Origin of the sequence: Corynebacterium sp. ACRPQ (assembly GCF_022347225.1) — a bacterium.
GTDB lineage: Bacteria > Actinomycetota > Actinomycetes > Mycobacteriales > Mycobacteriaceae > Corynebacterium > Corynebacterium tuberculostearicum_D.
Genome location: NZ_JAKRNF010000003.1, coordinates 115093 through 172311 on the forward strand (window position 1 = coordinate 115093; position 57219 = coordinate 172311).

General features: G+C 58.6%; 55 protein-coding genes (2 of these 55 cut by a window edge). 15 read left to right on the forward strand and 40 right to left on the reverse strand.

Annotated features, from left to right (window positions below):
• The 6 genes from MHY24_RS03275 to dapB form a co-directional block, all read right to left on the reverse strand.
• A protein-coding gene (locus tag MHY24_RS03275; protein ID WP_239228339.1) for a DNA translocase FtsK crosses the window boundary here: on the reverse strand, positions 1-1034 show its start. Its footprint begins 2380 nt before the window's first position; 1034 of the gene's 3414 nt are visible here — the first part of the coding sequence; it begins with the start codon at positions 1032-1034; its stop codon lies beyond the left edge, outside the window.
• A 130-nt stretch (positions 1035-1164) separates the two neighbouring features.
• Positions 1165-1800, reverse strand: coding sequence for a TIGR03085 family metal-binding protein (locus tag MHY24_RS03280; protein WP_239228340.1), 636 nt, complete (start codon positions 1798-1800; stop codon positions 1165-1167).
• A gap of 58 nt (positions 1801-1858) precedes the next feature.
• Positions 1859-4009, reverse strand: coding sequence for a ribonuclease J (locus MHY24_RS03285; RefSeq protein ID WP_239228341.1), 2151 nt, complete (start codon positions 4007-4009; stop codon positions 1859-1861).
• Between the two features lie 2 nt (positions 4010-4011).
• Positions 4012-4920 carry a 4-hydroxy-tetrahydrodipicolinate synthase gene (gene dapA, locus MHY24_RS03290; RefSeq protein WP_239228342.1) on the reverse strand — a complete coding sequence of 303 codons (909 nt, stop codon included), beginning with the start codon at positions 4918-4920 and terminating at the stop codon, positions 4012-4014.
• 56 nt (positions 4921-4976) lie between these two features.
• Positions 4977-5723 carry an FAD-dependent thymidylate synthase gene (gene thyX, locus MHY24_RS03295; protein WP_239228343.1) on the reverse strand — a complete coding sequence of 249 codons (747 nt, stop codon included), beginning with the start codon at positions 5721-5723 and terminating at the stop codon, positions 4977-4979.
• Between the two features lie 3 nt (positions 5724-5726).
• A complete protein-coding gene (gene dapB / locus MHY24_RS03300) occupies positions 5727-6473 on the reverse strand; it encodes a 4-hydroxy-tetrahydrodipicolinate reductase (protein ID WP_200435522.1) in 747 nt (248 codons plus the stop codon).
• 143 nt (positions 6474-6616) lie between these two features.
• Here dapB and MHY24_RS03305 point away from each other — a divergent pair, with 143 nt between their 5' ends.
• Together MHY24_RS03305 and MHY24_RS03310 are read left to right on the forward strand one after the other, a co-directional pair.
• Positions 6617-7006, forward strand: coding sequence for a VOC family protein (locus tag MHY24_RS03305; RefSeq protein ID WP_239228344.1), 390 nt, complete (start codon positions 6617-6619; stop codon positions 7004-7006).
• Between the two features lie 113 nt (positions 7007-7119).
• Positions 7120-7818 (forward strand): AMIN domain-containing protein, encoded by a 699-nt coding sequence (locus MHY24_RS03310; protein WP_239228345.1) that lies wholly within the window; start codon positions 7120-7122, stop codon positions 7816-7818.
• Positions 7819-7915: 97 nt separating this feature from the next.
• Here MHY24_RS03310 and MHY24_RS03315 read toward each other — a convergent pair whose 3' ends face one another.
• From MHY24_RS03315 to MHY24_RS03330, 4 genes are all read right to left on the reverse strand, one after another.
• Entirely contained in the window at positions 7916-10162 is a 2247-nt protein-coding gene (locus tag MHY24_RS03315) for a polyribonucleotide nucleotidyltransferase (RefSeq protein ID WP_239228346.1), read from the reverse strand.
• Positions 10163-10305: 143 nt separating this feature from the next.
• On the reverse strand, positions 10306-10575 hold the full coding sequence (gene rpsO / locus MHY24_RS03320; protein ID WP_005278802.1) for a 30S ribosomal protein S15: 270 nt from the start codon (positions 10573-10575) through the stop codon (positions 10306-10308).
• 168 nt (positions 10576-10743) lie between these two features.
• On the reverse strand, positions 10744-11676 hold the full coding sequence (locus tag MHY24_RS03325; protein ID WP_239228347.1) for a nucleoside hydrolase: 933 nt from the start codon (positions 11674-11676) through the stop codon (positions 10744-10746).
• A complete protein-coding gene (locus tag MHY24_RS03330) occupies positions 11677-12699 on the reverse strand; it encodes a bifunctional riboflavin kinase/FAD synthetase (protein ID WP_239228348.1) in 1023 nt (340 codons plus the stop codon).
• Between the two features lie 23 nt (positions 12700-12722).
• On the opposite strand from MHY24_RS03330, the gene truB reads away from it, so the two are divergent.
• Positions 12723-13616, forward strand: coding sequence for a tRNA pseudouridine(55) synthase TruB (gene truB, locus MHY24_RS03335; protein WP_239228349.1), 894 nt, complete (start codon positions 12723-12725; stop codon positions 13614-13616).
• On the opposite strand, the gene MHY24_RS03340 is transcribed toward truB, so the two are convergent.
• The 5 genes from MHY24_RS03340 to rbfA all read right to left on the reverse strand — a co-directional run bounded on the left by MHY24_RS03340 (position 13613) and on the right by rbfA (position 17926).
• Positions 13613-14287: a 4'-phosphopantetheinyl transferase gene (locus tag MHY24_RS03340; RefSeq protein ID WP_034668458.1), complete on the reverse strand. Its 675-nt coding sequence runs from the start codon at positions 14285-14287 to the stop codon at positions 13613-13615. The two genes, truB and MHY24_RS03340, sit on opposite strands and share 4 nt — an antisense overlap.
• Positions 14284-15096: a metallophosphoesterase gene (locus tag MHY24_RS03345; protein WP_239228350.1), complete on the reverse strand. Its 813-nt coding sequence runs from the start codon at positions 15094-15096 to the stop codon at positions 14284-14286. Before MHY24_RS03345 ends, MHY24_RS03340 begins: the two co-directional genes overlap by 4 nt.
• 86 nt (positions 15097-15182) lie before the next feature.
• Positions 15183-16499: an MATE family efflux transporter gene (locus tag MHY24_RS03350; RefSeq protein ID WP_239228351.1), complete on the reverse strand. Its 1317-nt coding sequence runs from the start codon at positions 16497-16499 to the stop codon at positions 15183-15185.
• Positions 16500-16519: 20 nt separating this feature from the next.
• Positions 16520-17482: a bifunctional oligoribonuclease/PAP phosphatase NrnA gene (locus MHY24_RS03355; RefSeq protein ID WP_239228352.1), complete on the reverse strand. Its 963-nt coding sequence runs from the start codon at positions 17480-17482 to the stop codon at positions 16520-16522.
• The gene (gene rbfA, locus MHY24_RS03360) at positions 17483-17926 is read right to left on the reverse strand and encodes a 30S ribosome-binding factor RbfA (RefSeq protein ID WP_150851478.1); all 444 of its coding nucleotides are present in this window, start codon (positions 17924-17926) and stop codon (positions 17483-17485) included.
• Positions 17927-18787: 861 nt separating this feature from the next.
• On the opposite strand from rbfA, the gene MHY24_RS03365 reads away from it, so the two are divergent.
• Positions 18788-19228: a hypothetical protein gene (locus MHY24_RS03365; protein WP_005325175.1), complete on the forward strand. Its 441-nt coding sequence runs from the start codon at positions 18788-18790 to the stop codon at positions 19226-19228.
• A gap of 129 nt (positions 19229-19357) precedes the next feature.
• Here the strand turns inward: MHY24_RS03365 and infB are convergent, their stop codons facing one another.
• The 4 genes from infB to rimP form a co-directional block, all read right to left on the reverse strand.
• Positions 19358-22192 (reverse strand): translation initiation factor IF-2, encoded by a 2835-nt coding sequence (gene infB / locus MHY24_RS03370; RefSeq protein ID WP_239228353.1) that lies wholly within the window; start codon positions 22190-22192, stop codon positions 19358-19360.
• A 106-nt stretch (positions 22193-22298) separates the two neighbouring features.
• Positions 22299-22646 carry a YlxR family protein gene (locus MHY24_RS03375; protein WP_239228354.1) on the reverse strand — a complete coding sequence of 116 codons (348 nt, stop codon included), beginning with the start codon at positions 22644-22646 and terminating at the stop codon, positions 22299-22301.
• A gap of 84 nt (positions 22647-22730) precedes the next feature.
• Complete coding sequence (gene nusA / locus MHY24_RS03380; protein WP_198491606.1) at positions 22731-23747, reverse strand: transcription termination factor NusA; 1017 nt, start codon at positions 23745-23747, stop codon at positions 22731-22733.
• A gap of 23 nt (positions 23748-23770) precedes the next feature.
• The gene (rimP, locus tag MHY24_RS03385; RefSeq protein WP_239228355.1) at positions 23771-24310 is read right to left on the reverse strand and encodes a ribosome maturation factor RimP; all 540 of its coding nucleotides are present in this window, start codon (positions 24308-24310) and stop codon (positions 23771-23773) included.
• A gap of 38 nt (positions 24311-24348) precedes the next feature.
• Between rimP and MHY24_RS03390 the strand changes: the two genes are divergently transcribed.
• Together MHY24_RS03390 and MHY24_RS03395 are read left to right on the forward strand one after the other, a co-directional pair.
• Positions 24349-25200 carry a DUF4439 domain-containing protein gene (locus MHY24_RS03390; protein WP_239228356.1) on the forward strand — a complete coding sequence of 284 codons (852 nt, stop codon included), beginning with the start codon at positions 24349-24351 and terminating at the stop codon, positions 25198-25200.
• Between the two features lie 182 nt (positions 25201-25382).
• Positions 25383-25712, forward strand: coding sequence for a transglycosylase family protein (locus MHY24_RS03395; RefSeq protein ID WP_049377454.1), 330 nt, complete (start codon positions 25383-25385; stop codon positions 25710-25712).
• 121 nt (positions 25713-25833) lie between these two features.
• Here the strand turns inward: MHY24_RS03395 and MHY24_RS03400 are convergent, their stop codons facing one another.
• Both MHY24_RS03400 and MHY24_RS03405 read right to left on the reverse strand, forming a co-directional pair.
• Positions 25834-26196: a hypothetical protein gene (locus tag MHY24_RS03400; RefSeq protein WP_239228357.1), complete on the reverse strand. Its 363-nt coding sequence runs from the start codon at positions 26194-26196 to the stop codon at positions 25834-25836.
• A gap of 40 nt (positions 26197-26236) precedes the next feature.
• Positions 26237-28006 (reverse strand): proline--tRNA ligase, encoded by a 1770-nt coding sequence (locus MHY24_RS03405; RefSeq protein WP_239228358.1) that lies wholly within the window; start codon positions 28004-28006, stop codon positions 26237-26239.
• 31 nt (positions 28007-28037) lie between these two features.
• Between MHY24_RS03405 and yaaA the strand changes: the two genes are divergently transcribed.
• On the forward strand, positions 28038-28760 hold the full coding sequence (gene yaaA, locus MHY24_RS03410; protein WP_034668531.1) for a peroxide stress protein YaaA: 723 nt from the start codon (positions 28038-28040) through the stop codon (positions 28758-28760).
• A 16-nt stretch (positions 28761-28776) separates the two neighbouring features.
• On the opposite strand, the gene MHY24_RS03415 is transcribed toward yaaA, so the two are convergent.
• The 5 genes from MHY24_RS03415 to MHY24_RS03435 form a co-directional block, all read right to left on the reverse strand.
• Complete coding sequence (locus tag MHY24_RS03415; RefSeq protein ID WP_239228359.1) at positions 28777-30090, reverse strand: DUF4921 family protein; 1314 nt, start codon at positions 30088-30090, stop codon at positions 28777-28779.
• Positions 30091-30117: 27 nt separating this feature from the next.
• A complete protein-coding gene (locus MHY24_RS03420; protein ID WP_239228360.1) occupies positions 30118-30870 on the reverse strand; it encodes an ABC transporter permease in 753 nt (250 codons plus the stop codon).
• 32 nt (positions 30871-30902) lie between these two features.
• On the reverse strand, positions 30903-31802 hold the full coding sequence (locus MHY24_RS03425) for an ABC transporter ATP-binding protein (protein ID WP_239194469.1): 900 nt from the start codon (positions 31800-31802) through the stop codon (positions 30903-30905).
• A gap of 66 nt (positions 31803-31868) precedes the next feature.
• Positions 31869-32612: a response regulator transcription factor gene (locus tag MHY24_RS03430; RefSeq protein WP_239228361.1), complete on the reverse strand. Its 744-nt coding sequence runs from the start codon at positions 32610-32612 to the stop codon at positions 31869-31871.
• Positions 32605-33459: a sensor histidine kinase gene (locus MHY24_RS03435; RefSeq protein WP_239194475.1), complete on the reverse strand. Its 855-nt coding sequence runs from the start codon at positions 33457-33459 to the stop codon at positions 32605-32607. Before MHY24_RS03435 ends, MHY24_RS03430 begins: the two co-directional genes overlap by 8 nt.
• A 397-nt stretch (positions 33460-33856) precedes the next feature.
• On the opposite strand from MHY24_RS03435, the gene MHY24_RS03440 reads away from it, so the two are divergent.
• Both MHY24_RS03440 and MHY24_RS03445 read left to right on the forward strand, forming a co-directional pair.
• Positions 33857-34678 carry a PhzF family phenazine biosynthesis protein gene (locus tag MHY24_RS03440; RefSeq protein ID WP_239228362.1) on the forward strand — a complete coding sequence of 274 codons (822 nt, stop codon included), beginning with the start codon at positions 33857-33859 and terminating at the stop codon, positions 34676-34678.
• The gene (locus tag MHY24_RS03445) at positions 34679-36034 is read left to right on the forward strand and encodes a YdiU family protein (RefSeq protein ID WP_239228363.1); all 1356 of its coding nucleotides are present in this window, start codon (positions 34679-34681) and stop codon (positions 36032-36034) included. It abuts the gene before it with no gap.
• Positions 36035-36119: 85 nt separating this feature from the next.
• Here the strand turns inward: MHY24_RS03445 and mqo are convergent, their stop codons facing one another.
• Positions 36120-37616: a malate dehydrogenase (quinone) gene (gene mqo / locus MHY24_RS03450; RefSeq protein WP_005325195.1), complete on the reverse strand. Its 1497-nt coding sequence runs from the start codon at positions 37614-37616 to the stop codon at positions 36120-36122.
• A 264-nt stretch (positions 37617-37880) separates the two neighbouring features.
• On the opposite strand from mqo, the gene MHY24_RS03455 reads away from it, so the two are divergent.
• The 4 genes from MHY24_RS03455 to MHY24_RS03470 all read left to right on the forward strand — a co-directional run bounded on the left by MHY24_RS03455 (position 37881) and on the right by MHY24_RS03470 (position 41490).
• A complete protein-coding gene (locus tag MHY24_RS03455) occupies positions 37881-38909 on the forward strand; it encodes an alpha/beta hydrolase (protein WP_239228364.1) in 1029 nt (342 codons plus the stop codon).
• A 27-nt stretch (positions 38910-38936) separates the two neighbouring features.
• Positions 38937-40334, forward strand: coding sequence for a mycothione reductase (mtr, locus tag MHY24_RS03460; protein ID WP_239228365.1), 1398 nt, complete (start codon positions 38937-38939; stop codon positions 40332-40334).
• A 322-nt stretch (positions 40335-40656) separates the two neighbouring features.
• A complete protein-coding gene (locus tag MHY24_RS03465) occupies positions 40657-41043 on the forward strand; it encodes a hypothetical protein (protein WP_204608559.1) in 387 nt (128 codons plus the stop codon).
• Between the two features lie 48 nt (positions 41044-41091).
• On the forward strand, positions 41092-41490 hold the full coding sequence (locus tag MHY24_RS03470; RefSeq protein ID WP_239228366.1) for a hypothetical protein: 399 nt from the start codon (positions 41092-41094) through the stop codon (positions 41488-41490).
• Between the two features lie 194 nt (positions 41491-41684).
• Here MHY24_RS03470 and map read toward each other — a convergent pair whose 3' ends face one another.
• The 5 genes from map to dxr all read right to left on the reverse strand — a co-directional run bounded on the left by map (position 41685) and on the right by dxr (position 48211).
• Positions 41685-42554, reverse strand: coding sequence for a type I methionyl aminopeptidase (map, locus tag MHY24_RS03475; protein WP_005325202.1), 870 nt, complete (start codon positions 42552-42554; stop codon positions 41685-41687).
• A gap of 66 nt (positions 42555-42620) precedes the next feature.
• On the reverse strand, positions 42621-44474 hold the full coding sequence (locus MHY24_RS03480; RefSeq protein WP_239228367.1) for a penicillin-binding transpeptidase domain-containing protein: 1854 nt from the start codon (positions 44472-44474) through the stop codon (positions 42621-42623).
• Positions 44475-44555: 81 nt separating this feature from the next.
• Entirely contained in the window at positions 44556-45719 is a 1164-nt protein-coding gene (ispG, locus tag MHY24_RS03485; protein WP_179386645.1) for a flavodoxin-dependent (E)-4-hydroxy-3-methylbut-2-enyl-diphosphate synthase, read from the reverse strand.
• 108 nt (positions 45720-45827) lie between these two features.
• Positions 45828-47036 carry an RIP metalloprotease gene (locus MHY24_RS03490; protein ID WP_239194899.1) on the reverse strand — a complete coding sequence of 403 codons (1209 nt, stop codon included), beginning with the start codon at positions 47034-47036 and terminating at the stop codon, positions 45828-45830.
• 14 nt (positions 47037-47050) lie between these two features.
• Entirely contained in the window at positions 47051-48211 is a 1161-nt protein-coding gene (gene dxr / locus MHY24_RS03495; protein ID WP_239194853.1) for a 1-deoxy-D-xylulose-5-phosphate reductoisomerase, read from the reverse strand.
• Positions 48212-48343: 132 nt separating this feature from the next.
• On the opposite strand from dxr, the gene MHY24_RS03500 reads away from it, so the two are divergent.
• Complete coding sequence (locus tag MHY24_RS03500) at positions 48344-48850, forward strand: DUF2631 domain-containing protein (protein WP_239228368.1); 507 nt, start codon at positions 48344-48346, stop codon at positions 48848-48850.
• Between the two features lie 189 nt (positions 48851-49039).
• Here the strand turns inward: MHY24_RS03500 and MHY24_RS03505 are convergent, their stop codons facing one another.
• The 3 genes from MHY24_RS03505 to rlmN are packed head-to-tail and all read right to left on the reverse strand — an operon-like array spanning position 49040 to position 52611.
• The gene (locus tag MHY24_RS03505) at positions 49040-50632 is read right to left on the reverse strand and encodes a hypothetical protein (protein ID WP_239228369.1); all 1593 of its coding nucleotides are present in this window, start codon (positions 50630-50632) and stop codon (positions 49040-49042) included.
• Positions 50633-50637: 5 nt separating this feature from the next.
• On the reverse strand, positions 50638-51468 hold the full coding sequence (locus MHY24_RS03510) for an ABC transporter ATP-binding protein (RefSeq protein WP_239193084.1): 831 nt from the start codon (positions 51466-51468) through the stop codon (positions 50638-50640).
• An 18-nt stretch (positions 51469-51486) separates the two neighbouring features.
• Positions 51487-52611 (reverse strand): 23S rRNA (adenine(2503)-C(2))-methyltransferase RlmN, encoded by a 1125-nt coding sequence (gene rlmN / locus MHY24_RS03515; protein WP_239228370.1) that lies wholly within the window; start codon positions 52609-52611, stop codon positions 51487-51489.
• An 82-nt stretch (positions 52612-52693) separates the two neighbouring features.
• Between rlmN and MHY24_RS03520 the strand changes: the two genes are divergently transcribed.
• A complete protein-coding gene (locus tag MHY24_RS03520) occupies positions 52694-53101 on the forward strand; it encodes a lipopolysaccharide assembly LapA domain-containing protein (RefSeq protein ID WP_239193088.1) in 408 nt (135 codons plus the stop codon).
• An 83-nt stretch (positions 53102-53184) separates the two neighbouring features.
• Here the strand turns inward: MHY24_RS03520 and MHY24_RS03525 are convergent, their stop codons facing one another.
• From MHY24_RS03525 to rpsB, 5 genes are all read right to left on the reverse strand, one after another.
• Positions 53185-54087, reverse strand: coding sequence for a phosphatidate cytidylyltransferase (locus MHY24_RS03525; RefSeq protein ID WP_239193090.1), 903 nt, complete (start codon positions 54085-54087; stop codon positions 53185-53187).
• 124 nt (positions 54088-54211) lie between these two features.
• Positions 54212-54769 carry a ribosome recycling factor gene (gene frr, locus MHY24_RS03530; protein ID WP_005325221.1) on the reverse strand — a complete coding sequence of 186 codons (558 nt, stop codon included), beginning with the start codon at positions 54767-54769 and terminating at the stop codon, positions 54212-54214.
• A gap of 71 nt (positions 54770-54840) precedes the next feature.
• Positions 54841-55527 (reverse strand): UMP kinase, encoded by a 687-nt coding sequence (gene pyrH, locus MHY24_RS03535; protein WP_023027755.1) that lies wholly within the window; start codon positions 55525-55527, stop codon positions 54841-54843.
• A 263-nt stretch (positions 55528-55790) separates the two neighbouring features.
• Complete coding sequence (tsf, locus tag MHY24_RS03540; protein ID WP_005325225.1) at positions 55791-56603, reverse strand: translation elongation factor Ts; 813 nt, start codon at positions 56601-56603, stop codon at positions 55791-55793.
• A gap of 299 nt (positions 56604-56902) precedes the next feature.
• Positions 56903-57219 carry the final stretch of a 30S ribosomal protein S2 gene (rpsB, locus tag MHY24_RS03545; RefSeq protein WP_005325233.1) on the reverse strand. The gene runs 517 nt beyond the window's last position, so the window shows 317 of its 834 coding nt (coding positions 518-834); the start codon falls outside the window, past its right edge; its stop codon occupies positions 56903-56905.

Consider the following 57219-nt stretch of genomic DNA (forward strand, 5'->3'; position numbering starts at 1 on the left):
TCACGGCCTTCTGCGATGTCATCAATATCGCCGGTGACGTGGCCGTAGAGGTCATCGCCCTCTTCGTCGTAATAGTCCTCGTCCGCGCCGCCAAAGCGGGAAAAGGCCGCAGAAATGGCATCAGCCACCAACTCATAGGCCTCGCGGATAGTAATTCCGGTGACCAATAGGGCGCCGTAGATAATGACGAGGAAAAGCAACGGCACAGCGACGAAAGAGGTGAAGGCCGTCTCCAGAAGGCCGCCAATGGCGTAGCCGATTACACCGCCGGCACCACCGGCGCTGTCCGGGGTAAAGCCGAGCTCAGGGGTACCAGCAAAGATGTGGATCAAACTGAGCATGGCAAGGACGATAATGCTAATACCGCCCACAATGCGCGGCTTAAAGTGCCCCGCTGGACCAGAGATGTCCATCATCAAGGCAATGGCCAAGGCCACTAGCGCAACCGGCAGCACCCAGGCGCCTGCACCAATGACATAGCGGACGATATTGCCCACCCAGGCGCCTACCTGACCGGCAACGCCAAACCAGACGGTAGCCGCAAGCACGATGGCAATACCAATCAAAACGAGCGCCACCGCATCAGGATTTTTCACCTGAATACCGCGTGATTCTTCCTCGCTTACTTCCATGGTAGAAAGTTCTTCTTCCGCAGCTACATCGCGCGCCCGAGTAACCTTGCTCTTCTTCTTTTTCTCCCCGCGTGCAGAAATTTCTACCGGCTCCCTCGTCGTCTCGTACTCCTCGGTGTCATATACGTCTTCGCTGGGCTTGAGCCCGGCCACGCCATGGCTTACACCCCGCGCCATATTTCCCATGCCGCGGGCCGTGGCGCCAAAGGCAACGCCCAAGCCCTTGCCGACGGCCCGGAACGCACTGCCCGTACGCTCCTGCGAGGTTGCCGCCGCACGCCGATGCGAAGACGTCATAGCCAGGTTTTCCGGCATGCCAGCACCGGACCGGCTGCGGCCCGACGGCCGTGAACGATTCGACTTTCGGCGCGTTCCGCGCGAAGAGGCATTTTTGACAGACATACCTCTACCTTAACCGCGCCACCCCATAAATCACATTAGCCACACGCGTTTCCCTAACACCTGAACCCACAATCTCACGGCGAACACTTCCCACGCACCCCAAAGCTAAGAAACTGCGATTAAATCAAGATTAGAGAGTTGACTTTACGATGGCTTCGGCCTCACCTTCAATCTTGACTTCAGCAGCATCACGCCCGAAGGACCAGAGGATGAGCTCGCCTACTTCGCCCGAAACGCGGACCACGGCATCGCCCTTCTCCGCCACGCCATGCGTATCTGCGGCAACGATTCGCGGCAATCCTTCCGGCTGCAGAATCACCGGACGTTCAGATTTGCGCAGGGCCACCTTAGCCAAGAGCTTTAGATAGCTATGCATCTGCTGCTTGATGCGAGCCGAAAAGTCGCGCGGGCCCATGCCATTAGCCCGGCGAATATCCTCGTGGTGAACAAAGTGCTCCACAAAGTTTTGCTGTGCATCCACGAACCGGACGGGGTTATAGGCAGCTGGTCCCCTCCCCCAGTCATCAACCAACTCATCAAAGTCGCGGTCGGCCACCTTACGTGATTCCTTTTCCAGCCGGCCGGACAGCGCGTTGACGAAGATGCCGGCGGCGGCATCGGGGCGGTTTTCCCGCACCCACAAATGTACGGCCAAGTCCCGGGTTGTCCAGCCCTCGCACAAGGTAGGGGCATCGGGACCAAGCTTATGAAATAGCGCTACCATTTTGGCGCGCTCAGCAGAAGAAAACGACATAAGCCCCAGCATACCGAGCTAGCTGGCATGCTGGGGCTTGCTTTCGCTTAGCGCGAGGTACCCGTGCTATTTACAGGGACTCGCGAGAAGCGTCAACGTCTTCTTCATCGGTAACCAAAGGACCGGAATTCGTCGGCACGATGGTCGGCAGAATGACCGGCTCGCGCTTGTACTTGGAATCCATGAGCTTGGATACCTTACGGCGCAGCTTCTGCACCATGCGGTAAGTATCATTCTCGCCTTCAGCGGCGAGATCGTTCATGGTGTTTTCCACCATCTCCGCAACCTCCGGCACGATGCCGCGGTCATCATCGGAGAAGCCTGTGGTAGATACCGTTGGGTGCTCCAGCAGGCGCGAGGTGCGGTTATCAATCACACAGGTGATAGAAACCACGCCGCCGGTACCCAGGTTGGTGCGATCAGCCAAGGTGTCAGCGTCCACGTCACCCATAGACACGCCGTCGACGTACAGGTTGCCCACCTGCATCTGGCCTACGACCTCGGCGCGACCCTTGCGCAGGTCCACGACGACGCCGTTTTGTGCCAGCACCGTACGGTCGCGATCCACACCGGTGGAGATAGCCAGTTCCTTATTGGCGCGCAGGTGGCGCCACTCGCCGTGTACCGGCATAGCGTTGCGCGGGCGCGCTGCGTTGTACAGGAAGAGCAGTTCGCCAGCGTAACCGTGACCGGAGGCGTGCACCTTTACATCCTGGTTGGTAATAACGTTGGCACCGATCTGGGACAGCATGTTGATGACGCCGTAGACGGCCTCTTCGTTGCCCGGAATGAGCGAGGAAGAGAAGATGATGGTATCGCCATCGCGGACGGTAATCTGGCGGTGCTCGCGGCGGGCCATACGCGACAGTGCGGCCATGGGCTCACCCTGCGTACCGGTGGTAATCAGCATGGTCTTATGCGGAGCCATCTTGGCGGCCTCATCGATGGGGATGATGGTGCCGCGTGGGACCTTCAAGAAGCCCATCTTCTCCGCGATTTCCATGTTGCGCATCATCGAACGGCCATTGAAGGCCACCTTGCGGCCGTTTGCCACGGCAGCGTCGATAGCGGCCTGGACGCGGTAGACGTTGGAGGCGAAGGAGGCCAAGATAACGCGCTGCTTAGCGCCGGCAACGAGGCGCTTGAAGTTGGCAGGAATATCGCCCTCAGATGCCGATACACCTGGGACCGTCGCGTTGGTGGAGTCACACAGCATGAGGTCAACACCCTCGTCACCATAGCGGGACAGGGCTGGGAGATCCGTTGGACGGTTATCCAGCGGGGTTTGGTCCAGCTTGATGTCACCGGTGTGGATGATATTGCCGGCTGGGGTTCCCAGCATGATGCCCAAGGCATCCGGTACGGAGTGGTTGACTGCCCAGAAGCGTACGCGGAACGGACCGTAGGTTACGTCGGACTTTTCATTAACCTCGACGAACTTCGGCTTCTGGCGGTGCTCCTTACACTTTGCAGCAATAAGCGCGATGGTGAAGCGGGAAGCAACGATGGGGATATCCGGACGCAGCTTAAGCAGCCACGGGATAGCGCCGATGTGGTCCTCGTGCGCGTGGGTAACGACGAGGGCCTTGACCTTGTGGATCTTCTTCTCAATCGGGCCGAAGTCAGGCAGGATGAGGTCCACGCCTGGCTCACCAGAGGATGGGAAGAGCACACCACAGTCGATGATGATGAGGTCATCACCGTACTCGAAGACGGTCATGTTGCGGCCGATCTCCGAGATACCGCCCAGAGCGTAAATGCGCAGGGCATCCTTCGGCTGCTTCGGTGGCTCCGGCAGGCGCTTGGTCAGATCCGCGCCCTGCATAGACTTGGGCACGTTGCGGCGGCCACGGTTATTGCGGCCGCGGCCCTTACCGTTGCCGTTCTTTCCGTTGCCGTTGCCGTTCTTGCCGCCGTGGTTATTGTTTCCACCGTGGTTATTGCTATTGCCGTTGCCGTTTCCACCACGGCCACGGCCGCGGCTGCCACGGGAACGGGAGCGACGGTTGTTGCCGCCACCTTCGTTGTGGTTGTCGGAAGAATTCTTCTTGCCAGAATTATCCTTGTCGCCCTTAGCGGAATTATCCTGCGCGGAATTGCCCGCGTCAGTTGCTGGGGCTTGGAAAACTGGCGAAGCCGCCTCGTTGGAGGCGGTTTCGTTTTCCGCCGGTGGGCCCGCCTTGCGGGTCACCTTGCGGGAACGGTTACGGGGTTCATTCATTCTTAGAGGACTCCAGATTGTTCCAGATCACGGCGAAGTACCTCGCGTTCCTCCTCGCTCGCAGCGGTGACAGGAAGACGGGTATCGCCAACTTCGATGCCCTGCAGGCGCAGGGCTTCCTTTGCAAACGTCGCTCCGCCCAACCGAGCTTGTGCATGGGTGAGCGGAAGGAGCGTAGTGACATTGATTTCTCGGGCGCGGGCCATATCGCCCGCGTCGAAAGCTTCATAAAGTTCTACCAAGGCACGCGGTGCAACATGGCCGATAACGGAGATGAAACCAGATGCGCCGAGGGAAAGCCACGGCAGGTTAATCGGATCATCACCGGAATACCAAGCCAAACCGGTTTCTTGGATGAGTTCTGCGGCCGCAGGAAGGTCGCCCTTGGCGTCCTTTACGGCTTGGATGGTCGGCAAATCCGCAAGGCGGCGGAGGGTATCCGGCGCCACTGGGATGCCCGAGCGGCCAGGGATGTCATAGACACAGATCGGTAGATCCGTGGCTTGCGCGACTGCGGCAAAGTGCTCGTAAACGCCCTTTTGAGAAGGCTTGGAGTAGTACGGAGTTACCACCAGCAGGCTGTCTGCCCCCGCGTCAGCGGTGGCCTGAGCCAACTTAATGGAGGTTGCGGTGTCATTCGTTCCGGCACCGGCACAAAGCTTTGCGCGGTCTCCTACTTCTTCCTTTACGGCTTTGAGCAGCTCCAGCTTCTCTTCAACTGAAGTGGTCGGTGATTCGCCGGTGGTTCCACCTAGGATGAGCGAATCAACGCCATTGTCAACGAGATGAGCTGCTAGGCGACGACCTGCTGCAACGTCCAGCGCACCGTCACGGTCAAACGGGGTGACCATGGCGACGCCGATGCGTCCAAAGGTGTCGACGCCAGTCTTTGCTGTCATACCTGTGCTCATAGCCGTCAAGATTACCCTTTTGGCTTGCAATTAGCCGCATCGGGGTCACGCGCGTGTTAGGCGTAGGGGCTTGCCGCCATCTGGGTTCCATCAGCCAGAGTGGTGATATTGAAATCATCAAAGAGCACTGGCGCCTTGCTTTGCAGCAGTTTCAGGCACTCCACCGCAACATGGCGGAGCTCCTCATCGGCCTGCTCGGCGGCCCGTGCACCAATAAAGTGCCGCCAAGCGCGATAGTTGCCAGTGACTACAATGCGAGTTTCTGTGGCGTTTGGTAGCACGGCACGCGCCGCCTGACGGGCCTGCTTCTTGCGCAGGAGAGCGTTGGGCTCATCCAGCTTCTCTTCCAGTGCGCTAAGCAGTTCATCGTAGACAAAGCGGGTTTCATCTACCGCTTGCATTACCAATCGACTTAGTTGCTCGTCTTCGGCTACCAGTTTTGGTAGAACCACCTCGGTCTCCTCCGGGTGAACGAAGCGCTGGGAGAGCTGCGAGAAAGAAAAGTGCCGGTGCCGCACGAGCTCATGGCTCGCCGACCGCGATAGCCCCGTGATGTACATGGTGGCCGTGGCATGCTCAAGCAACGCAGTATGGCCTACCTCCATGATGTGGTGCAGGTAGGCTTCATTGGTTGCCGTTCGGGGGTTTGGCTTATCAAAAGACTCGTAGCACGCCCGTCCAGCGAACTCAACGAGTGCTTCCCCATCAGAGTCCGAGTCATCCGCGTGCCACTCCACGCCCTGCGGGGCGTGGAACTGTGTTGCGGCAATGAGCTGAATATCTAGCTCACTTGCTTTAGCCATGGCTTAAAGCCCCAGGTACTTGTCGAGGCCCACGACTAGGCCCGGGTGATCTGCAATCTGGCGCACGCCCACCAGCACGCCCGGAGTAAAGGACGCGCGGTCATAAGAATCCTGGCGGATGGTCAACGACTGACCTTGCGCACCAAAGATGACCTCCTCGTGTGCCACCATGCCACGGGTGCGAACCGCGTGTACCGGAATGCCATCGACAGTGGCGCCGCGAGCACCATCGAGTTGCTTTTCCGTAGCATCCGGCATGTCTCCCAGACCAGCCTCCTTGCGGGCGGCGGCAATTCCCTCAGCGGTATGGATCGCAGTACCGGACGGTGCATCCAACTTGGTTGGGTGGTGGAACTCAATAACCTCTGCCGTTTCGAAGAACTTCGCAGCCTGCTTAGCTAGCACCATCGTGAGCACCGCAGAAATGGCAAAGTTCGGCGCAATGAGGACATTGCCGGCACCGTCCTGCTTGGTCCACTCCTCTACTTGAGCCAAGCGCTCCTTATCAAAGCCGGTGGTTCCCACCACGCAGTGGATTCCGTGGGCGATGCAGAATTCCAGGTTTCCCATTACGGAATCTGGCTGGGTAAAGTCCACGATGACCTCTGCGTGGGCGTCGATAAGCTGCTGCAAATCATCATCGCGGCCAATTTCTGCCACCAGCTCTAGGTCATCTTCCGCGTTGACGCCTTCAACGATTGCCTGGCCTACGCGTCCGTGAGCGCCTAGTACGCCAACCTTGATAGCCATGGTGTGTTCTCCTTCTTCAGCCACATCGGTAGTACTTTTCTCCCCATCCTAACGCGCATGGGGGTTGCACAATTCCTCGCCTTCCTTGGAACGGACTTGCGCTCTCCGACGATGCCCCCCTCACTCTCACTAGGATGGCGGGCATGCAGATCTATATCGCTTCCGTTCCTGTAGACGACGTTGCCCGCGCTCACGATTTTTACGTCAATACCCTTGGCTTCCGAGTCAAGGATGACGTAACTCACGGCGATTTCCGTTGGCTCACCGTCACCAATGCTGAAGGTGAGGGAAATACCGAGCTGCTTCTGGAACCGAAGGGCCACCCCGCCGCCAAAAACTACGCCGCAGCACTCAAAGCTGACGGTATTCCGGTCACGCAGTTCCTGTCCGCCGATGTGGAGAACGAATATAAAGAGCTCAGTGACAAGGGCGTGAAGTTCACCATGGAGCCGACCGATGTTGGCCCGTCTATCATCGCTGTATTCGATGACACCGTGGGCAACCTTATTCAGCTCGTGGAACTGAAGAAGTAGCCGCACCCTCCCCTCTCACATGGGTTAACAATTGCATCACTTCCTAATGCTTGTCCCATCTGCCCCAGTAGAATGGGCGTAATAACACGGTAAGCACCAAGGAAGTGATGAATATGTCTCCCTCAATTTTCTCTCGCACTATCGCCGTGGCAATCAGCGCAGGATGCGCGTTAGCACTTGCCGCTTGTTCCGATAAAGACACTACGAAGGCAGGCGCACCGGCTTTCAGTGAGGTTCAGTCAGCTACCGACACCGCTGAAGTTCAGACCTCCTCCGCTACCCCCGCCGCTACTTCTGCCCCGCGCAGTACCTCTGCAGCGGATGCAGAAAAGCAGAAGCTCCCCCAGGACTCAGCCCCACTGGCATTCGCCGGTATGGGCACGGCCTCGCTCGAGGACCAACAGCATATGCCAGAGAGTCTCGGAAACCTCATCCCCACGGGTGTGCGAGTGGGAGCACACGATGGCTTCACCCGAGTCGTCATCGACCTAGAGGGCGAAGGTGAACCGGGCTGGTTTACGACCTATACCGATAGCCCCGCCCAACAGGCATCCGGAAAATCAGTCGAGGTCCAAGGAAATACTTTCCTCAACCTCGGCATTGAGGGAACACCGTGGCCTTCTACCCCAGAGCTAAAAGAAAAGTACATGCAACCAGGCACTACCCCTGGTGCCGGGGTGGTCAGTGCAGTCAACTACACCACCACCTTTGAGGCGCAAACCCAGCTCATTATCGGTCTAGAGAAGAAGACCGCCTACTCCGTGACGTATCTGAAGGACCCATCGCGCGTTGTCATCGACTTCCAGAACTAAGGTATAGCGGCGCCTCTAAATGTTGCACACCTACGAAGAAAGGCTCTGCCTTCCAGCGAGTGAACTGGAAGGCAGAGCCTTTCTTTGGGTTTAGGGATTAGTCCTCAACCGGAACCAGGGAAATCTTGCCGCGGTTATCGATATCCGCGATTTCTACCTGAACCTTATCGCCAACGTTGATGACGTCTTCTACCCTCTCGATGCGCTCGTCGCCGCCCAGGTTGGAAATGTGGATCAAGCCGTCGCGGCCCGGAGTTAGGGAAACGAATGCGCCGAACGGCACGGTCTTTACCACGGTGCCCAGGAAGCGCTCTCCTACCTTCGGCAGCTGCGGGTTAGCAATGGAGTTCACCTTATCGATGGCAGCATCCGCAGCCTCACCGGTGGCAGCGGAAACGTAGACGGTTCCGTCATCCTCGATGGAGACATCGGCGCCAGTTTCCTCGGTGATCTGGTTGATGGTCTTGCCCTTTGGTCCGATGAGCTCGCCGATCTTATTAACCGGGATCTTCACGGAGGTGATCTTCGGTGCAAGGCCAGACATCTCGTCCGGGGTATCGATGACCTCAGCCATGGTCTCCAGGATGGTAGAGCGGGCATCGCGAGCCTGCTCCAGTGCCTGGGCCAGGACCTTGGACGGGATGCCATCCAACTTGGTGTCCAGTTGCAGGGCGGTGATGTACTCAGAGGTACCGGCGACCTTGAAGTCCATATCGCCAAAGGCATCCTCGGCGCCGAGAATATCGGTCAGGGCGACAAACTTCTCCTTGCCATTTACCTCGCCAGAAACCAGGCCCATAGCGATGCCAGCTACCGGAGCCTTCAGCGGAACACCGGCATTGTAGAGGGACAAGGTGGAGGCACATACAGAGCCCATGGAGGTAGAGCCATTGGAGCCCAAGGCTTCGGAGACCTGGCGGATGGCGTATGGGAAGTCCTCACGGGATGGGATGACCGGAAGCAGAGCGCGCTCGGCCAATGCACCGTGGCCGATCTCGCGGCGCTTCGGGGAGCCCACGCGGCCAGTCTCACCAGTGGAGAATGGCGGGAAGTTGTAGTGGTGCATGTAGCGCTTGGATTCCACCGGGGTCAGGGAATCAATCTGCTGCTCCATCTTGAGCATGTCCAGGGTGGTAACACCCAGAATCTGGGTCTCACCGCGCTCGAACAGGGAGGAACCGTGAGCACGCGGAACCAGGTCCACCTCAACGGATAGGTCACGGATATCGGTAACGCCGCGGCCATCGATACGGAAGCCCTCGGAGAGGATCTTCTGGCGTACGATCTGTTTCATCAAAGCGTTATAAGCGCCGCGAATCTGCTTAGACGCATCGGACTCTTCCAAGTCCTCGAACTGGTCCAAGAGCTTTTCTTCGACCTGCTCCATGTATTCATTGGTGGCGTCGTCACGTTCCTGCTTGCCCGGAATGGTCAGCAGCTTCTCTAGCTTCTTGGTAGCAGCCTTTTCCACTGCCGCGAAGACATCATCGCCGTATGCCGGGAAGAGTGGGAACTCCTGGGTTTCCTTGGCGGCACGCTCCGCGAGACCGTTCTGGGCTTCGCACAAGGTCTTAATGAATGGCTTTGCTGCTTCCAAGCCTTCAGCAACGGTTGCTTCCTGCGGTGCAGGGGCGCCGTCGGCAATGCGCTCAGCAACGTTGGTGCCGGCACCGGCCTCGACCATCATGATGGCTACGTCGTCCTTGCGGCCCTTTTTGACAATGCGGCCGGCAACGACCATCTCAAAGAGAGCGCGCTCGTGCTGCTCGTGGTTCGGGAAAGCCACCCACTGGCCCTCGGGGTGCTTATCATCAGCGATCAGTGCCATGCGGACACCGCCGACAGCGCCGGAAACGGGCAAGCCGGACAGCTGGGTGGCGGCGGAAGCGCCGTTGATAGCAACGACGTCGTAGTACTCTTCCGGATCCTGGGACATCACGGTGACAACGACCTGAACCTCGTTGCGCAGGCCCTTGACAAAGGTTGGGCGCAGCGGGCGGTCGATAAGGCGGCATGCCAGGATGGCTTCAGAAGACGGACGGCCCTCACGGCGGAAAAAGGAGCCTGGAATCTTGCCGGCCGCGTACATGCGCTCTTCTACATCCACAGTCAGCGGAAAGAAATCAAATCCTTCGCGCGGCTGGTTGGACGCAGTGGTCGTGGCCAACAACATGGTGTCATCGTCCAAGTAGGTGGTCACGGAGCCGTCTGCCTGCCGGGCCAGCTGGCCGGTTTCAAAGCGCAGGGTGCGGGTGCCAAAGTCACCATTGTCTAGCGTGGCAATGGCCTCGGTAATGCCAAAGTCCTCGTCAATATTGAACTCGACGGAGTTCTGAACGCTCATTAAAAAATGTCTCCTTGAGTGGTTTAGGCGATCGTCGATGCCGCCTGGTCGATTTTGTCTATGACAACGGTGTCAAATTCTAACAGAAAAACCACAAAAGCCCCGCCAAAGGGCGGGGCGAGGTGGCCGAAGCTGGGCCGAAATTAACGGCGCAGACCCAGGCGAGAGATCAGATCACGGTAGCGATCGACGTTGTTCTCAGCCAAGTACTTCAGCAGGCCACGACGGCGACCAACCATCAGCAGCAGACCACGACGGGAGTGGTGATCGTGCTTGTGGAACTTCAGGTGCTCGGTCAAAGTATTGATGCGGGAGGTCAGCAGGGCAACCTGTGCCTCAGGGGAACCGGTATCGGTTTCGTGCAGGCCGTACTCCTTGAGGATTTCGGCCTTCTTCTCAGTGGTCAATGCCATGAGTATTTCTCCTTTATTTCAGTCCACATTATCGTGACGCTTAAGCCTGCGCTGCGCGCGTGACTTGTGCGTGCCGCAACTGCTGTGAACCGCAGTCGCTAAGCCAAACAAACACCTTACAGCGCCCAGGCAGAGAAAATCAAAACACACGGCTTCTAGGCTGTGCTTTTAGAGCTCGCTGAAGAGCGTCTCAAGACGTTCGACAAACTCTCGCACAAAACGCTCACTATCCACGCCCACAGCCACTCGGGCGGTGGGCGGCGCGTCCAATCGCTTTTCATCCGCGATTGTCCGTCCACGGGTAGGGCCGGTGGTGTCAGTCTTGAGGTTTATAGATAGGACGTCGACAAGCGTGGCATCTGCTGCCACCGCAACGGCCAATGGATCGTGCAGGCCGCACCCGCCCAAGTGCGGCGATGTGGTGGCGTAGGCGCGGATGTAATAGTCCACCATGTCCGCAAAAATCCGGCCGGCGTGGGTGCCGGTAGCGCGCCAACGAGCGGACTCCGCTGTGGTCAAAAGGGTGCGCAAGGTGACATCCAAGCCCACCATGGTGGTATCGCTCGTGTGGCGGAAGAGGTAATCGGTAGCTTCCGGATCCTGGGAGATATTGGCCTCAGACCATGGCGTGACGTTGCCAGGAACGGTAAGAGCCCCACCCATCATCACTAGGTGTGCGGATGTGGCAAAGGAAGGGTCTTGCTGCATGGCGTCAGCAATCGTGGTGGACGGGCCGGTGGGAATGATTACTAGATCATCTCCGTGTTCGTGCACGGCCTCGATGAGGAACTCGGCCGCTGGTTGGGACTGCGCCTGGGTGGTTGCCGGCGGAAGCAGGACCTCCCCCACGCCGTTGTGGCCGTGGATAAAGGAAGAAACCTCACTTGGCCGAAACCCATCCGGGCTAGGCCCGGCAAACACTGGAATATCGTCTTGGCCCAGCAGCTCTAGAAGAGCCAGGGTGTTGCGCACGGCCAAAGGCACGGTCACGTTGCCGTACGTACAGGTCACGCCTATTAGGTCCAGGTCCGGATGGGCGATGGCATACGCCAGCGCTAGGGCATCATCAATGCCGGTATCAAGATCGAGAATCGCCTTCATTTATTTCTCCCGCAGGAAGTAATCTTTCGCGGTCCAGCCCTGCGCCTTCGCATCGGCAGCGAGCACCTGGCGGGCCTTGGCTACGTCATTGGCCATCGCTTCTAGCAGCTCGTCTACGGAATTGAACTTCACCATATCGCGAATGTGGCCTACGAAATGCACCGTAGCCTCGTAGCCGTACAGGTCAGCGTCGCGGTCGAGCACGAAGGACTCGATAGAGCGCTCCTCGTCGCCAAAGGTGGGGTTGGTGCCTACGGAAATAGCGGCCGCATAGGCCACGCCAGGGCGCATATCCCCCTCGATAGAGGAATCAGAGTGGACGATGAACCAGCCCGCGTACACACCATCGGCCGGGATGGCCACCGTATCCGGGAAATACTGATTGGCCGTGGGGAATCCGAGTTCCTTGCCACCACGGCCTGCGCCGCGCACTACGGGTCCGGTCACGGTGAAATGGCGACCAAGCGCCCAATTAGCGGATTCGATGTCCCCGTGTGCAAGGCACTCACGGATGTGGGTCGAGCAAATGCGCACGCCCTTATCATCCAGCAGCGGAACGATGTCCACGCTAAAGCCAAACTCGGCACCAAAGTCCTGCATAGCCTGGGCGGTTCCGGTCGCGCCGGCGCCAAAAGTGAAGTTCTCTCCTACCACGATGTGCTGGGCTGCGAGCTTTCCTACCAATAAATCTTCTACGTAGGGCCGTGGCTCCACCCCAGCAAGGTCGCGGGTGAAGTCAATAACGAGCACGGCAGCAATGCCCATCTCTTCGGCCAATTCCAGTCGGCGTTCAAAACTCAACACCGACAGGGGCGCACGCTCTGGGAGGAATACCGACACCGGGTGCGGGTCAAAGGTCACCATGACAGGGCGCTCACCATGAGCGCGTGCGTGCTCCACGCAGGCGGAGATGAGCTGCTGATGGCCGCGGTGCAGGCCGTCAAAGACGCCGATGGTTACTGACGTTGGGCCCACTTCCGCGGGGATGTCATCGATTCCGTACCAAATATCCACGCAGACCATCGTAGAGCATAGACTTAGAGGCTATGACTGATGCGCTCGCAAACTCCGGACTCGTCATCGTAGACAAACCCGCCGGCATGACCTCCCACGATGTCGTCGGCCGCCTACGCAGGTACTTTCACACCAAGAAGGTAGGCCACGCCGGCACCCTCGACCCCATGGCCACCGGCGTGCTGGTTCTTGGTGTGGAGCGTGGCACCAAGTTCTTGGCCCACATGGTTGCCTCCACTAAGTCCTATGACGCTACCATTCGCCTCGGCGCCACCACCACAACCGATGACGCCGAGGGAGAATACTCCTGGGGTGCTAGCGCTGCGGCCATTGACCGCGCCGCAATCGAGGCAGAGATTGCCAAGCTCACCGGCGATATTATGCAAAAGCCCGCGGCCGTATCCGCTATTAAAATTAACGGCCGCCGCGCCCATGAGCTGGTGCGGGAGGGCCAGGAGGTAGACATTCCCGCCCGCCCAGTAACGGTTGATAAGTTTGACGTTCTGGCAGAGCGCTGCGAGGGCGACTACATCGATCTAGACGTCACGGTGGATTGTTCTTCCGGTACCTATATTCGCTCCCTGGCCCGCGATTTGGGCGAGGCGCTGCAGGTGGGCGGGCACCTGACAGCCCTGCGCCGCACTGAGGTGGGCCCTTTTGCACTTGCCGACGCCCTCTCGCTCGACGCCCTTGCCGAATCCCCGCGCCTTTCCCTCAGCTTGGATGAGGCCCTGGCTCGCTGCTTCCCCGTCCTTTCCGTCACAGAGGAGGAGGCAGCCGCCCTCGCCATGGGCAAATGGCTTGAGCCACGCGGCCTCAAGGGCGTCCACGCTGCTGTGGCTCCTAATGGCCAAGCCGTGGCGCTCATTAAAGAAAAAGGCAAGCGCCTGGCCACCGTATTTGTGGCACGGCCCTCTACTCTTTAGTGGCTAAAGTCTAAAGCCGGAACCGAGGTGGAGACGATAACGTAGCCGTCTCGAATTACCCAGCGCCCAGTGATAAAAGGCACCGGTGTGGGCCTAGCTAAAATATAGGAAATAAGCGTGCCATCCTCGCGCAGGTCAATTTCTGCTTGGTCAAAGTCCAGCCAGCGAAAGGTCATGGGAAACCACGACTTATATGTGGCCTCCTTGGCACAAAAAAGCAATCGGTCCGGGCAGGTAATCCCCGCCTCACGAAGCCGCAAAAGCTGCGGCATCTCCCCCGCTCGGGCGATCATGGTGAGCACATGATCCGGCAGCGGTTCGGCGGGTTCTGCATCCAAGCCCACAGATTTTAAGGCTGAGGTAGGGGCAACCACCGCAGCCCGCATGCCCTCGGTATGCGTCATCGAGCCTACAAAACCCTCGGGCCACAGCGGCATGCCCCGCTCGCCGCGCAGAATCGGCGTCGCCGGGCTGGCCCCCAATTCCTGCAAGGCTCGGTGCGCACACCACCGAGCATCTCCGAACTCGGCCTTGCGTACATCAACTGCCTGGGAAACGAGAGACTTTTCTTCGGCCGCGAGTTCTTCAAAATTGGCCAAATCCGTATAGCTCGAGTCCGTGCGTACGTAGCAATAGCGCGCACTTTCTGGAAATAGCTCTGGATACATCATCGTGTCCCCTCCTCTACAAAGGAACGCAGTACCGGATAGGGCCACGCCTGGGCGCTCTCACGCCCCTGCCATTCACGCGGATACCCCAATGACGTTTCGATGTGGTCAACGCCGTCCACATTCATGCGAGACGGCATATGCAGGTGCCCATAGATGACGTACTGCGCGTTATAGCGCCGCGGCCACGACCGCGTATGCCTGGTTCCGCACCACAAGGCAATTTCAGGAAAGCGCAATAACATTGTCGGCTCTTGGACCAACGGCCAATGGTTAACCAACACGGTAGGACCATGTACTCGGGAAAGGCGCTTGATAGAATAGGCCAACCTGTCCCAACACCACGCCCGCACGTCTACGAAGGGGGCGATGGCGAACTCATCGGTCATCATCAGTTGTTTTGCGCGCGCCGCGTCAATAGCTTCGCCCACGGTAAGGCCATGCGGACGGAAACTGTAATCATACAAAGTAAATAGCGGAACGATGGTGGTCCCGTGGAATACCGGATACGGGTCTTCGGGAGTAATAACTCCAATTTCCCTGCACCTTTCCACCAGGTGCGCATACTTTTCTCGGCCTTGATAGCGGTCCTGAGAGCGGGAGAATAGCTCATGGTTACCCGGCACCCAGATAACCCTGGCATAGCGATCATTGAGCTGGCGCAAAATACGAATAATGAGATCGGTGCGTTCTGCAACGTCCCCGGCCACGATGAGCCAATCTGCGGGATCGGGCGGGGTGAGCTGATCAATGCGCTCGCTATTGGTTTTGACCGCTCCATGCAGGTCAGAAACCGCCCACACTGTTGGCATAGGTTTCTCACCCGCCTTCCTAGAGTCTGCGCGCTGCACGGAGCCGAGCACCGCGCGAGAGTATGAACACGCCCACTTTAGCGCAGCTAGCGCTCCTGTACTACGGCCCATTTCATCGAACGGAACCGGTAGACCACACCCACCATGCGGAAAGCAATGAAAGCGGCGAGGCCACACCACACGCCGGTTAAGCCTGTACCCATGAAGTGCGCCAAGATAACGCCCGGCAAAAATCCCACCAGGACCGAAGAAATGGTCAGCGTGCGCAGGAACGCAGCATCGCCCGCGCCCAGCAAGACACCATCGAAGGCGAAGACCACGCCACCGCCGATAACCATGGCTACCAGGATCCACCACGGCTGGGAGATGGCATCGAGCACTTCCGGAGCGGAGGTGAAGATGCGCGGAATAATCCCTGCACCAGCAGCAAATACGACAGCCAAGAGACCAGAGAAAATCGTAGAGTACAACGCCACCTTGCTGCCCACACTTCGTGCGTGCCGCGCAGAGCCAGCACCTAGTGCAGCACCAGTCAATGATTGCGCGGCAATGGCCAACGAATCCAAGATGAGGGACATGAAGTTCCACAGCTGCATCATGATCTGGTGACCGGCCAAAGAAGCGGTACCAACGCGGGAAACCACAGCCGTGGCGGTAAGAAACGCCACCTGGAAGCTAGCCGAACGCAAAATAAGATCGCGGCCTAAGATGAGCTGTTCGCGTACCACATGCCACTGAAATTGCCAGGAGCCGGTATGTTCCTTGTGCAATTCGCGGACGAATAACGCAGCAATAATGCTCATGCCTAATACCGTGGCAATGGCCGAGCCTGCCAGCCCCCAGAAATGGACGAAGATGGGCACCGCAATAGCGCCGGGAATCATGCCCGACAAAGTAAAGTACAGTGGCTTCTTCGTATCTTGGACACCGCGCATCCAGCCGTTTCCGGCCATCTCCACCAAAGTAACGGGAATAGCCAGAGCTGCGATACGCAGCCACAAGGCCGTCCCGGCGGCTGTAGTGGGATCACCAGTTAAAGCACGGGCAAATACTCCGCCGAAAGTCCACATGATTACCGCGAGCAGCCCGCCTACTCCTAGAGCCACATAGGTGGCTTGCACGCCTTCAGCAACCGCAGCTTCGCGCTTGCCGGAGCCAAAGAGCCGAGCAGAGCGAGCGGTCGTGCCGTAGGACAAGAAAGTCAACTGCGTCGTCACCACGGAGTGAATTGTGGTGGCTGCAGCAAGCGAGGCGAGCTCTTGGGCACCAAGACGACCGACAACCGCAGTATCTAGCAAAAGGTAGAGCGGCATGGCCGCAAGTACGCCAAGCGCGGGAAACGCGAGGCCAAAGACCTCGCGTGCGGTTACCGTGCCAGCGGTGGAGCGATCCTGAGCGTTCATTCCATCCGTCTGCCTATTTCTCATTGGATAGCGGCCACCAATTCCTTAATAATCTCTTCCGGAGCCCCGTGGGCGGTATAGCCCGCGGCCGGTACATGCCCGCCGCCGCCGAAGGTTAGCGCCACCGAAGAACAATCAATGCGAGAAGAACGCAAAGAAACCGCCCAAACCTCCGGAGCTTGTTCCTTAAACACTACGCCGACGGTGGTTCCTTCAAGCGCGCGAACGAACTCCACTAGTGATTCGACAGCCGAATCGGAGTGTCCCTGGATATCTTCCAGCCGCGCGACGAGAATGCCTAGGGTGTGCTCCCCTGCTTCTTCGAGGCGCAAACCGGCCAATACCCTACCGATCATCTGCAGATCGTCCGGAGTGGTGGAATCTAAAAGGTCAGCTGCGATCTGCTTGGTATCGAGATCGTAGTGCATGAGGCGGGTGGCAATATCGTGCATAGCCGGCCTACCCCAGCGGAAACTGCCAGTATCGGTCATCAAGCCGGCATATAAGCAGTGCGCAATATGCCGGTCAATCTGAATCTCCAGTGAATCCAGGATTCTCAGCAACACCACGGTGGTGGATTCACATTCAGTGTCCACCACATTGATGGCACCAAACCCTGGGTTAGAAGAATGATGGTCAATGCACAGAACCCGGCCCTGCTTGGCTAGCTGATCAATCCGATCCGCAAAGAACCCCGTTCGGTCCAAAGAACCACAATCAACGGTGACGTAGAGGTCATAGCTTTCCGGCAGCTTAAGGCTAGTGGTGACGTCGTCGGCGGCAGGAATGGTGTAAAGGTTACGGGAAATTTCCCGCTCCTGGCCCACAACGGCACACACGTCTTTGCCCCGTTGGCGCAGCGCGAGCAGCAACGCCGCAGCAGAGCCGATGGCATCGGCATCCGGCCGCAGGTGCGTCACAATGCAGATGCTGTGAGCATCGTGCAAAGCGGCAACTGCCGGCTCATATTGCTTCTTGGTCACTTAAGCCTCGTCTTCATCGGAGGTCTTATACGGGTTCGCATCCCCTGCCGGCTGGGCGTTTTCCTTCAGCTTTGCCAGTTCTTCATCGCGGGCGCGAGCACGGGCCAGAAGTTCTTCCATATGAGCAGAGGCCTCCGGAACGGTATCGACCTCGAAGGTTAGCGTCGGGGTAAACCGCACCGAGAGTTGATCGCCCACAATCTTGCGCAGCTGACCTTTAGCGCGCTTGAGGGCTTCTTCTGCTTGTGCGAAGTCTGGCTCGGAGTCAATGTCTTTTCCGCGCACGGTATAAAAAACGGTGGCATCGTGCAGGTCGCCCGTCACTCGAGTATCTGTGATGGTCACCAACTCGAGGCGGCGATCCTTGATCTCGCGTTCTATGGCACTCGCCACGATTTCCTTAATACGCTTGGCCATTCGTGCAGCACGCGCGTGGTCAACCATGGTGCAACTCCCTCTCCGTCGAACTATCGATCTCTACCAAGATCTATAAAATTGTGTCCATCTTACATTACTCCGCATGCATGTCCTGTGGCAGAAAATTAACTGCACATGAAGGCAATTCTGAGGATCTCGAACATGCAATAAAACCATATATATATCTTATGGACCCCTTGAATTAAAACGTTTCCGAAACTATGGTCAAAAGTGTTTCACCCCACCACGAGCCTGAATGGAGAAACGTGAAACCTTATAAAATAGCCGCATCGATCACTACCGCCGCTTGTATCCTCGGCGGCTTTGCAGTCCCTCCAGCCTCTGCCACAAATGAAACGCTTAACGATCCCCTCAATTCGTCATTCTCAATGTAGATTCTGACGGCGCCCCAAGCCTGCAACCATATTCCACAGGGGAAAGAAGCCCGGGAGATCCTGTTCCTGCTTGCATTCATTCTGAGAAGGAAAAGGGCGCAATTCAAGTCTATAACGATTGCGATTTTGATATGAACGTCAAAGTAATCGTTGCATTTGATTTCGACACACAATGCCTGTTGGTAAAAGCACATTCGCGGAGGAACTTTGAATGGTCTCCGACAAAGCGAATGGACGGTATTCAAGAATGCTAGATACACGCAGCAGAATGAGGACCCTAATCATCGCGATTGTATCAGCATTTTCCCTCCTTCTTTCCTCAAATATTGCCACCGCCGACATCGGAAACTTCCTTTATGACACAAAAGATCAGTGTGAAAGATCGCTGAAGGAGTTACGTAAAGACCCAGCGACAGCTAATTGGGCGAGAAGAGCAAGTTGCAATTACGAAAGCAACTGGGGAAACGGAGTATGGCATCTAAGGACCTAGGATTTGCAAGACCAAAACCAATCTAAGCCAGAAACAGCGAGCGTCACGCCCCAGCCTTTAAATGAGTTTCACGCCGATGCTCCGAACAAAGCAGCAAGCTGCCTCGAAAGGGCTAAACTCACGCAAGAGTGGCTAAACGATCAAGAACAGATTAGTGAAGTGGTACTGCACAGGTTGCTCACTTCCAGCACAAAAGCCGAAGAAGGAAGAATAGGAATCACCTACGTTTTGGGCCAATGGCTACTTTCGAAACGCACTGGAACGTGGTCGGACTTGGCCCACGGCGAGGCTACGGAAAATAGTATCGGCCTTCGGTTCAACGATGGCAACAAGGAAATGCTCCCACTTGAGGACTGGGTATTCGACCTGCTTGGTGAGCCCCAAATCAAGGCCGAAAAATTTCTTGCATTCCTCAACTTCTCTGCTAAACAAGGCACGCATTAGCAAACCCAACTTGTCGTAAACCTGTCTAGATAGTTTAAATACTAAAGTTCAGCAGAAGCTGCAAATAAAATCGCCAGGGCTTCCCCAATCGGGGAAACACCTGGCGATTTTATTTACGCCGCTTGCGGACTAGGTACGCGGAACCTCGACCTCTTCGTAGGCCTGGATGATGTCGCCTACCTGAATATCCGGGTAAGAGAGCACCATACCGCACTCGTAGCCGGCCTTGATTTCGGTTGCGTCATCTTTTTCATGGCGCAAGGATTCAATCTTGGCGTCGGCAGTGATGACGTTGTTATCGCGCAGCAGGCGAACCTTGCCGTTGCGGACAACCTTGCCCTCGGTAACCATGCAGCCGGCGATGGTACCCACCGCGGAGGACTTGAACAGGGCGCGGATTTCGGCCGCACCGGTGTCGCGTTCCTCGTAAATCGGCTTGAGCATGCCCTTGAGCGCAGCCTCGACCTCTTCGATGGCCTTGTAGATAATCGTGTAGTAGCGAATATCCACGCCCTCTTGGGTGGCCATCTCCGTCGCCTTGCCCTCCGCACGGGTGTTGAAGGCAATAATGACGGCGTCGGAAGCCGCTGCAAGAGATACGTTGGTCTCGGTCACAGCACCGACACCACGGTCGATGATGTTGAGCTCGACTTCGTCCTCGGTCTTGATATCCAGCAGGGCATCTTCCAGTGCCTCGACGGAACCGGCGTTGTCGCCCTTGAGGATGAGGTTGAGGGTCGAAGTCTCCTGCAATACCTTGTCCAGATCCTCCAGGGAGACGCGCTTTCGCTGCTTGGCCTGCAGGGCAGAGCGCTTGCGCGCATCACGCTGGTTAGCAATCTGGCGGGCAACGCGGTCATCTTCCACCACGAGCAGGTTATCGCCTGCACCCGGCACGCCGGACAGGCCCTGGACCTGCACCGGACGGGATGGGCCAGCCTCTTTGACGTCTTCGCCGAACTCATCGAGCATGCGGCGGACACGACCGTGCGCATCACCGACGACGATTGAGTCACCCACGTGCAAGGTACCGCGCTGAATGATGACCGTTGCCACCGGACCACGGCCGCGATCCAGGTGCGACTCAATGGCCACGCCCTGTGCGTCCATGTCCGGGTTAGCGGTCAGCTCCAAGGCGGCATCCGCGGTCAAGATGACCGACTCAAGCAACTGGTCAATGTTCTTGCCCTGCTTCGCGGAGATATCCACGAACATGGTGTCACCGCCGTACTCTTCCGGAACCAGGCCGTACTCGGTGAGCTGGCCACGGATCTTATCCGGCTGAGCTTCCGGCTTATCCACCTTGTTCACAGCCACGACGACCGGAATATCGGCAGCCTTGGCGTGGTTGATGGCCTCCACGGTCTGTGGCATGACGCCGTCATCGGCGGCAACCACGAGGATGGCCAAGTCGGTGGACTTAGCACCACGGGCACGCATGGCGGTAAAGGCCTCGTGGCCCGGGGTATCCAAGAAGGTGATGGTGCGCTCGCCGTCCACGTCCACCGTGGTTTGGTAGGCACCAATGCCCTGGGTGATGCCGCCTTCCTCGCGGGCGCCCTCGTTGGTCTTACGGATGGCGTCCAACAGGCGGGTCTTACCGTGGTCAACGTGACCCATAACGGAGACGACTGGAGGACGATTCTCCAGTGCTTCCTCGTCGCCTTCGTCCTCGCCGAACTTCAGGTCGAAGGACTCGAGCAGCTCGCGGTCCTCGTCCTCAGGGGAGACGACCTCGACGTTGTAGTTGATCTCGGAGCCAAGCAGCTGCAGCGTATCTTCCGATACGGAAGCGGTTGCCGTCACCATTTCACCGAGGTTGAACAGTGCCTGCACCAGTGCTGCTGGATCCGCGCCGATCTTCTCGGCGAAGTCAGACAGGGATGCGCCACGACGCAGGCGGACGGTCTGGCCCTTGCCGTCTGGCAAGCGCACGCCGCCTACGACATGCTTTTGCTGCTCCTCGTACTCATGGCGCTTCTGACGCTTGGACTTCTTGCCCTTACGTGGAGCGCCACCTGGGCGGCCGAATGCACCCGCGGTGCCGCCGCGACGTCCGCCGCGTCCGCCTCCGCGGAAACCGCCTGGACGGCCACCACCTGGGCCACCGTGACTCGGACCACCGCGACCGCCTCGACCGCGACCACCACGTCCACCGCCGCTCGGTGCCTTAGACGGCATCGACGCAGGGTTCGGGTGGGACGGCATCATGGCCGGGGATGGACGACGACCGCCGCCACCCTGGTTATTGCCACCCTGGCGGTTATTTCCGCCCTCGTTCTGGCCACCGCGCTTACCGCGGTTATCGCCTGGCTTATTGCCGCCACGCTGCCCCTTGGAGCCGCCTGGGCGGGGGCCCGGACGGTTGTCGCCGCCACCCGTGGAGAACGGGTTATTGGCTACGCGACGGGAACCGCCTGGCTTCGGCATTGGACGAGGCATGGAATTGCCTGGGGTCGGGCGCTCGCCCGACTTCTTGCCGCCAGCCTGTCCTGGCTTCGGTGCGCCCTGGCCAGGCTTCGGTGCAGCAGGCTTAGCACCAGGCTTCGGGGCCTGTGCGCCCGGCTTCGGGGCAGCTGGCTTTGCACCGGGCTTAGCAGCAGCACCCTGTCCCGGCTTCGGTGCGCCCTGGCCAGGCTTCGGTCCAGCGGCCTTCGCGCCTGGCTTTGGCGCCTCTGCGCCCGGCTTGGGTGCAGCGGCCTTCGCACCTGGCTTAGGAGCGCCCTCCTTTGTAGTGCTCTTAGCGGCACCCTTGGCAGGCTTATTGTCTTGCTTCTTCTCGGCGGCGTCATCGCCGCCCGACTGTGCTTCATAATGAGCTCGCATCTTCTTAATCACCGGCGGTTCGATGGTGGAAGAAGCAGTCTTTACAAACTCACCCTGTTCTTTCAGGGTGGCGAGCAGTTCCTTGCTGGTTACTCCGAGCTGCTTTGCGAGCTCGTGAACACGTAGCTTTCCGGGCACTTGTCTCCTCTTGGTATCGACTAGGAGCCAAGGCCGCGGAAACTGGCCTGACCCCTAGTTAGGTGTGTAGGACTTTCATCGCTGATGCTTCATCGTTGTGCGCTCATCAGTGTTCGGTCTTCCTTTGTAACTCTGGTTCGTACGAATCTAACGCGGCATCTTCCGCGCTAGGTACTTGTCCGCTTTGCGCTTCCAAGTACTGCCGTACCTGACCTGTGTCCACGGGTGCGGACGTTCGAAGCGCGCGCTTGAAGGCGCGTTTGCGCTCCGCCAGCTCGAGTGCAGATAGTGTGGGGCTAATCCACGCCCCACGGCCGGGAAGCCGGCGGTGTGGATCTGCTACCAGACGGCGGCCGTGCGGATCATCGTGGTCAATGACCACCCGTAGCAAGTCCGTATCTGGCAGGCGGCGGCGAGTGGCGATACAAGTCCGGAGTCTTACTCTCTCAGACATTCAACTCCTTACTTTTCGCGTCGCCAATATGCCCCAATCTGCAACTGGGCCGTTTACTAGCCTACGCTACAAAAGCGCAGATCCTTAATTAGCGTCAGCGTCCGAGTGAATATCGATCTTCCAACCGGTCAAACGGGCAGCAAGACGGGCATTCTGCCCCTCTTTACCAATAGCCAGAGACAGCTGGTAATCCGGCACCACCACGCGCGCGATTTGCGCCTCGTTGTCTACAACGGTGACCTTGACCACCTTCGAGGGAGCCAATGCGTTGCCTACGTAGACCGTTGGATCCTCGCTGAAGTCGATAATGTCAATCTTTTCACCGCCAAGCTGGCGCATGATGTTATTGACGCGCTGACCGCGCGGGCCAATGCAGGCACCCTTAGCGTTCAGGCCCTTGGCATGGCCCACAACAGCCACCTTGGAACGGTGTCCTGCCTCGCGGGCGATGGCAATCATTTCTACGGTGCCATCAGCAACTTCGGGAACTTCGAGCTCGAAAAGGCCACGCACCAGCTCCGGGTGGGTGCGGGAGAGATTGATCTGTACCTGGGCGCCATTGCGGTTAACGCCTACGACATAGGCCTTAATGCGGTCACCATGCTCGAGCTTTTCACCCGGAATCTGCTCAGCCGGCAGCAAGATGCCATCCTGGGACTCCAGCTCAGAGCCCAGCTGGACCACGACGATGCCGCGGGCATTAGCGCGCGCATCGCGCTGGACGATGCCGCTGACAACGCGGCCGGTAAGCTCCGAGTAGGAATCATAGGTGCGCTCTGCCTCGGCCTCGCGCAACTTGCGCAGGATGGCCTCGCGCACGGCCTGCGCGCCCACGCGTCCAAAGTTTTCCGGGGTGTCATCGTATTCGGTGGTTACTTCCCCAGTTTCTGGGTCGCGCTCCGAGACAATGACGCTGACCGCACCGGTGGTGGCGTCGATATCGACGCGGGACTTGGCGCCTTCTACCTTGCCGCCAGCATTAGACTCGCGGTAATCCAGGTAGGAATACAACAAGGCACCCGCAATCGCTTCCAGCAAGTCCTTTACGGGGACGTTGCGCTCGGACTCGATGGTACGAAGTGCCTGTAGATCAATATTCACTTGTCATTCCTCTCGGTTGCCGGTTAGTTCTCGGCTTCTTCAAACGTCTTTCGCACTGCCTCAAGTTCCTGTTCGGACGGCTGTGCAAACTCAATTTCTACCACTGCCCGGGCAATGTTTTCCAATCGTTCGGCGCGCGCCTGCACGTCCTTTTTGCTTGCCGTGATGAGGATTACGGCATCGGCGGCGTCGTTAAGCGCGCCAATGCGCGCCGATTGAGTCTTGCCATCGCCAAGGTCAAAGGAGACCTTGCGCCCCCGATTGCGGCGCCAGTGGCGCGGGGCGGTGAGCGGCAAGTCCACGCCGGGGGTGGAGACCTCCAAGGTATAGCCGGCGCCGAAGTTCAGCTCTCCTTGCGCTTCCTTGTCATCAAAGAAGGCAGAAATCTCGTTGGATACTTCCTCCAGCACATCGGAGCTAGGGCGTTTATCACCATCAATACGGATAATGACTTGGGATTTCTTTCCCGCTTTGGTGGTTTTAATGTCTTCTACGTCCAATCCCCGCTCAGCTAGTTTGGGTTGCAGGAGCTCGGTCAATTGTTGTGCATCTGGGAAAGCCATGTGCACTAGCCTACGTGCTACGGGGTACAGTCTTTTGCGTGAACCGCCGACGTTTAGCTTTGACCCTCGTAGCCACAACCGCCACCCTGCCCACCTTGGCTGGGTGCCAAGCGGTTGATTCCGTCGTCGACTATTTTGGCCCGCGGCCAGAAAGCAGGCTGCTGGCGCTTGCCGACGCCGCCGCCACCGACGCCTTGTCCCTCAGCGGCGTCGATGACCATGCCGCAGGGCTGCGCAGCTCCCAGGCGGATGCCCTTTATGCCGAAATTACGCGGCTGTGTGGCACGGATGATGCCGGCAATCCCCCACGCTCCTGCGAGGTAGAGCGCCCTACCGAGGCCAATCACGCCGCAGACTCTGGTGAAATTATGGAAAATGCCGCCTCCGCTACCACCGAGGCCGCCGATGAGGTCACCGTTGAATCGCGCACCCTAGTTACCGAGCAGGCCATCGCGCTCAATGCTTGGCTGCCTGGCGATGCCCCCGATATTCCCGAGCTTTCCCAACCGGAGCAAAAAAGCGCTGCTGATCTCCTGAGCTGGGAGTATGAGCAGGTATACGGTCTAGATTTCGCCCGCGCCTACGTTGGCCCCGAGCACGAGGACAAGGTGGATCATCGCCTAGCTGTTCATCATCGCCGCATCGACGCCCTCCAGGATGCACTAGCCCGCTACGGCAACATTCCGCAGCCGGAGTCGGCCTATACTTCCGGAGAGCAAGAACTACCCCACGATTCTGCTTCCGCCCTGGCCTTTATCGATGGCCTTGCCGAACACGACGGCCGCAAGTGGTCCGCTGCCGCAACGGGTGCAGCGCAGGAAGAATCCCCGGATCAGGAATGGGTTACGTGGCTCATTGGTATCGCGGCGGAGTCCCACGGCATGCGCTAGACCACTGCCGCTCTCGGCCAGCCTCACCTGTCCATCCCCTGACAACGGGCCAGCGAAATGGCAGCAACCTCTACGGCCCTTTGCATTGCCTCGGCTCCTCTAGCGTGCGTAGGTTGGTTCACCATGAGCTTGCAGGAGATTCCGCAAGCTAAACAGACACAAAGAGAAGGAGTTTCCTCTCAATGCGTTCTAAGAAGACCATGTTGACCGTATCCGCCGCAGCACTCGGCCTTGCTGGCTTGGCCGCGCCTGCTGCTACCGCCGCACCGGCTAGCGCCTGGGATCAGGTAGCTGCTTGCGAGTCCGGCGGTGACTGGCACATCAATACCGGAAACGGTTACCAGGGCGGCCTGCAGTTCAACCCGCAGACCTGGGCTGCCAATGGCGGCACTCAGTACGCCCCGACCGCTGACCAGGCAACCCGCGAGCAGCAAATTGCCGTGGCCGAAAGCGTCCTAGCCACCCAGGGTGCTGGCGCTTGGCCTAACTGCGGCGGCCCCGTCGCCGGCTAGTTTATAGCCTCGGCATTTAACACGAAACCGGCCTCCTCCCCATCCCGCGAAACCCCGCGGAGTAAGGGAGGAGGCCGGTTTTGTGCTTGACCTAACTGGCTAGCATGCAGCCAAGGCGGCTTTATGCCTCATGCTTGGCGATATTCCAGGCATACATCATCAACAACACCTGCAGCGGCTGGCGGATGATGTGGTAGAGCTTCTTTGCCCACCCTGCCTTGCGCTCAATCCAGGCGTGGTACATATTGGCCGGCCACACCGCAGCAAAGAGCGCGAGTGCGGAAGCACCGCCGAAGCCGCGGGTGGCGCGGCGGCGAAGCAAAGCACCGGTGGCAATCTCCCACAGGCCCGAAGCAAAGTTATAAAAGCGCACAGGGCCTGGCAGCTGCGGCGGAACAATGGATTCGAAAGTCTTCGGCTTCACAAAGTGCAATACGCCCATTGCTGAAAGCACCGTGGAAAGCCCATTCTTTTGAAAGTTCATACCTTCCACGGTACCCCGCCGCAGGCCCGTGCGAGCACAATTAGCCGCGCACGAGCTCGAGGATCTTGTCCACGATGTTCTCGGCTGGAACCTCGAGGGTCTCTCCCCCGCGGATGCGAAGTTCAATCTTGCCTTCCTTGAAGGCACGGCCCAAGATGGCCACGAAGGGCATGCCAAGGAGCTCTGCATCCTTGAACTTCACGCCTGGGGAGACCTTTGGGCGGTCATCGAAGAGCACCTCGAGCCCCTTGGCAGATAGCTCCTCTACCAGCTTGTCGCCGGCCTCCATGGCGGCGGCGTCCTTATTAGCCACGGCTACGTGTACCTGGTACGGCGCAACAGCTACTGGCCAATTGAGGCCCTTGTCGTCATGGCGCTGCTCGGCCAAGACGGCCAGCATGCGGGTAATGCCAATGCCATAGGATCCCATGGTGGGAACGGCACGCTTGCCGTTCTCATCCAAGATTTGCACGTCAAAGGCCTCGGTGTATTTGCGGCCCAGCTGGAAGATATGGCCGAGCTCAATGCCGCGCTCCAAGGTCAAGGTGCCTTGGTTATCGGGAGCCAGGTCGCCTTCTTTAACCTCAGCGGCCTCAATGAACTCATCCACGGTGAAATCGCGGCCGGCTACGCAGCCAACCACGTGGCGCTCGCTCGCATCGGCGCCGGTAATCCACGCCGTACCCTTGACCACGCGCGGATCGGCCAGGACCTTAATGCCATTGGCGTTCAAAGCGCGCGGGCCCACATAGCCCTTGACCAAGAAGTCATTGTCTGCAAAGTCCTTGTCCCCGGCCAACTCAAACTCCACCGGCTCGAGTGCGGCCTCAAGGCGCTTCTCATCCAACTCGCGATCGCCAGGGATGAGAACGGCAGCCAATTCAGACTCGCGCTCTTCGCTCTCTGCGGACGGGTGGTAGAGCTTGACCATCATGCACTTGAGGGTGTCTGCAGCGGTGGCCTCGCGGCCGTCGACAGTAATGCCTGCGCCCTGGGCCCATTCGACCAGCTTCTCAATGGTCTCTGCTCCCGGGGTGTCATGCTCCTGTGCCTCTGGCTGGCCCTCAATATCCTTCTCCGCCGGTGCTGGGGTCACCACGGCCTCGACGTTGGCTGCGTAGTCGCCCTCGGTGGAGCGCACAAAGGTATCCTCGCCTACCTCAGATACGGCGAGGAATTCCTCGGAGGCGGAGCCGCCCATGGCACCAGAGGTGGCCTTACAGATGGCGTAATCGATCTCTAGGCGGTTGAAGATATTCTGATACGCCTTGCGGTGGCGGCCGTAGGACTCGTCCAAGCCCTCATCGGTCATGTCGAAGGAATAGGAATCCTTCATCGTGAATTCGCGGCCACGCAGCACACCAGCACGAGGGCGCTCCTCATCGCGGTACTTGGTCTGAATCTGATACAGCGTAACCGGGAAATCCTTATAGGAGGAGTACATATCCTTGACCGCACTGGCAAACATTTCCTCGTGGGTAGGGCCAAGCAGCATATCTGCGTTCTTGCGGTCCTTGAGGCGGAAGAGGTTATCGCCGTATTCCACCCAGCGGTTGGTCTTCTCATAAGGCTCGCGCGGCAGCAAAGCAGGAAACAGCATTTCCTGGCCGCCGATGGCGTCCATTTCCTGACGGACTACATCTTCAATCTTGCGCAGGGTGCGCAGACCCAACGGCAGCCAGGTATACACGCCCGGCGCGACGCGGCGTACATAACCGGCGCGTACGAGCAGCTTGTGGCTGGGGACCTCGGCATCGGCGGGGTCCTCACGAAGGGTACGGAGAAATAGTTCAGAAAGGCGGGTAATCATGCACAAAAATATACCCCGCTACCCTGTATATATGCTCATTATCCTCCCTCCTTCAGAAACTAAGGCCCATGGCGGTACGGGACAGCCCCTTGACTTCAGCCAACTGTCCTTTCCGCAATTGCATGCCACCCGGCAAGAAATTGCCGCTGAGCTGCAGTCTCTTCCGGTAGACGAGGCCATGGAGGTACTCAAGCTTTCGGAAAAGCTGCGTGGTGAGGCCGAATCCAACCAGGGGCTTTTTACCACCCCCACCATGCCGGCCGTGTTGCGTTATACCGGCGTGCTTTTTGATGCCTTGGATGCCCCTTCCCTACCCACGTGGGATCGTCTTGCTATTGGCGACGCCCTCTTTGGCGTCCTCCGCGCCAGCGACCCCATTCCGCATTACCGGCTTTCGGGTGGCTCCAAGCTTGGTGGCCGCACCATGAAGTCGCGCTGGGGCAAGCAGATTACGCAGGCGCTCGAGGGAGTGGACGAGCTTATTGTCGATCTGCGCTCGGGCACTTACCAGCAGCTCGGCCGTGTAAAGGATGCGGTAACGGTACGGGTGGAAAGCCTGCAGGACGATGGTTCGCGCAAGGTGGTCAGCCACTTCAATAAGCACTTCAAGGGCCTGTTAGCCCGCGAGTTAGCGCTCTCGCCTGCTGACGCCTACAGCGCCGCCGACGTTGCCGCCATCGCGCGCGCCGCGGGTATGACCGTTGAGGAGCCGGGGCCTGGGTCGAGTGAGCTTACGCTCGTCGTCAAGCGCTGAGCCCAACGCTGCCCGCTTAGCGCAGCTGCGGGTTATACAGCAGGCTATTGCGCTGCACCGAGCATTCGGTGGCCACGCGGACCGAGCGGGCAACATGCCCGGACTCGCGCAGGGGATAAAGCTGGCTTACTACCCTATCGCGCAGATCCCAGGGCGAGATGGTGTTGAGGTAAATCTTGGTGCCGCCTTCGAATCCGGCAAGGGTAGAAATGCGGAGCTTGATGAGAATGCGCCATGGCTGAGCGACGTCGACGTCGGCAGGCTTGTGGTGCCACTCCTCATTGCAGGGCACCTCGCGGCCTACTGCGGCGTGGGCGGCGTGAACAAGGTCGCTCATGGCGCGGATTTCCTCTTCTGACTGCCGCCACGGCTCACAGGTAGCGGACTTGGAGTAGACCTCCAAGGTGGGATAGCGGTGCCCAAAGCCGGCGAAGAGAACGGCATGGTCATTTTCTGCAACGATGAGGTTGCGGCTAGCGGCATAGTCCACGGCCCACTCGTTGTACATGTTCATATTGCTGCGCAGCATCTGTACCTCCCGGTGGGAGGCCATTCCTCGGTCATCGATGGCGACGAGTTGCTTGTGCAAGTGCTCAAAGGAGGCGCCGGCTGGCTGCAGCCAGTTTTGGAAGGCCACCACATAGGGTGCGTAGCGGTTGCGCTCGTAGAGGTCCCGCATGGCATCGATAGTCAGCTGCATAAAAAGCAGGTGCTCTTCGGCGCTTAGGGTGCCGGAAGATACCACGTGCGAATCATCCTGTGCACCGCGCTCAAAATGGCGGCCGGCCACGATGACGTCGTGGCCTCCTGCGAAGAAGCCCGCCGCCTGTTCTATAAGTTCCTCTTCGCTGGCCTCAGGCAGGTGCGCTGCCTTTCGCTTCGTGCGCACGATCTTGAGCACATGTTCTCGGCCGGCAGGATCGGCAAGGTAGTTGTGCATACGTTGGCGGGTCTCGGCGTCCATATCGAAGCCGTAGTTAGCGCGCCAGTAGTCATAGGAGACGATTTCAAAAAGATTTGGAATGCGGCGAAAGGCCGGGACGGTGTGGCCGTATTCAGTCAAGGGCAATCCACGCACAATCCCGCCGGAAGGCAGGATGCGGGCCTTTTCCGGCGGAGTATCAGTCATGCGACCTGAGCAAAAGGCGCAGCGGTGGGTGAAGTCTTCTTCGTGCAAGGGCTGCGGGTTAGCCACCGGTGTGGACAAGGGGCGGTTGCCCCGACCCGGCACGGTCCACACCTCGGTCCCGGAGAACGGGTTGACCTGCTTGACCGTGCCATCCCGCATGGTCTGGATGGGTTCTATGCGGGCAAAAAGTGCATCACTCATGCCCACCAGCGTAGTTATTTCTGGGCACTATTTGGCGACAGAACGGCGGCGGGATACCACGCATGCACCCCCGACGCAGATCGCGAGCATCACGCCGAGAATCAATGCACACACACCGCGGGAATGGTCCAAGCCGCCTAACTCGCTGCCAAGGACCAAGGTTTGCATATTGGCAAATGGCATGACATTCAAGATGGATTGGGCCCACGAGGTATTGAAGGCTATAAGTGCCGTTTCTACCACGAAAAATTCCACTACTAAGATCATCGCAGCGAAGGTGCCACTGCGCAGCAAATATGCCAGCCCCATAGCAAGTGAGGTGAAACCGGTCCATTCCACATAAGCCAGCACAATCTGGTTGCAATCCGGCCATTGGGTGAAGCTAGCAAAGTTAATATCGCCGCCGAATGCCGCAATCAGCAGGGCACCCACGGCCATGCCAAATGTTGCTGCGAGCAAGAGTGCTACCAGGATGACTGCAAATTGGTTGAGCACTATACCAACGCGGCGGTTGGATGAAAGATAAGACCATGCAACGGTTCCTTTTCCTAAGTCACCGCCGACCATCATCGCGGATGCGAAAATCATGACTACAACAGCGAGTTCACTAGCAATAGCTATATCGCTAGATTGGAATTTGCCATCCACGCTGCCGTTAAAGTCATAGCCCCAGGCCATGAGCACGCCGCCGGCGGCCATGCCAAGTGCCACGATGGCGAGGTAGACCCAGGTAGAGCGCAGGGAAAAGAGTTTGCGGGATTCTGAAACCACAGTATTCATAGAAATCTGTCCTTAAAGGTTGGGTTGTGCGTTTAGGCGGAGCGGTAGGCCACGTGGTCGGCGGTAGCGCCGAGGTAGGCCTCTTCCAGGGAGGGCTGCTTGCGTTCCAAGCTGGAGATAAGAATGCGGTTATCCAGGCAGATGCGGCCGATGTCGGAGCCTTCGAGGCCGCGCACGCGCAAGACTTCACCGTCAAAGGAGGTCTCCGCGTCGGTGCCGTGCAACAGCCGCAGGAGTTCATCGGGCTGGTCCACAATCACCTCGAGGCTTGCGCCTCCCGTGCCGTTGACGAACTCCTCGACGGTGCCCTCGCCCAGCAGCTTGCCCTTGCCGATGACCACGAGGCGGTCTGCGGTGAGCTGCATCTCCGAAAGCAGGTGGGAGGAAACCAGCACGGAGCAGCCGGCCTCGGCGAATTCGCGAATACGGGCACGCATCCAGTGCACGCCTTCGGGGTCGAGGCCGTTGACGGGTTCGTCAAGAAGCAAGTGCTTCGGCTCGCCGATGAGAGCACAGGCAAGGCCCAGGCGCTGCTTCATGCCTAGCGAATAGCCGCCCACTCGCTTGGTGGCTACCTGGGTAAGTCCGACGCGGTCCAGGGTGTCATCCACGTGGTTCATGGACACGCCCTGCAACGCGGCCATGTACCCCAGGTGGGCACGAGCGCTGCGGCCCGGGTGGAACCAGTTGGCATCCAACAAGGTGCCCACCGTGGTAGCGGGATTGGACAGCCCGCGGAAGGGCGTGCCATCAAAAGTCGCGGTGCCGGAAGTCGGATTCTCCAACCCCACGCACATGCGCATGGTGGTGGATTTGCCAGAACCATTCGGTCCGAGGAAGCCGGTGACTTGACCGTCTGGGACCTCAAAGGAGAGGTCATCTACTGCTTTAAAGGAACGGAAATTCTTGGAAAGGTGTGAAACTTTGAGCATGGTTTCCATCGTGCCGCCTGACCAGCACGAAGTAACCATCCTTGGGAGTGATTTAGCAGGTCATACCTAGGGATGAGACAGCAGCTCCTCCACCGAAACCACGCCATGAGTAAGGGCGTAAAGCACAGCATGCACGCGGTCGCGCGAGCCGGTTTTCGTCAAGATGTGGCGCACGTGGGTCTTGACCGTGGCCATGGAGACGAACTCGCACTCCGCGATTTCGGTATTCGAATACCCCAGTGCCATCAGCTTGAGGACGTCCAGCTCGCGTGGCGTGAGATCTTCTGTCGGAGGGGCGGTAGCTGCTGTCGCAACGGGGGTGGCATGTGAATTAGGCTGTGACGCGGACTGCTCGCTGCGCAATTGCTGCAGCACCTGCGCGGTAATGCGCGGTGAAAGGACGGCCTCGCCGGAATGTACGGTACGAATAGCGGCGAGGAGTTCCTCCGGTTCGACGTCTTTGAGCAGGAATCCAGAAGCCCCAGCGGAAATGGCGCCATGGACAAAGTTCTGGTCATCGAAGGTGGTAAGCATGATGACCTGGGTGTCCGGGAATTCCGGCAGCAGCCTTTCGGTGGCGGCGATGCCATTGACGCGGGCCATCTGGACATCCATGAGCACGATATCGGCAGGCTGCGCGCGGGCGAGGTCGAGGACTTCATCGCCATCGGATGCCTGCCAGGCAACGTCCAAATCCTCTTGGGAACCAAGAAGCATGGCGAACCCGGCGCGCACGAGGGGCTGGTCATCGACTAGGCCGATACGGATGGGGCCAGCGGACGCACCTATTGGCTGCTCAGGGTTAGTCATTGGGTACCTCCACAGTGATAAAGAAGTGTCCATCCTCAGTACGGGTAGCAACGCTGCCGCCATAGGCCTTAACGCGCTCGCTCATTCCGATGAGCCCGTAACCGGGCTTGTGATTGTCTGGCGTGCGTGCGGCCGGGTTATCGGCGCTCAATACTAGGCCGTTTCCAGTAGAGCGGAAGCGCAGTACTCCCCTTTTATCGCGGGAATGCTTGAGCATATTGGTCAAAATTTCTTGCACCACGCGGTAGACGGTGAATTGGTAGAGCTCGTCGCTTTCGGTCGGAAGGTCCTCCAGCCCGTGCACGGTGATATCGAAGCCGCTGCGGCGGGCTTCCGAGATAAGGCCGGCAATATCGCTCGCGCCAGGCGCCTTGGTATCGGCGCGGGAATCGCCATCTCGCAGCACGGAGAGCAATCCGCGCATCTGCTTGAGGGAATCGCGAGAGGTAGAGGCAATGGTTTCCAGGGCTTCTGTGGCCGCTGCGGAATTTTTGGCAGCGGCGAACCGGGCGCCGTCGGCAAGAGCGATAACGCCTGCTAAATTATGCGCCACAATGTCATGCATCTCTCGGGCGATGCGGTTGCGCTCCACCGCGCCAGCCATCTCCGCACGTTCAATCAGAAGCTGCTGGTCCTCGCGCTTTTTGCGGTCATTGGTGCCAAGCAAGAAGAAAAATCCCATGACCGGCCACGCGATGAGAATAACGGAGGCTAAGGACACTAGGGGATCAATCTGTGCCCCCTCGAGCCCAAAATCAATATGCCTAAAGATAAGGTTGCCAAAGTGCTGTGCCCACACAGAGAAAAGGGTGCCTACGCCTATCCAGACAATCCATACACGGCGCATGCGTTTCGGGGAATGCGCCCCAATGAGAAAAACGCAATACGCCAAGGGAAAAGCATGGACGTTACTCAACGCGGCCAAAGGGGTAAAAAGACACAGGGTAAAAACAATGGCGATTGCGCCTATCGCCTTTTCCTTCAACTTAGGTTGCAGCCACAACGCCAATGGGAGGACAACGCAATAAAGAACTAAAACGCCCTTGTGAAAGAGGGAATCCCCGTCCAATACATCAGCAGCATAAGAAGCAGAAGAAACCCATAAAAACAGTGGAATGATAATTCTCCACGGTGGGCCTACCCACGCGCGAAGTGCATCGGGCCATAGCTTCTTCATGGCTTTCTAGGCTAGCGCAGGCTCTAGGCCATAGTCCTCATCCCTGGGGCTGACTAGACTGGCTGGCATGCACCACGAGTTCTTTGAGGTTGATGTTTTTGCCACGGGTGCCTTTAATGGCAATGCCTTGGCGGTGATTGCGGGCGCCGATGGCCTAAGTACCGAGCAGATGCAGGCAATCGCGAACTGGACCAACTTTTCTGAGACTACCTTCTTGCTCGAACCTCACGACGCCCGCGCGGACTACCGCGTGCGCATTTTCACCCCGTACGAAAAGTTTGATTTTGCCGGCCACCCCACCTTGGGCAGCGCTGCCGCGTGGCGGGCGCTAGGCAATAACCCGCAGACAGAGGGAGCCATCGTCCAAGAATGCGGCGTGGGCTTGGTAACTGTCCGCCAAGAGGGCGAAGTCTTGTCCTTTGCTACCCCGCCGCTGCGCCGCGAAGAACCGCTAAGCCCGGCGGATCTGAAGGAGGCCTGCGGTGGGCTGGGGCTAGATAGCGCGGATATTGTCGACCATGGCTGGGTGGACAATGGCCCGGGCTGGCGCCTGCTCCAATTACGCGATGCCGAGGCGGTGCGTGCGGTTAAGCCCCAAGGCGAGCGCCCCAAGGTCGGCGTTGTGGGCCTTAAGCCTAACGCCGCGGAGGGCGAGCCGGCCTATGAGGTTCGGGCCTTTACCACGCAATTTGAAGACCCGGTCACCGGTTCTTTCAATGGCGGCGCCGCGCAGTTTATGCGCTCGCGCAACCTGGTGCCAACGCGTTATACCGCAACACAAGGCAGCCAGATTGGCCGGGCGGGCGAAGTATTTATCAACGATGACGGCACGGATATTTGGGTAGGCGGTCGCGCCCAGATTCGCGTGCGCGGAACACTGGAGGTTTAGATGCAGCTACACCACGATTTTGCCCAGAAGCTTCCCCACCTGGTTCGCCCCACCGAGGGGGAGGAGCAGCCGAACCCAGAGATGGTCATCCTCAACGAGGAACTGGCCAGGCAGTTGGGCTTTGACCCGGACTGGCTGCGCTCCTCCGAGGGCATGGATTTCCTTACCGGCCGCGCGGGCGGCCACGCCATGGCCTATTCCGGTTTCCAATTCGGTGCGTTTAACCCGCAGATGGGAGACGGCCGGGCCATGCTCTTGGGCGAGGTGGATAAGGACGGGCGGCTATGGGATCTCCATGCCAAGGGAACTGGACTTACTCCCTTTTCCCGCCTCGGGTCCGATGGCCGCGGAACGCTGTCTTCCATGCTGCGCGAGTACCTAGTCTCTGAGGCTATGCATGCCTTGGGCGTTCCCACCACCCGGGCGCTGGCGGTTATTTCCACCGGACGGCCCATTCAGCGCGGGCACGTGCAACCGGCCGGCATTGTGGTACGCGTGGCCGCTAGCCACATCCGCGTCGGCACCTTTCACCTAGCCGCGCAGACGGATTACACCCGCCAATTGGCCGACTATGCCATTGCGCGCCACTACCCTGGCGCGGACTACCAGGAATTTTTCACCCAGGTGATGGATGCGCAGATCCGCACCGTGTCCCAGTGGATGCGCTTGGGCTTTATTCACGGCGTGATGAATACGGATAACACCACCATCTCTGGCGAGACCATTGACTATGGCCCCTGTGCCTTTATGGAGGCCTATTCGCCCGCGACGGTCTTCTCCAGCATCGATAGGCAGGGCCGTTATGCCTTTGGCAATCAGCCCTCCATTCTGGGGTGGAACCTGGCCCGCTTAGCGGAATCCCTCCTGCCGCTTTTTGATATGGACATGAATAAGGCCATGAGCCTTGCACAAGAATCCATCAACGGCTTTAGCGACCGCTTTGAGCACCAGCGCAGGGCAGATGTGGCGAAGGCTTTGGACACCTCCCTGGAGGTCGCTTCTTCCTATGCAGCAGCCATGCAGCTCAACGGTCCAGATATCACGCTGGCTCACCGCGCTCTTGCCGACGCCGCCGCAGGTCACCCCACCCACGCCCGCGAGCTCTTTGCCGAGGGAGACTTCTTGGATGACTACCTTGCCTCCTCGCCCGATCCTTCCCGCGTCGATAACGCCATGCCGCGGGTTATCCCGCGCAACCTCGCCGTAGAATCCGCACTGGATGCTGCCGAACGCGGGGAGATGGGCCCGTATCAGGAGCTCCTGCACGCGGTCACCCACCCGTGGGAGCCCAACCCACCGTTCGAATCGCCGGATCCTAATGGTCTCGAGGGCTACCTCACCTACTGCGGTACTTAATCCCTCCCCGCCTTGCTCAAAGCGCACGAAGCCCCTGCACCACAACAGCGGCGGTGCAGGGGCTAACGAGGCCGAAAGCTAGCTCTTAGCGGTCCAGCTTCAGGGTCTTCTGGGTGTACTCCCACATCTCGTCGTACAGCTTCTCATCGTTGCGCAGCTTGATGCCATAAGACGGAACCATCTCGCGAATCTTGTCTGCCCAATCAATCATGTGCTCGCCGAAGCAACGCTCCAGCAGCTCCAGCATGACGGCCGGGGCAATGGATGCACCCGGGGAAGCGCCGAGCAGGCCGGCGATATTGCCCTCCTGGTTATTCACCAAGGTGGTGCCGAACTCGAGGGAACCGAACTGCGGGGCACCAGCAGGCTTAATCACCTGGACGCGCTGGCCAGCGATAACGGTTTCCCAGTCGCTTTCCTTTGCTTCCGGTACGTACTCGCGCAGGGCTTCCACGCGGTCCGAGAAGCTCTTGCGCACCTCATCCACCAGGTATTTGGTCAGGCCGAACTCCTGCACGGCAACGCCGAGGTAAGAGGTGATGTTGTCTGGGCGGATGGACTTGAACAGGTCCAGGTAGGTGCCCTTCTTCAGGAACTTCGGGCTCCAACCACCGTAAGGACCGAAGAGCAGACCCTTCTCGCCGTCGATCACGCGGGTATCCAGGTGCGGCACCGACATTGGTGGGGCGCCCACGGCAGCCTTGCCGTAGACCTTTGCCTGGTGCTGCTCGATAAGCTCCGGGTTCTTGGAGCGCAGCCACAGACCAGATACCGGGAAGCCTGCGTAACCGGCAACTTCCTTCACCTTTGCCTTACGCAGCAGGTCCAGGGCGTAACCGCCGGCACCTACGAAGACGAACTTGGCCTTAACTACGGTGATGTCGCCGGTGTGCTTGTTCTTGGAGTACACCTTCCACGCGGAGCCATCACGCTTGATATCGATGACCTCATGGCCATAGCGGATCTCGGTGCCGGAGGCCTTGGCTGCGGTCAGGAACTGCTTGGTCAGCGCGCCAAAGTTGACGTCGGTACCAGCGTCGGTCCAAGAAATGGCCACCTTATTGGAGAAGTCACGGCCCTTCGCCATCAGCGGCAGCTTCTCAGCAAAGTCGGAATCGTCTGCGGAGAACTGCATGCCCGGGAACATGTGCTTCTCGCTCAGCACATCATAGCGGCGCTTGAGGTAATCCACCTGGATTTCGCCCTGTGCGAAGGACACGTGCGGAACCGGATTAATGAATTCGCTCGGGTCGGTGAGAATACCGTTGTTGAGCTGGTGGGACCAGAACTGGCGAGACTTTTGGAACTTCTCGTTGATGCCCAGAGCCTTGGAGATATCAATGCGGCCGTTCTTCTCCGGGGTGTAGTTCAGCTCGCACAGTGCGGAGTGGCCGGTACCGGCGTTATTCCACGGGGAGGAGGACTCCAATGCGGGGCCATCAAGGCGCTCAAAGACCATTTGGGTCCAGCTGGGCTCCAACTCGCGGAGCATAGCACCCAGGGTGGCGCTCATGATGCCAGCACCGATAAGTGCTACATCGACCTCGTCTACAACCTGTGCTGTCTTCTTAGCGGAGGACACTGTGTTATTACCTCTTCGAATTGAAAATAGATATCCATCGGCGCGGTCTACGCCTTGATTTTTAGCGCTTAGCGCCCCGCGCCACCATCGCTGCACTATGACAACCTGGCAGTGCGTCACGCATTAAGGCCTTACTCTACGCTTTTCTCATTCAATTTGGGATTTCTCCCCCAGACCAGTGGCAAAAATGTGGGAATTTCTGCCCCCACCATTTACACCCCAGTAGCAGCACCATAAATTCTTCGTTGCACCTAGAATCGAGGCATGGTTACACACTCCCCGGTATGGGGCCCAGACAAACTTGGCCCCGACTATGAAGCTGCCACCATTGACTTGGGTACAGACCCCGATGGCGAAGGCGACGTGGTCACCACGCTGGTGCACTACGCGCCGGAGCACGCGGGTGGTACTGCACGTGAGTCAGCGGCCCCGTCACGCCCAGCGCTGGTGTGGCTACACGGCATGACCGATTATTTCTTCCACACCCACGTAGCCGAGCACTTTGCCGCCGAGGGTTATGACTTTTATGCCATCGATCTGCGCAAGTGCGGCCGCTCGCGCCGCTCGGGCCAATCGTGGCACTATGCTTCGGACCTGGCGCTGTATTTTACAGACCTCACCGCCGCACTTGATGCGATCCCCAATGATGAAGTCATCTTCATCGCCCACTCCACCGGTGGCCTGATCGCCCCGCTGTGGATGGATCATCTACGTCGAACCGACCGAGAGCGCCACCAGCGCCTGGCAGGCCTCATCCTGAACAGTCCGTGGCTCGACATGATGGGCGTGCCCGGCCAGGTCCTCACACCACTCAAGCCGCTGCTCTACACATTGGGCCGTATAGCCCCAATGACTCCGCTACCCGGCGGTAATCTCACTGCTTACGGCGAGTCCGTGCACAAGGATTTCTACGGCGACTGGGATTTTGACCTTCGCTTTAAGCCGCTGGCCGGCCATAAGAAATATGTCGGTTGGATAGCCGCGGTATTCCACGGCTTTGATGCTATTCACAGCGGCCGCGTTGATGCCGGCGTGCCGATCTTGACCTTGCAGTCCACTCGCACTCACTTGGGCCAGCCCTACTCCGACAGCGTGAACCACGCAGATGTCATCATCGACGTTGCGCAAACGCGGCGCTGGGCAAAGGAACTTAGTGCCCACTACACCTTGCATCCCATCAAGGGCGCTAGGCACGATGTGTTCCTATCGCTTCCGGACCCGCTCCAAGAAGCTTTTGACGCCTGTGACAAGTGGCTGCCCACCGTCCTCGATACTCCACAATCCACTCAGTAATTTAGTCCCTATATATAAGGAATAAACGTGACTACTTCACACCAGTCCCACACGCCCGCTGCCGAGGAACATTTCGACCTCATCATCATCGGCACCGGCTCCGGAAACTCCATCCCTAGCCCGGATTTTGATGACCAGAAAATCGCCATCATTGAAAAGGGCACCTTCGGCGGCACCTGCCTCAACGTAGGCTGCATTCCCACCAAGATGTATGTCTATGCCGCCGACATCGCCTTGGCTGCACGCGAAGCCGGCCGGCTAGGCCTAGATGCTCAGGTCAACAGCGTGGACTGGAACTCCATTGTGGACCGCGTCTTTAACAACCGCATCGACCAGATTGCCCAAGGCGGCGAGCAGTACCGCCGCGGTGAGGAAACCCCTAATATCACCGTCTACGACGAACACGCTCGCTTTGTTGGCCCCAAGACCATACAAACTGGCAACCATGTCATCAGTGGCGATCAGATCGTCATTGCCGCCGGTTCCCGGCCGGTCATTCCGGAGGTCTATGCAGATTCCGGCATCAAGTACTACACCAATGAAGACATTATGCGCATGGACCACCAGCCGGAGAGCTTAATCGTGGTGGGCGGCGGCTATATCGCGATGGAGTTTGCCCACGTCTTCGACGGCCTCGGCACCAAGGTGACCGTGGTCAACCGGTCCGAGACCTTGCTGCGCCACCTCGATGATGACATTTCCAGGCGCTTCAACCAGATTGCCCGTGATCGCTTCGACGTGCGCATAGCCAATGGCACCAAGCTCGAAAAGACCGACAATGGAGTGCGGTTGGAGCTCGACAATGGTGAGTCCGTGGAAGCAGAAGCGATTCTCGTTGCTACCGGGCGCACCCCAAACGGCGATCAGATGGATCTGGACAAGGCAGGCATTAAGCTGCTTGCCGACGCCCGCGTGAGCACCGACGAGTTCGGCCGAACCACCGCCGAGGGCGTTTGGGCGCTTGGCGATGTCTCTTCTCCATATATGCTCAAGCACGTAGCCAATGCGGAGACCCGTGCCGTGCAGCACAACCTGCTCCACCCAGAAGATCTCCGCCCACTGCCCCACGACAATGTCCCCGCCGCCATCTTTACCCACCCACAAATCGCCACAGTGGGCCTAACTGAGAAGCAAGCACGACAGAAGGGCTTCGACGTCACCGTCAAGGTCCAGAACTTTGGCGACGTTGCCTACGGCTGGGCTATGGAAGATAGCACCGGTATCTGCAAGCTAGTTGCCGATCGCGCGACAGGGCAGCTTCTCGGCTCGCACCTCATGGGCCCGCAGGCCTCCACCCTCATCCAGCAATTGATTACCGCGATGGCCTACAAATTGGACATGCGGGAGTTCACTCGCAACCAATATTGGATCCACCCTGCGCTGCCAGAAGTAGTGGAAAATGCCCTTTTGGGACTGGAGTGGTAAAAGTAAATTGTTACGTGATATTTCTCACACATGCCCAGTATCTTCCCAGCCTATAAGATATCTTCCCACTTCAGACTAAGGATTCCTACTTTGCATTTTCAGGGAATTCAACTCCTTTAAGGGGCCCAAATAAATTTAATGGCCGGAATTTCGGCCCATGACGTGCAAAAGGACAACAGTTTTACTAAATTGTGTTGAGACACCGGCTAGAGCCGATACGAACACGGCTACCGCGTGTTTCTGGATGTTCCCTGTACATTCAATAACACTTTGGTTTCCCAATGTGGAAGCCTTGCAAGTACGACTTTTAAGGAATTTTGATATGCGTATCCGCAATGCAGCTATCGCTGGCGCAACCGCTCTCGCCGTTGCCTTCGGCGGCACCACCGTTGCTTCCGCTGACGAGACCGTCAACCAGAACGGCACCGAGATCGAGGTACAGCCGCAGAACCCGTCCAACACCGCAAAGGGCGGCGACGATGACAACGGCAAGTCCGGCGGCTCTCTGTCCTCCGAGCTTGGCCACAAGCTCGAGGGCGACCAGGCAGCTAACGGCGTTGGCATCTTCGGTTCTTCCAAGGACTTCTCCGACCAGCCGGCATGGGCAAAGGTCTTCTACGGTGCAACCGTTGTAGCAGGCATCGGCGCCCTGCTCGGCGGCATCATCGGCCCTGTATACAACTTCTTCGTTCACGGCCCGTCCTTCTAAGCAACAGCCACACGGCTCAATCAAAACTTCCGAAAGGTAATTTTCACAATGCGTAACTTCCGCACCGCAGCCGTTGCTGCTGCTACCGCTGTCACCGTAGCCTTCGGCGGCACCGCCGTTGCTTCTGCAGAGTCCTCTTCCACCAACGAGAACACCACCTCCTCCTCTTCCTCCAGCTCCTTCACCCAGCTGGGCAAGAAGAAGGGTGCATGGTCCGAAGGTGAGGACGGCAAGCCTGTCGTTAAGCCTGAAAACCAGGTTACCGGCGAGGACATGTGGGGCACCGAAATCTCCGAAAACATCCCGGAGTGGGCTTCCGATTGGAAGAAGGGTGCTACCGCACTGGGCATCACCTCCGTTATCGGCGCAATCATCGGCGCTTACAACTACGCTGTTCACAACGGCATCATCCCGCAGCACATCCTGGACCCAATCTTCCGCCGCTAATTAACAGCAGCAGATTGGCTCTAGATAGCTAGGGCTTGCACGGGCCTCGTTCTTGTAACGAGGCCCTTTTTGCTATATATAGTCGCTCCGATACGGCCGACTGCTCCGCGAGACATAGGCAAGTATGCAAAAGCCGCCTCCACTCCCCTTCTCTGGAAATGGAGGCGGCATTCAGATTGTTCTGAGACTAAGTACTAGTCCTCATCTGGAATGGTAAGAATTTCATTGCCGTCTTCGGTAATGACGAGGGTGTGCTCAAACTGAGCGGTGAACTTGCCGTCGGTGTTTTGGACGGTCCAGTCATCATCCCAGATTTCATAGTCCAAAGAGCCGAGGTTAATCATCGGCTCAACAGTCAGGGTCATGCCAGGCTCAAGGATGTCGCGGTACACGGTCGAGTCATGGTGTAGGACCACAAGACCGTTGTGGAAAGTTGGGCCGACGCCGTGGCCGGTGAAATCGCGCACGACGTTGTAGCCGAAGCGCTTGGCATAAGACTCAATAACGCGGCCAATGACGTTAATCTCACGGCCAGGCTTTGCAGCCTTGATGCCCCGCATAGTGGCTTCCTTGGTGCGCTCTACCAGCAGGCGGTGTTCCTCGGAGACATTACCGGCAAGGAAGGTGGCGTTATTGTCACCGTGGACGCCGTTCTTATAAGCGGTGATATCGATATTGACGATGTCACCATCCTCAATCACGGTGGTATCCGGGATGCCGTGGCAGACAATCTCGTTAAGGGAAACACAGCTGGACTTAGGGAAGCCGCGGTAGCCCAGCGTGGACGGGTAAGCGCCGTGGTCGCACATGTACTCGTGCGCCACCCGGTCCACATAATCAGTGGTTACGCCCGGCTGCACGGCCTTGCCGGCCTCCTTGAGGGCGTTGGCTGCAATCTTGCAGGCCTCACGCATCTTCTCGATGACCTCTGGGGACTGCACATAGGGCTCGCCTACGGCCTCCTGTACTTCGTCCTTCCATACGTACTCCGGGCGCTCAATGCTCTCCGGGACGGTGAGGATCGGAGTGGGCTTGCCTGGCTTTAGCTTTCCTCGATTACTCATGGTTTTCCATGGTAGTCCTCCACGCCCGTAATGCAGCAGCCGGGGTCACGAGGGCAGGCGGGGTTTCTACCCTTCGGCCGGCGGAGCCGCACCCTCGTGCGGTCCGGACCGGTAGTCATCGACCTTCTGCAAGAAATTGCTAGTGATATTGACCGAGACATCGGAGCCGCCGCCCAAGACCACGAGGGTGGCAAAGGCAATATCGTCTTCTTCGCGGTAGCCGGTAAACCAGGCGTGCGAACCTTCATTAATCTCGGCCTCACCGGTCTTGCCGTAAATCGTGCCACCCGCTGCCATGCTGCGGGCAGTACCGTTGGTGACTACTTGGCGCATCATGCCGCGGACGTTATCTAGCACAGGCTTCGAAATCTGCTGCGGCTTATCGGAGGCTTTGGTTTCGTGGCCTTCGATAAGCGTGGGCGTAGGCGTCTTGCCATTAGCAACCGTTGCGGAGACAAGAGCCATGCCGAAAGGGCTAGCCAAGTCGTAACCCTGTCCATAGCCAGCTTCAGTGCGCTCGAGTGGTTCTTTGCCCTCCGGAATGGAACCGGTAATGGTAGTAAGACCTGGGATATCGTATTCCACGCCGAAGCCAAACTTCTTTCCCATGTCTTTCAACTCACCAGGCTTAAGCTTGGTGGAGATATCCGCGAAAGTAGTGTTGCACGATTGTGCAAAGGCTTGGCTGAGCGGAACGCTGCCTAGGGCGAAGGCATTATAGTTGGTCACCACGCGGCCAAAGATATCCATGGTGCCCGGGCACGGAACGATGGTATCGGTATTAAGCCCCTGCTTTTCTACGCCAGCCGCGGCGGTGAGAATCTTGAACACCGAGCCCGGCGGGTACTGGCCTTGGAGGGCTACGTCGCCATCTTCATCGGCCTTCTCGGTTTGGGCCACGGCCAAGATATCGCCGTTGGAGGGGCGGATGGCTACGAGCATGGCCTGGGAATCGGCACGCTCATTGACCGCCTCCTGCGCGGCACGCTGCACATCGTAGTCCAGACCTACCTTGATCGACGGTGCCGCATCAGGGTCGTGCTTTTCCACATCAGAGAGCGCCGCACCATTTTCATTGACCACAGAAATGGACCAGCCGGTTTGGCCATCGACCTCATCCTGGACCGCGGAGCGCACACGCGACATCAGATCGGGTGCCAGCCCACGGTCGCGGGTGACCAGAGCCGGTTCTTCATTGAGGCGCACGCCATCCATGCCTTCCACCTTGGGGCGCACAGCCTTGGCTTGATCTTCCGTAAACATCGTGACGGAAAAGGAGCCGTCTGCATCCTCTAATTTTTTGGCCAGGTCCTTGGCATCCATCTCCGCAATGGAGTCATCCTGGCTATGGGCGGCAGCCAGTGCGCCGCTGATCTTGGAAGCGGTGGGCCGCACATCATCCAGCGAGCTGGTATCTACCACCAGCCGGTAATTCAGCCCCGGGCTCATCAATTCCACCCCGTTGGAAGAAACCACGCTGGCGCGCTCTGCCTCCAGCGCGCGCAATTCCAGGTGCTGATTTGCTCCCAGGTCGGGGTGGATAAGGCTCGGCTTCCACCGCACCGTCCACTCATCCTCAGTCTTGGTCAACGTCATCTGCGTGTCATAGCTCAAGGTACGATCCTTGGGCAGATCCCAGGTGACCTTGTAGTTCGCCGTGGCGAGGTTCTCATCCTGGTCCACGCCTTCAAGCTCCATGTCGAGCCCCTCGGCCTGCAGGCCGGAGTAGGTGGCATCGAGAGCGGAGGTGGCGTCCGAGGGGGCGTCGGTAAGCGCGGCTAAACCGTCATTATTCCGGGACTCCATCCCCTGGAGGAATTCTTCCGCGACCGGCTCGGCTGAAACCGGCTTCGGAGTACAGGAAACCACGCTGGTGGAGGCGAGCGTGATAGTTGCAACCAGCGCGACCAACTTCTTCATGTCTTGGCACTCTAGCAGCGCAAGCGCCAAAAAAGACTGCCCCACACCGAAGTGCGGGGCAGTCTGCTCAAAGTGGGTAAATTACTGGGTTACGCGAACCTCAGCCTTGGCGCCTTCCACGGCTTCCATACCCTGCTCATCGGCAATGCGCATGGCCTCTTCAATGAGGGTTTCCACGATCTTGTCTTCCGGCACGGTGCGAACGACCTCGCCCTTAACAAAGATCTGCCCCTTGCCATTGCCGGAAGCAACGCCGAGATCAGCATCGCGGGCCTCGCCTGGGCCGTTGACAACACAACCCATCACGGCAACGCGCAGCGGGAACTCCATGCCGTCCAAGCCGGCGGTAACTTCCTCCGCCAGCTTGTAGACGTCCACCTGGGCGCGGCCGCAGGACGGGCAGGAGACGATCTCCAGCTTGCGCGGGCGCAGGTTGAGCGACTGCAGAATCTGGTCGCCCACCTTGATTTCCTCTACCGGCGGAGCGGACAGGGACACGCGAATGGTATCGCCAATGCCCTCTGCCAGCAGTGCGCCGAAGGCAACCGAAGACTTGATGGTGCCCATGAACTTCGGACCAGCCTCGGTCACGCCAAGGTGCAGCGGGTAATCAGTCTTTTCCGCCAGCTGGCGGTATGCCTCCACCATCAAAACCGGATCGGAGTGCTTAACGGAAATAGCGATATCGCCATAACCGTGCTCCTCAAAGAGGCCAGCCTCCCAAATAGCGGACTCGACGAGTGCCTCCGGGGTGGCCTTGCCGTACTTTTCCAGCAGGCGCTTATCCAAGGAGCCACCATTCACGCCGATGCGGATGGGAATGCCGGCATCGCCTGCTGCCTTAGCAACTTCCTTCACGCGGCCGTCAAACTCGCGGATATTGCCTGGGTTCACGCGGATGGCGGCGCAACCAGCGTCGATGGCCTGGAAGATGTACTTCGGCTGGAAGTGGATATCCGCAATCACCGGGATCGGAGACTTCTTGGCAATGGCCGGAAGTGCCTCCGCGTCGATGGGCTTAGGGCAAGCCACGCGCACGATATCGCAGCCGGAAGCGGTCAGCTGCGCGATCTGCTGCAGTGTGCCGTTAATGTCGTGCGTCTTGGTATTGGTCATTGACTGCACCGAGATGGGCGAGTCAGAGCCGACGCCGACCGGGCCCACCTGCAGCTGACGAGTCTTGCGGCGCGGGTGCAGGACTGGTGGTGGGCCGTCTGGGATTCCTAGACCGATGGGGGTCGACATGAATTCTCCTTGCTGAAGCACAGTAAATACATACGGTGGGTGATTAACGCCCCCACTCTAGCACTGCTTGCTTTATGCCTGAAGTGCACGCAGCGGGGGCTGCGGCGGCTAGCCAAATAGCCGAATGGGGTTAACCACATCGGCGACAATAACGATAGCCCCAACGCCCATTAGCAGCGCGGCCATCACATAGGTCACCGGCATCAACTTGGTGTAATCGGCCGGGCCCAGAGCTGGCTTGCCCGCCATTTTGCGGATGCCATCGCGCAGCATTTCATAGATGATGACGGCGATATGTCCGCCGTCAAAAGGTGGCAACGGAATCAGGTTAAAGAGCGCGAGGAAGAAGTTCAGCGTGGCCAGCATCATAAAGAACATCGACCACAGGGAGCGCTCCGCCAATTCGCCGCCCACGCGGGAAGCGCCGACGACGGACATCGGGCCATCGGCCTCGCGTTCGTGGCCGAAGATGGAGGCCACCACACCCGGAATTTTGCCCGGGAATTGCTTCAGCCCGTCGATCGTTGCGCTCAGCGAGTAGGTGCTAAAGCGCCAGGTTGCCGGCAGGGCGTCGACGGCGCCGTGCTTTTCGACGACATCAATTAGCTGATTGCTCAGCCCGATCGAGCCAGCATCCACTAGCTCGCCGTCTTGGTTCAACCGCTTGACCGTATCGAGGTGAACCGGGAAGTCCTTTTCTTCCCCACCGCGCTCCACCGTCAGCGTAATGGTCTCACCGGGGCGCTGCATTACCTCATCGCGCAGCTGGGTAAAAGAATCCAGCTTCTGGCCATCGAGGGCCACGACGATATCGCCCTCCTGCACGCCGGCCTTTCCAGCGGGGCCTTCACCCGTACACTTTTCCAATTCTTGGTTCGGCTTCTGGTTGGCCGAGCAGGTCACCTCCCCCACGCGCGGGCGCACGTCAGCATCCGGGTTGGGTAGACCGGCCGTCATCGCCACAAAGTAAAGGATGACAAAGCCCAAAATCAGGTTGACACCGATGCCGCCGGCCATCACGATTATGCGCTGCCACCACGGCTTTTTATACATCGCATGGGGCTCTTCTTCCTCGGTGAGGAATTCGTCCTGGGCCGTCATGCCAGCGATATCGCAAAACCCGCCTACCGGGAAGGCCGCAAGCCCATATTCCGTGTGGCCCTTCCGGAAGGAAAATAAGCGCGGCCCAAAGCCAATAAAATAACGGCGCACGCGCATGCCAAAGGCACGCGCGGTGAGCATATGGCCTGCTTCGTGCAACGCTACGGTGAGCCCGATGCCAAGGGCGAAAAACACAATGCCCAGCAAGTTTGCCATGGTGTGAAAGCTTTCTAGTCAGCCAGCGAATCAATCAGCGCATTCGCGCGCCTGCGCGCCTCGCCTTCTACCGCGAGGATTTCATCGAGGCTAGAGACTACACCAGTAAACTCGGATGCGGAATCAAGGATCGTGCCCACGACGTCCACGATCTCCGGGAAATGGATGCGCCCGGACAAGAACGCGGCCGCTGCTTCCTCATTGGCGGCGTTGTAGATGACCCCTGTTCCCTCGGCCGCGGCCCGGCGGGCGAGGTTGACGGCGGGAAAGGCGGCATCGTCAAGCGGCTCAAAACGCCAATCGTGTGCCTGCGCAAAATCCAAGGACGGCTGGGCTCCTGGGACGCGGTGCGGCCAATTCAACGCCAACGAAATAGGCAGCTTCATTGATGGCGGTGAGACCTGGGCGATGGTGCAGCCATCCTTGAAGGTGGCCATGGAGTGAATGATGGACTGCGGGTGCACGGTGACGTCGATGCGCTCAGGTGCGATGTCAAAGAGCAGGGTGGCTTCAATCAGCTCTAGGCCCTTGTTAATGAGGGTGGCGGAGTTGAGGGTATTCATCTGCCCCATCGACCACGTAGGGTGCTGCGCTGCCTGCTCAGGGGTCACGTCCCACATTTCTTCGCGCGACCAACCGCGGAAGGGGCCGCCTGAGGCGGTAAGGACGAGCTTATCCAGCTCCCCTTCCTCGCCGGCACGCAGGCACTGCGCCATGGCGGAATGTTCCGAGTCCACAGGGATAATCTGGCCAGGGCGCGCCTTTTGCGTAACCAGCGTGCCGCCCGCGACGAGGGATTCCTTATTGGCTAAGGCTAAATACTCGCCCATCTCCAGGGTGGCCACGGTGGCCTTGAGCCCCAAAGAACCCACCAAGGCATTGAGTACCGTATCGGCCGGGGCCGAGCGCACTAGGTGCTCTGCAGCGTCGGCGCCACTCAAAACCGAACCGCCTAGAGCGGCCGACACCTCGGCCGCGGCCTCCTCGTTGGCCACGGCAACGTGGTCAAACGAAAGGTTGAGGCTACGGGCTTGTTCGATGATGAGCTGCGGGTTGGAGCCACCCGCAGCGATTCCCACGACGTCGAATTTATCGGGATTATCCGCAATGACTTCCAGAGCCTGCGTGCCGATTGAACCGGTGGAACCAAGAATGAGTATTCGCTGAGTAGTCACGCCTCCACCCTAGCGCCCACCACCATTGCGCGGGCGCGGCAGGTACGCCGCACTGCGACGGGGGTGTTTAATCGCCATCTCAGGTGCGATGTTTTAGAATGTGTAGCAGACAAATGGCATTGGTGTGCCCGCATGCCCATCGCACAGACGGACACACGCAGAAGCGAAGGAGAGCAAGTGTCTTCCCACAAGCCGGTACCGCAGGTATTTGACGGTGTATCTACTGAGGACGTTCCATCCGCAGGATTCGGTTGGTCCCGCATCAGCCGCTCTGGCGTACAGATCGCCGGTTGGATCTCTGTCCTGTTCCTGCTTGCCTACAACTTTGGTAACCACAAGGGCCACGTTGAGACCATCTGGCTCATTGCCTTGGCTATCTTGCTCGCTGTTGGCCTGCTCATCCACGCTTTCCAGCCTAAGTTGCACCAGGTGCGCACCGTGACCGCCCGCAACCAGCCGGTGGGCCACCAGGAGCCGGACTGGGTCTACGACCAGAAGACCAGCACCGGCGCATACGCCGAGCTGACCGATTCCCAGCTGCGCGCGCTCAACATTGAGCCTTCCCGCGTTTCTCACCTGCGCGTTGAGCCAGGCACCAACAACGCCACCCCGGTTTCCTCCGGCAAGCACACGCTCTAAGCTTTTAGTACGCTTTAGCTACCGCCGCCCTTCCCCGCGAAGGTCGGCGGTTTCTTTATGCCTCCGCTTGGCGACGCCCCCCTCCTACTCACCAACACATTCGGTCGTTTAGGCCCCACTCCCAGCCCCACGGACCCAACCGCGCCCTGGGAGGGCAGCGATGCGGCCACTGTCGCGGGGGCCGGAGGATTAAGACACCCAGTGCCCCACCTTGGCGTAAATCTCAGGCAGGGAGTTGTCCACGCGTTTTCCGCTTACCCGGAGGGCAACGATATAACACGCAACTGGAACCGCGATGACGAGGATAAACCCCAGCGCAACCAGTACCATATTCGAGCCGTAGCCGATGGCCATTGGAATGACGCCAGGGATAATCGGCGTCCAGCCAATAAACAAATTCAAAATGGCGCTTAAGAAGGAACTGGCCGAGTAGCCGGATTTATCTGCCCACATACTGCCACCGGGCCGCGCGGTGGCAAAGGGATTAAAGGTGGATAGCAGCAATGACAATCCTGCAGAAGAAATGAAAATTCCCAGTGCGACCACCATCAAGCACCCGGTGAGCGCTTTGTCGGCGCTCACTGCGAAAAGCACCGCCGCTGAAAGGACGAAGGTTATGGCTGTGGGCGCCAAGTGGGCCCAGTGCCGCGCGTAGAGAAACGTGCGCGGACGAACTGGGGCGGCCATCTTTACCCACAGGCTTGGACCGTCGTAGCCAAAATCATTAGTGGCTACAATTCCGCCGAAGAGTCCCAGAAATAGCACTCCTATAGAAGGCATGACGGAATCAGTAGTAAAGCCCTGAATGATAAAAACCATTGCCAAAATCGGCTGCATGATGATGGTGCCGATTAGGCGAGAGTCGCGGAAGATGTAGCGCAGCGAGCGCGTAAATTCCATCGCAGCCGGACCGCGATAGGAAAAGGTGCCCAAGGAAAAGCGGCTTATCCCTTTGGCCTTTTCGCGGCGTTGGTGCGCCGGCGTGAAGAGTGTGCGGCGCTCGAACTGCAGGCGCAGCAACCGGTGCCACGCCCAGATGGCTGCGCCCAGCGACGCCGCGGCGATGAGAAACTGCAATAAGGCCACTACTGGTTCGCCTTGGGCGAGCGCGAGCGCCCAGCCCACAGGTGCGCCTACGGGCGTCCACGCCAGACCCTCGCCCACAGTTCCCAATGGGAAGTCAGAGCCAGCGAGGGAAGCAAGCCGATTCGAACCAAAGATGAGCAAGAACACCGCCAGCACACCCAATACTTTGAGAGTGGTCGAGCTTAGCTCCGCGACAGTAGCCCCGGCGTAGACCGCGAGGTCCACTAGAACCAGCGTCAGAACTAAGGCAAAGAGCATGCCCAGGCAGAAGGGCAGGATAAACAATGCCTTACCATTGGCCGCCAAGATCACACTTCCCGCCACCGCATAGGCGATGGAGAGAAGGACAGATACAGGTGCTCGCAGATTAAGTACTGAGGCAATAGCTAGTGCCGGTGTGATGTCTTTTAACCGCACCGGCAACGCGGAGAGCTCACGGGCAGAAAGCTGATTCTCCCCGCTGGGCATGATGAGGGTGATAACGATAAAGGCAAGCGTGCCTACAGCAGGGGCCACGGTAAGGGCTTGCACGTTCCCAGTTCCAATGGAGATATCTGCCGCAGCAAGAGCTCCTAGCGACGCAAGGCCGATGAGTCCGTAGAGCAGTAGACAGATAGGGATCATGATCGCCGCGGCATTCGCCTTGAGATTGCGCGCCCACAGTGTGCGGTGCAGCTTGAGGAGCGTCGAAGTCATTGAGCTTACGCCTCCCCTTCCCCGCGCTGCGGCTCGCCGCCTTCACGGCGCAGCCAATCGAAAGAGCCCGCATCAAAGTCACGCCCACCGGCAAAGTGAATGAAGGCATCCGTCAGGCTACCCCCTTGGCGCACCTCCTCCACATGGCCAGCAGATAGCACCTGTCCTCCCGCGATAATGGCCACATGATCACACAAGCCCTCCACCAATTGCATGACGTGTGAAGACAGGATTACGGTGCCACCGCGGGCGGCATAGGCGCGCAAGAGCTCCTGAATGAGCTGGCCAGAGACCGGGTCCACCGCTTCCAAAGGCTCGTCGAGGATCACGACTTCCGGATTATGCAAAAGCGCACCTGCCAAAAGGATCTTCTTAGTCATGCCTGCGGAATAGTCCGCGATGGGTTTATCGGCGGCGTCGGCAAGCTGCAAGGCATCCAGCAGCTGTGCACTGCGGTGCTCCACCTCGGCTTGGTTCATGCTGCGCAATGCGCCTAGATAATACAGGTACTCTGGGCCTGACAAGCGGTCAAAGACGGGAGCACCATCAATGAGCAGGCCCATGGCCGCCTTGGCCGCAATCGGTTCCTGCCACGTATTGTGCCCGGCGATGAACGCCTCACCGCTATCGGGGCGCAGCAGGCCACACGCCATGGTCAGCATGGTGGTCTTGCCAGCGCCGTTCGGGCCAACGATGCCATAAATAGAGCCCCGCGGGATGTCGAGGCTCAAATTCGACACCGCGGGGCGTCCAGCGAAAGATTTATTCAGACCGCGCACGGCAAAGGCCTGCGCGGTGGGGTCATCTGCAAGCGGCGGATAATTCGGAATAATCATATCCGCCAATGTTATCAGTTAGGCGGACTTATCTTCCCGTTCATCCGCTGCGAGCTGACCACACGCTGCCGCAATCTCATCGCCCTTGGTATCGCGCACCGTGCAAGGAACGCCCTGGGCCTGCACGCGGCGCACGAACTCGTCCTGGCGGTCTTGTGGGGCTGCATCCCACTCCGAGCCCGGCGTGGGGTTCAGCGGAATGACATTGACGTGAACCTTGGAGCCCAGCTTCTGATGCAGCTTGCGGCCCAGCATATCCGCGCGGAAATCCTGGTCATTCTTATCGCGAATCAGGGCATACTCAATGGACACGCGGCGAGCAGACTTATCCGCGTAATAGCGCGCAGCATCGAGCACCTCATCGACGGACCAACGATTATTGACCGGCACGAGGCCATCGCGCAGCTCATCATCCGGAGTGTGCAAGGAAACGGCGAGCGTGCAGGCCAAATCCTCGTCCGCCAGCTTACGGATTGCCGGAGCCAAGCCCACGGTAGACACGGTCACGTTGCGCTGGGAAAGACCAAAGCCGGCACCTTCCTGGCCGGTAATCTGACGCACGGCCTGCACCACGCGCTTGTAGTTGGCCAGTGGCTCACCCATGCCCATAAAGACCACGTTGGACAGGCGGCCGCCTTCTGCTGCCATTGCGGCTGCAGCATGGCGGAACTGCTCAACGATCTCGCCCGTAGACAAGTTGCGGTCCAGACCGCCCTGGCCGGTAGCACAGAACGGGCAGGCCATACCGCAGCCGGCCTGGGAAGAAATACACAACGTGGCGCGTCCTGGGTAGCGCATCAGAACCGACTCCAGCAGCGTGCCATCATGCAAACGCCACAGAGACTTAGTGGTCTCGCCGTCATCCGTGGAAGTAGTCCGGATAGGCTGCATGAGCTCAGGGAAGAAAGCTTCCTTGACTGCTTCGCGCTTGCCGGCGGGGATATCGGTCATATCCTCCACATTGTCGGTATAGTGCTCGTAATAGTGCTTAGCCAGCTGCTTTGCACGGAATTTAGGCAGGCCAATTTCTGCGAGCTTATCAATGCGCTCGCTTTCGGTCAGGTCCGCGAAGTGCTTAGGGGGAAGTCCGCGGCGCGGGGCGGAGAAGTTAAGTTTCACTGGTTGAGCCATAATGTTGCCCATCTTTCCACGGTCTGCGTGGGTTTTTCCAATTGAAAGCCGTGCCAAGTGGCATAACCGACAGGTTTAAAGAAATAATGGATGCATGACAAATCCGAATTACCCCGCAGATGACTTTTCTTCTTCCGACGCAGACCTCTCCTCGACGGAGATAAACACTTCTGCACGGGAAACCGGTCCTAGCCTAGAGCCGACGGTCTCTGACTCTACTTCTCACTCCACCCAGCCTTCCGGCAAAGCCAAGGGATCTTTCGCAGCCAGCACGTGGATCGCGCTCATCGTAGGTTTCCTGCTGCTGATTGTTCTCATTGTTTTCATCATGCAAAACCAGCACGAGGTTCCCATGAACTTCCTGGGCTGGTCCGGTGAGTTCCCTGCCGGAATTGCTTTCCTCATCTTCGCCATTGGCGGAGCGCTCATCATGGCGCTAGTCGGTGGCTGGCGCATGTTTGAGTTGCGCCGCCAACTTCGCAAGCAGGCTAAGCAGGTATAAGTCTCAAAAAGCCGCCTCTCCCCCTGTCCTGCATTCTTAGGACGGACTATTGGGGAGAGGCGGCTTTCGCGTACCCGCTGCTCCTATGGTGTAAACGTTGCCAGGAAGCTAATGGCCACCCAGGTAACCATGGCGGAAGGCAGCATGCCATCCAGACGGTCCATCAGTCCGCCATGACCTGGCAGCAAGGCCGACATATCCTTGATTCCGAGCTCACGCTTGAACTGTGATTCCACCAAGTCGCCCAAGGTGGCGCAAATGACAAGGCCAAGCCCCATCAGGCCACCCACCCAGGCATCGTGATGGAGCAGGAACTTCACGCTAAGCGCTCCGGTGACCACGCCAAAGAGGATGGACCCGGCAAAGCCCTCCCACGATTTCTTGGGGCTTACTGCAGGGGCCATTGGGTGCGAGCCAAACATCACGCCAGCGATATAGCCACCAGTATCGGAGGCCACCACGCACAACATGAAGACCACGATGGAAGCGGCACCACTGGCAAACGGAGTCGATACCAGCGATAGCATGGCTGCGAAAGTGGCAAAAAGCGGAATCCACGTCAGGACAAAAATGCCGACGGACATATCGCGCAGGTAGTTAATTGGCGGGCGATGGCGACCGTTATGGAAAAGCCGGCCGAACATAAGCGCCAGCACAGCGGTGACATAGACCGCCACAAGCCCGGGCGCGCCCAGTGGCCACGAGACCCACACCATGGCTTGGCCCAAAATAATGAGCAATGTGCGCGGAATATAGTAGGAATGCTCCCGCAGGCGGCTGAGCACCTCCCACATAGCAACGCCAGCTGCAAGGGCGACGACCGCGTACCACGCGAGCGGGCCGGCCCATACGGCGAGCACGACAAGTGCGCCAAGGCCTACGCCAACGCCGATAGCGGCCGGCAAATCGCGGCCTGCACCATTCTTCGGCTGTGGCAATCGGCGGTTAATGGCGTCACTCACCGTGACCGGCTCCTTTCGCTGCATCTTTTCGCGCCCCTGTTGACTTCTTCGGCGCCTTCGCCCCTACCCCGAACTTCGAAGCTGGAGACCGCGGAACAGAAAAAGCGCCGCCGGCCGGGGACAGGCACGGCGGCAATGACGGGAGGTCTTAGACCTCCATCAGCTCGTTTTCCTTATTTTCTACCAGCTTGTCCACCTGCTCGATGTAGCCGGAAGTAATCTTTTCCATTTCCTTTTCCGCAGCGATGACCTCGTCCTCGCCGGCGTCGCCGTCCTTCTGCAGCTTCTTCAACTGCTCCATGGCCTTGCGGCGGATATTACGGATAGCAATCTTGCCGTCCTCGCCCTTGCTCTTGGCCAGCTTCACCATTTCCTTACGGCGCTCCTCCGTCAGCTGCGGAACGGTCACGCGCAAAACCTGACCATCGTTGGTGGGATTCACGCCCAAATCCGAGTTACGGATGGAGTTTTCAATCTCATGAATCATGGACTGCTCATAAGGCTTGATGAGCAGCATGCGCGGCTCCGGCACGGAAATGGTAGCCATCTGGGTAATCGGGGTAGGTACACCGTAGTATTCGGCTACCAAGCCGTTGAACATGGTGGGGTTCGCGCGGCCGGTACGAATGGTCACCAGCTGCTCGCGGGTGTGCTCGACGGAAGCGGTCATGTGCTCTTCTGCTTCGAGCTGAATCTCATCGATCATGAGGTTAAATCATCCTTAAACGAATAGGGGTGGCTGTATAAAAAGGTAGCAGGTTCGCGGCCCTTACAGTATTAGGACTGCACCAGCGTGCCGATAACTTCGCCGCCTGCGGCGCGGGCGATATTGCCCTCCTCCAGCAGGTTAAAGACCAAAATCGGCATATCATTGTCCATGCACAGGCTAAAGGCCGTGGCATCTGCAACCTTGAGGCCCTTTTCAATGACCTCACGCGGAGTGATTTCAGAGTACAGTTCTGCATCCGGGTTGGTGCGTGGGTCATCGGAGTAGACTCCGTCGACTGCCTTGGCCAAGAAAAGAACCTCGGCGCCAATTTCCAGGGCGCGCTGCGCGGCAGTGGTATCCGTGGAGAAGTACGGCATGCCCATGCCGGCGCCAAAGATAACCACGCGGCCCTTTTCCAGGTGGCGGTCAGCGCGCAGCGGCAGGTACGGCTCGGCAATCTGCGCCATGTTGATGGAGGTCTGCACGCGGCAGTCGACGCCCTGCTGCTTGAGGAAGTCCTGCAATGCAAGGGAATTCATTACCGTGCCCAGCATGCCCATGTAGTCCGAGCGAGCACGATCCATGCCGCGCTGGGAAAGCTCCGCGCCACGGAAGAAGTTTCCGCCGCCGATAACCACTGCAATCTCGATTCCTTGGCGGGAAACCTCGGCGATTTGGCGGGCTACGTTTTCAACCACGTCTGGGTCGATACCGACCTTGCCGCCGCCGAACATCTCACCGCCCAGCTTCAGCATTACTCGCTTGTATCCGGTTCGCTTAATATCTGCAGCAGTCACGCCTACTTCGTCTCCTTAACGCGGGGCAGTTTCAATCTCCGCCCTATCTTACCCATATATCCTTCGCATCCTCACACCGCCTGCCGGTGCAGGTCACTAGGCAATTGCTACGTGCCGGGCCCACCTAGGGACAGTCAAGCCGCACTAATCGTCACGGTGAGCGCACAACAAAGCCCACGAAGGATAGTCCTTCGTGGGCTAGTTGTTAAAGCGCGGTGGGCTTAAGCGCCAACCTCGTAGCGAACGAAGCCGGTGATGGTGGTGCCAGCTTCTTCAGCAACCTGCTTTACGGTCTTCTTGTTATCAGACAGGGAAGCCTGCTCCAGCAGAACGATGGACTTGAAGAAGCCGTTCAGGCGGCCTTCCACGATCTTCGGCAGGGCTGCCTCTGGCTTGCCCTCCTCACGAGTGGTGGCCTCAGCGATCTCGCGCTCCTTCTCAACGATCTCTGCAGGAACGTCCTCGCGGGTAAGATACTCAGCGTTCATTGCAGCAATCTGCAGTGCTGCGGCGTGAGCGCCTTCCTCGCTGCCCTCGTAGGAAACCAGAACGCCCACTGCCGGCGGCAGGTCAGCGGAACGCTGGTGCAGGTAGACGGCAACGTTGTCGCCCTCTACGGTAACTGCACGGCGTGCCTGCAGCTTCTCACCGGTCTTTGCGGACTCCTCGTCCACGACCTCGGAGACCTTCTTGCCGTCGATCTCAATGTTGTTGAGCTCGTCAGCGGAGTTTGCCTTGGCCTCAGCAGCAGCGTCAGCAATCTTGGCTGCGAAGGTCTTGAAAGCCTCGTTCTTAGCAACGAAGTCGGTCTCACAGTTGATCTCGACCATGGTGTTGCCGGAAACGGCGATGAGGCCCTCGGTAGCCTCACGGTCAGCGCGCTTGGAGACGTTCTTAGCGCCCTTGATGCGCAGGTACTCAACGGCCTTGTCGTAGTCGCCGTTGGACTCTTCCAAAGCCTTCTTGCAATCGAGCATGCCGGAGCCGGTAGCTTCGCGCAGTGCCTTGACGTCTGCAGCAGTGTAGTTCGCCATAGTTGGGGCGATCCTCCTTGAAAATCAAACAGTGTTCGTTCAAACAGCGTAGTCGACGCGGTGAAATCGCGCCGCTTTAGGGTGGCAGAAACCACCCCTTTCCCACCTATGCATGAAAGTGGAGCTGGTTTCAGCAGCCCCCAGCATAGATAAAACCAACCCCCGCCGCCGTTAAAGCACGGTGGCGGGGGTTGGTAAACAGCCTTGGGCAGGAATTACTCCCTTGCTGCCCCACACCAAAAGTGCGTGGGGTATTCAGTTAAACGCAGGTAAGGAAGATTCCTAGCGAGAAGTTAAGACTACTTCTCGGCCTTGTCTGCGGATGCTTCCTCAGACTTTTCCGCAGAAGCTGGGTCGGAAGCTGCGGCAGCTGCCTCAGCGTCACGCTTTTCCTTCTCAGCGGAGTCGCCGGCAGCTTCCTTAGCTGCAGCCAGCTGACGCTCCTCACGAGCCTTCTTGCCTTCCTCAACAGCGGAGGCAACGATGCCGGAGAGCAGCTTGGTGGAGCGGATGGCGTCGTCGTTGCCCGGGATCGGGAAGTCAACGTCGTCCGGGTCGCAGTTGGTGTCCAGGATGGCAACAACTGGGATGTTCAGCTTGTGAGCTTCCTTGACCG

Bases quoted from the DNA above. Each gene is read 5' to 3' on its own strand.
- MHY24_RS03525 (WP_239193090.1), bottom strand. From the start codon at position 54,087: ATGCAGCGAAAGGAGCCGGTCACGGTGAGTGACGCCATTAACCGCCGA.
- MHY24_RS03465 (WP_204608559.1), top strand. From the start codon at position 40,657: ATGCGTATCCGCAATGCAGCTATCGCTGGCGCAACCGCTCTCGCCGTT.
- MHY24_RS03500 (WP_239228368.1), top strand. From the start codon at position 48,344: ATGCCCATCGCACAGACGGACACACGCAGAAGCGAAGGAGAGCAAGTG.
- MHY24_RS03375 (WP_239228354.1), bottom strand. From the start codon at position 22,646: ATGTCTGAGAGAGTAAGACTCCGGACTTGTATCGCCACTCGCCGCCGC.
- MHY24_RS03280 (WP_239228340.1), bottom strand. From the start codon at position 1,800: ATGCTGGGGCTTATGTCGTTTTCTTCTGCTGAGCGCGCCAAAATGGTA.
- MHY24_RS03325 (WP_239228347.1), bottom strand. From the start codon at position 11,676: ATGAAGGCGATTCTCGATCTTGATACCGGCATTGATGATGCCCTAGCG.
- MHY24_RS03350 (WP_239228351.1), bottom strand. From the start codon at position 16,499: ATGAACGCTCAGGATCGCTCCACCGCTGGCACGGTAACCGCACGCGAG.
- MHY24_RS03415 (WP_239228359.1), bottom strand. From the start codon at position 30,090: ATGAGTGATGCACTTTTTGCCCGCATAGAACCCATCCAGACCATGCGG.
- thyX (WP_239228343.1), bottom strand. From the start codon at position 5,723: ATGGCTAAAGCAAGTGAGCTAGATATTCAGCTCATTGCCGCAACACAG.
- MHY24_RS03435 (WP_239194475.1), bottom strand. From the start codon at position 33,459: ATGCGCCGTGTATGGATTGTCTGGATAGGCGTAGGCACCCTTTTCTCT.
- MHY24_RS03305 (WP_239228344.1), top strand. From the start codon at position 6,617: ATGCAGATCTATATCGCTTCCGTTCCTGTAGACGACGTTGCCCGCGCT.
- pyrH (WP_023027755.1), bottom strand. From the start codon at position 55,527: ATGCTGAAGCTGGGCGGTGAGATGTTCGGCGGCGGCAAGGTCGGTATC.
- MHY24_RS03510 (WP_239193084.1), bottom strand. From the start codon at position 51,468: ATGATTATTCCGAATTATCCGCCGCTTGCAGATGACCCCACCGCGCAG.
- MHY24_RS03445 (WP_239228363.1), top strand. From the start codon at position 34,679: ATGCAGCTACACCACGATTTTGCCCAGAAGCTTCCCCACCTGGTTCGC.
- frr (WP_005325221.1), bottom strand. From the start codon at position 54,769: ATGATCGATGAGATTCAGCTCGAAGCAGAAGAGCACATGACCGCTTCC.
- MHY24_RS03490 (WP_239194899.1), bottom strand. From the start codon at position 47,036: ATGGCAAACTTGCTGGGCATTGTGTTTTTCGCCCTTGGCATCGGGCTC.
- MHY24_RS03430 (WP_239228361.1), bottom strand. From the start codon at position 32,612: ATGACTAACCCTGAGCAGCCAATAGGTGCGTCCGCTGGCCCCATCCGT.
- rimP (WP_239228355.1), bottom strand. From the start codon at position 24,310: ATGGCTTTCCCAGATGCACAACAATTGACCGAGCTCCTGCAACCCAAA.
- MHY24_RS03330 (WP_239228348.1), bottom strand. From the start codon at position 12,699: ATGGTCTGCGTGGATATTTGGTACGGAATCGATGACATCCCCGCGGAA.
- ispG (WP_179386645.1), bottom strand. From the start codon at position 45,719: ATGTCGACCCCCATCGGTCTAGGAATCCCAGACGGCCCACCACCAGTC.
- MHY24_RS03455 (WP_239228364.1), top strand. From the start codon at position 37,881: ATGGTTACACACTCCCCGGTATGGGGCCCAGACAAACTTGGCCCCGAC.
- MHY24_RS03285 (WP_239228341.1), bottom strand. From the start codon at position 4,009: ATGAATGAACCCCGTAACCGTTCCCGCAAGGTGACCCGCAAGGCGGGC.
- MHY24_RS03505 (WP_239228369.1), bottom strand. From the start codon at position 50,632: ATGACTTCGACGCTCCTCAAGCTGCACCGCACACTGTGGGCGCGCAAT.
- MHY24_RS03310 (WP_239228345.1), top strand. From the start codon at position 7,120: ATGTCTCCCTCAATTTTCTCTCGCACTATCGCCGTGGCAATCAGCGCA.
- MHY24_RS03420 (WP_239228360.1), bottom strand. From the start codon at position 30,870: ATGAATACTGTGGTTTCAGAATCCCGCAAACTCTTTTCCCTGCGCTCT.
- dapA (WP_239228342.1), bottom strand. From the start codon at position 4,920: ATGAGCACAGGTATGACAGCAAAGACTGGCGTCGACACCTTTGGACGC.
- MHY24_RS03520 (WP_239193088.1), top strand. From the start codon at position 52,694: ATGACAAATCCGAATTACCCCGCAGATGACTTTTCTTCTTCCGACGCA.
- yaaA (WP_034668531.1), top strand. From the start codon at position 28,038: ATGCTCATTATCCTCCCTCCTTCAGAAACTAAGGCCCATGGCGGTACG.
- MHY24_RS03345 (WP_239228350.1), bottom strand. From the start codon at position 15,096: ATGCCAACAGTGTGGGCGGTTTCTGACCTGCATGGAGCGGTCAAAACC.
- MHY24_RS03480 (WP_239228367.1), bottom strand. From the start codon at position 44,474: ATGAAGAAGTTGGTCGCGCTGGTTGCAACTATCACGCTCGCCTCCACC.
- MHY24_RS03315 (WP_239228346.1), bottom strand. From the start codon at position 10,162: ATGAGCGTTCAGAACTCCGTCGAGTTCAATATTGACGAGGACTTTGGC.
- MHY24_RS03425 (WP_239194469.1), bottom strand. From the start codon at position 31,802: ATGCTCAAAGTTTCACACCTTTCCAAGAATTTCCGTTCCTTTAAAGCA.
- rlmN (WP_239228370.1), bottom strand. From the start codon at position 52,611: ATGGGCAACATTATGGCTCAACCAGTGAAACTTAACTTCTCCGCCCCG.
- MHY24_RS03395 (WP_049377454.1), top strand. From the start codon at position 25,383: ATGCGTTCTAAGAAGACCATGTTGACCGTATCCGCCGCAGCACTCGGC.
- MHY24_RS03400 (WP_239228357.1), bottom strand. From the start codon at position 26,196: ATGAACTTTCAAAAGAATGGGCTTTCCACGGTGCTTTCAGCAATGGGC.
- MHY24_RS03440 (WP_239228362.1), top strand. From the start codon at position 33,857: ATGCACCACGAGTTCTTTGAGGTTGATGTTTTTGCCACGGGTGCCTTT.
- tsf (WP_005325225.1), bottom strand. From the start codon at position 56,603: ATGGCGAACTACACTGCTGCAGACGTCAAGGCACTGCGCGAAGCTACC.
- map (WP_005325202.1), bottom strand. From the start codon at position 42,554: ATGAGTAATCGAGGAAAGCTAAAGCCAGGCAAGCCCACTCCGATCCTC.
- MHY24_RS03470 (WP_239228366.1), top strand. From the start codon at position 41,092: ATGCGTAACTTCCGCACCGCAGCCGTTGCTGCTGCTACCGCTGTCACC.
- rbfA (WP_150851478.1), bottom strand. From the start codon at position 17,926: ATGGTTGACCACGCGCGTGCTGCACGAATGGCCAAGCGTATTAAGGAA.
- truB (WP_239228349.1), top strand. From the start codon at position 12,723: ATGACTGATGCGCTCGCAAACTCCGGACTCGTCATCGTAGACAAACCC.
- MHY24_RS03340 (WP_034668458.1), bottom strand. From the start codon at position 14,287: ATGATGTATCCAGAGCTATTTCCAGAAAGTGCGCGCTATTGCTACGTA.
- rpsO (WP_005278802.1), bottom strand. From the start codon at position 10,575: ATGGCATTGACCACTGAGAAGAAGGCCGAAATCCTCAAGGAGTACGGC.
- MHY24_RS03405 (WP_239228358.1), bottom strand. From the start codon at position 28,006: ATGATTACCCGCCTTTCTGAACTATTTCTCCGTACCCTTCGTGAGGAC.
- dapB (WP_200435522.1), bottom strand. From the start codon at position 6,473: ATGGCTATCAAGGTTGGCGTACTAGGCGCTCACGGACGCGTAGGCCAG.